Source organism: Bradyrhizobium sp. LVM 105 (assembly GCF_003957705.1).
GTDB classification, from domain to species: Bacteria; Pseudomonadota; Alphaproteobacteria; order Rhizobiales; family Xanthobacteraceae; genus Bradyrhizobium; species Bradyrhizobium frederickii.
In genome coordinates this window covers 1-48,749 of record NZ_QZMV01000025.1, presented here as the reverse complement: position 1 = coordinate 48,749, position 48,749 = coordinate 1, and the positions used below count along the sequence as shown (strand labels likewise).

Sequence of the window (48,749 nt, the reverse complement as noted above, 5' to 3'; positions counted from 1 at the left end):
TGAAGGCGATCGCCCAGGCTCACGTCAAGACCGACAAGATCGATGCCGGCACGCTCGCCAGTCTGCAGGCGGCCGGGTATCTGCCGCAGATCTGGACGCCGGACGCGGAGACCGAACGCAAGCGTCGGCTGGTGGCGCGGCGCTACCAGGTTGTGCGGCATCGCACGCGGCTCAAGTCGGCTGCAGACCACGGCATAGCCCTCGAGGTCATAAAGCCTGTCGGAGGCCAAAGGAGGCTTCGTGCTGCTCCCAATGCGATGGGTCGTCGAACGATCCTTCGTGTGGGCCACACGCTTCCGAAGACTTGTCAAAGACTACGAGCGATGCGCTCAGACTCTCGCCGATCTCCACCTGATCGCTTTCGCATGCATCATGCTCAAAAACGTCGCTAAACTCGCTGCTGGTTCCTAACAGCCCCTAGGCCGCGAACATAACCGAGTCGACTATCGGGCCCTGCCGCGCTTTCCATCAGCCGCGCGCGAAGATCCGTGAGCCGCAGCGCTTCTTCGGCCGTCCAGATCCCAGCGATGCTCCAGGCCGCCATCTCGCCGACGTTGCAGCCGGTGACGGCGGTTTGCTCGATCAGGAGATCGGCGATGCAGGCGTGAATCGCGAGCGTCGATGTAACCGTGAGGATCTGGCTGGAATGATTGGCGGAAAGTTCATCAGCGGTCCGCGTCCTGATGAACTGCCGGGGGTCCGCGCGGAGACAAGCCATCGCTGCGGCAAAACCGGCTCCGCGGCGGGCGGCTCTGCGACAAGATCAAAAATCTTGTCCGAGAGCGTACCTTGACCGCCGCAGAGTAGTGCTAGCATCAGAGTTCTATCCTATCGACGAACAGCGCCATCGCGAGCAGATCGGCCGAGCCGCCGGGGCTGAGATTGCGCGCCACGAACGCCTCATGAATGTCGGCCGCGCGCCGGCGCCATCCAGGCGATCCGAAGTCGCCGGCGGCAGGGAAGCTGGAGGCACTCTCTTGCGCGAAGTGCAGTCCCTCGGGCCCGCCACGATGCAGCAGGTTGGTGTCGGTGACCTTGGCGATCAGTCTCATGCAGGTCTCAACGCGCACTGCTTCCTCGTCGTCGGGCGCAAGCTTGCGCGCCGCATGCAATGCGGACAGGGGCCGAAGATCGACAGATGCGGGCTGCCGCCGCCACAGCAGCCGGCGCGCCCGCCGATCAGGCCGATGACATTGATGTCGCTGCGCCGCGCCTCGATCACCGCGCGCATGATTTCCGCGATCGCGAGCTCGCCGGCATTGGCTTCCTGAAGTCGCCCGCCGCAGGTGTCGAACAGGATCACCACATCCTGCTTGAGCGCGCGCGCCGAACGCAACAGGCCGGTGAGCTTGGCGCCGTGGACTTCGCCGAAGGCGCTGCCCATGAAGTGTCCTTCCTGCGCGGCTACGAGCGCGGATGCGCGTCCATCCTCTACTTCACCGTGCGCGCAATTATGGGAAGCTGAATGGCAGGTCTGTTCAAAGTTGCAGAAGCCGAAGAAGATGGCGGCCTCCTCTCCGATCGCATCCGCAATGCGCTCACAGGCGAGATCGCGTCCGGCGCGCTCGTCGCCGGTTCGGCTCTCGAAGAGCAGTAGCTTGCTGATCGCTTCGGAGCCTCGCGTACCCCGGTGCGGGAGGCGCTGCGACAGCTCGTCGTCAGCGGGCTGGTTGAGGTCCGTTTGACACCCGAACGGATCATGGACATGTTCGAGACCAGAGCAGAGGTGGAAGCCATGTGCGTCCGCCTCGCCACCTATCGCATGACGCCGCTCGAGCGCAGCCGTCTGATCGAGTTGCACGAAGGCTCGCGGGCGATGGTCGAGGCCAACGACGTCGATGCCTATGATGCGTTCAACCGGGTTTTCCACACGAATGCATCTACGGCGCAACGCACAACTCGTTCATGGCCGAACAGGCCCAGGACGTCCGTGCCAGGCTAAGTGCCTTCCGCCGCACGCAGTTGCGGCAGGGCGATCGCATTCGCAAGTCCCGCGACGAGCATGATGCCATCATGCAGGCGATTGCCGAAGGGGACGGCGAGAACGCCTCACGCCGGATGCGTGCGTATATGCTGAACGCCGCGGCAGCGCTGCGGCGTTACATCGAAGATCGCGTCAGGCCCGTCGAGGGGCCTGAGCCCGACAAACTCTGACAAGGCGGTCATCGACCACCCTTGACGTAAACGAAGGCAGGCGCGGCTGAAGGTACCTCCAGCCGCAATCCGGTTGCCCGCGTGCCGGCAGTCACCGGGGCGCCGCGCCAGCGATCAATTTTCGGCCCCTTCGCATGCCCACCGGAGGACGCTCGGATGCGCGAGTAAACTGGCCGAGCTCTCCAAAAAGTGTGAGTTACGGCCTGAGGCCAATCTAAGTTTGAGGCTGGCGAACGCAGGACAACCAAGAATACGGTTAGGGCACTTCGGGGCTGTAATCGCTGCCGACGTTGCGATGAGAGGCGCTCCCGTTATCGAGGCTAAAAGAATGACACGTTTACAGATCTTTTAAGTTGGAAAGATACGTAAACAGAACATAATGGTTGATCCCAGTTTCTGAGCACGATATGTATACGGATCTTGTAAAAAGGTACGAGTAGGGATCATGGAGCGCGGCTCGGAGACCACCTTCCACCTAGGACGGCTCCTCCGGGATGCCAGGAAACAAGCGGGTCTGACTCAAGAGCAGGTGGCTGAACGCGCGGGGATTTCGAGGCCTCGTTACCGTGACATCGAGCAGGGCGCGGCCGCCGCGCGTGCCACGACCCTGATCAACGTCGCGCGCGCGCTGGGTATGGAGTTGATGCTGATCCCACAAGCAATGGTCCCGGGCGTCAATGCTCTGCTTCGCCCTTCCGACGACGAAGACCGACCGGCCTTCACCACCGATAAGGACGGTGATGAATGAGTGTCCAAGTCCGCGCCCCCAACACCATCCGATCGCTCGACGTGTTCCTTCAAAAGCTCAAGGTCGGAACGCTCGTACGCACGCCGGGCGATTTCAACGCTTTCAGCCTGGATCCAGCGTATCGAGCCATGGCAAGGCCTCCAATCTTGAGCCTTTCGTTGCGCTCCGCCGATGGCGGCCTTCGCAAAGATCCGAAACCCCTAGCGCACGTCTTGCCGGCCTTCTTCGCGAACATGTTGCCTGAGGACAGGCTCCGCGAGGCAATGGAGAAACACCACGCAGGAGCGGTGAGGCCGGGCAACGATTTCGACCTCCTGGCGGCGCTTGGCACGGACTTGCCGGGCGCCGTGCGCGTCGTGCCCAGCGACGGCACTACCACAAAAGCTGCTCAAACCGATCCACAAGTGATCAAAGCTCGTTTTTCCCTGGCCGGAGTTCAGATGAAGCTCTCGGTGATGAAAAACACGGGCAGGGCAGGCGGATTGACCTTGTCCATCGGCGACGAGCAGGGTCAGTACATTGCGAAATTCCCCTCAACCAATCTTGTCGGATTGTCGGAAAATGAGTTCGCCATCCTAGCGCTCTCGGAGGCAATCGGTATGGATGTGCCTCAACGAGAGCTTGTTGAAAAATCGGATTTCGAGGAGATACCTGAAGAGTTCAACACCCTCTCGACCGGTAAAGTTTTGTTGGTGAAGCGTTTCGATAGGGGCCCCGACGGCAGGCGGATACATATCGAAGACTTTGCTCAGGTTTTCGGCCGGCAACCATCCAAGAAGTACGATGACGCTTCATACCACGATATCGCCTCCGCACTGAACGTCGCGGTGTCGACAGATGCCGCACTCGAATTTGTCCGCCGCCTGGCTCTTGCTGCGCTCGTCGGGAACGGAGACATGCACTTGAAAAATTGGTCTACGATCTATCCGGGCGACGGTTGCACTCCGGCCATCGCCCCGGTGTACGACGTGCTGTCGACCACGGCCTATTTTCCAAAGGACGACATGGCGCTGTCATTGGGGGGCGAGAAGTCCTTCAAGGCGCTTACTCCGGATCGTTGGCGGAAGTTTGCCAACCGGGCGCGGCTACCGGATCCCGCCGTCATCTCGGCCGTCAAGCAAGTCGTTTCATCGGTGAACGAGCTTTGGTGGAACCTTCCTGAGCGGGATGTTGTTCCGACGGCTGTCCTCGAAAAGATCGATGCAAAAATCCGCGAGATGAGCTTGGTTCTAGATCCAAGCTAAGTCTCATCTCTTTTGCCCTTCAGGCTCGCGAGCATTGCTGCCGTCGGGATACTGCTCGCTCGGGCTCATCAAAGACAGCGAAGGAGCAAGGGATCGTGCTGCGCGAGGCCTGGTCTGGGCGGCAGCCTCGACGGCCAGCTTCGCTACGGCGCGCTGGGGGCGCTGCGGTTCGATCCGCTCGTGGGCTCTCGATCATCGCGGGTGCGACAAGAGATGTGGGTCTTGGCGCGACCAATTGGATCAAGCAGTCGAACTTCTCGATTGCCGAGTCGCTGCCCGGCACGATTCATGGCCGGCTCTACGATCAGGGGATCATACCAAATATCGCCCCAGATCGTGGCGCTTTGCAAGGCTGACTGTGATGAACTTGGTCGGAAGTTTAGGTTTGTCGACTGCTAAGGCGGACGTGTGCACGAGGTGTGACCAGGATGTCAAAAAACCCTCATCAGGATGTGATTAGAATGTAGCTGGTCTAAAGCGCCAAGACATTCAAAGCAGCGATCATAGAGGCATGGACCAAGCGGTCGCATTTCAGAAATGAGACGGCGACAATAAGGTGAACGGCCGCGCGGCTGACACGTAACTACGACTCCAAATTGGTCCGTTGCAAAAGGCAGAAGGCGCGTATCACCATCGAACTCACTTGCCGGCCTCTCGGTGCGGTCGAACTCGCCACATTCTTCTTGACGTCAGTTCTGCAGGCGAGCGCGCCAACCGCCTTTTCGATGGATTGATCACCCGAAGAACGCCTGACGCATCGATCGCAGTGCTCCGTCGATCACCTCCGGCCCGTCGATCACCATCGAGGCCGGTGGGGGCTCGGAAACGCAGATCAAGGAGAACTATTATGGCGAGCATCCGTACCTTCACGAGGACCGGCAACAACGAGATCATCGGTGGAATCGTCACCCTCTCGCTCCAGGCCAGGAACGTGCGGATTGCCCCCGAAACCAACCGCTCCGGCGACAACCGAGCCACTGGGTCTACGTCGGCCGTTGGAGATCAGGGCCGCCCGGGCGAAGGGCTCCAACGAGGGGGTCTGAAGCTCGACGATCCGAGTTTCACCCCACCGATCTTCGCCAACCTGCCGACGAGGAAGGTGAGGGCTTCAGCCTGATCTGGCCCCGTCCCAGCCGCGCAAGGGCGACTGACCCCGACCATGCGAGGATCGCAGGACGGACGCACCGAACCCCTCAAGCAGCTTTAGTCGCAAGTAACGGAGGGCGCGTCGTGGTGCTTGAGGTGTCTCTTTCGGACATTGTAGCTTACCAGCCAGATCACGCCGACCGCGATCGGCACGAAGGCCGCGGTCAGGAACGATGGCTCTACTCGCAGTCCGACGTCATGCGCGCCCTTGGCAAGATAGCTAAACAGGCTGACCACATAATATCCTATCGCCCCGACCGACAATCCTTCGACCGTGCACTGCAGCCGAAGTTGCTGTCTCGCGCGCTCGTTGATAGCCTGCAACAGGTCATGATTCTGCCGTTCGATTTCGACGTCGACCCGGGTTCGCAACAGATCGGCGGCACGCGCTAGCTTGTCCGATAGAGTCGCCTGACGGTCCTCAACGGTCGCGCAGGTTCGCATCGCCGGCGCCATACGGCGCGCTAGAAACGCCGACCAGGTTGGATAGCCCGAGATATTGTTGCCTTCAATGATGGACAGACGCGATTGGACCAGCTCGTTATAGGCCCTGCTCGCGCCAAAGCGAAACAGGCTGCCGGTCGCGCCTCTTTCGAAGGAGGCTGCCAGCGCCGTCAGCTCCGCAAGCAGATGGTTGTTGAACCGCAGCCCCTCACCGCTTTGCATCTTCTCGAGCGCCTCAACAAGCCGGCGGTCGATGCGATCAACAGATGGTGCAAGCTCAAGGGCCGCCGACAGACCAAGCAGCGCCAATGGACGGTAGGTCTCGATTTCCAGGAGCCGCTGCACTAGCGCTCCAAGATCGTGGGATGTCATGCCAAGGTCGCAAACGAGGATTTTCGTGAAGCCTTTTTCGTCCACGCGGAAGTCTGAGGCGGCAATGCCTGTGCCGCTCTTTGTGGCAACCATGGCGAGGCTGTTCTCGTCAAAAATCTGTTCGGCCCGCGTAGTCGGCGAGGCGTCCTGCTCCACTTCTAGCCTGATCGCGACCAGCAACTGTCCGGTCTGACGCAACGCGCGGATCAGCGATCGGACAGTACCATCAACTTTGTCAAATCGGTCTGCGGCAGAACAATTTGAATTAGTCCAGATCCAGGTGAGTGTTGTAAATTCAGAATGCTGCTCCCAGCGTAGCGTAGCGGGCCCGATGACAATCTGATGAAGTTTCGCCGATTGCTCAGGCGGCGTAAGATTGCGCTCGAGGCAAAAATCGATAAAACGGCAGCGTTCGCTTGCGGCCGCCTCGCCCTGTGCAAGAAAAGCGAAGTGGATCACACTGAACGGCGAATCAAGGCGCGTGAAGGGGCGCGCGTGCACTTCGCGGAGCACAGCGTCGCGTTGCGGATGTGGCGTGAAGGTTCGCAGATCCAGTTCGTCATCGATCATGTATTGACGCCTCGCTTCAGGTGAGCAGGCAACCGTCAGCCTAGACGCCGGAGGCAATGGCGGTGCTGGGAAACGGTTGCGCGCGGCTAGGTAGCTGACGAAGCCGTGTCGATGATCACGCCGCTTGAACTCGGGAAAGAGGTCTTGCGGGACGCGCGTCAGACCAGGCAGATTAAGGTGGAGCCGCCCCATCCAGCTTTCGACGCCATCAACGTATGGTCCGTTGTTTATGGCGAAATGCCGGCATTGAGGCTCAACAGGTGTGGCGGTGCGCGCGCGACCTTTGCGGTGGCGCGCGGCACCGTTCGATGGATGCCTAGATCTACGTGGACATTGTTGTCTGGCCGTCCCTCAGGTTCCGCCGCGTGTCCGCCGATAAGCACCTTGGTTTGTGGCTTGAGCATGCCGACGTGCAGGGAGGTGCCGGGCGGAAGCTCCTTCGCGGCCACGACCCAAAGCTCCTGCTCGCCCTGCAAACGATTCGGGCGCGAGTTGGCGAGATTGAATGCGGCGAAGGCCGAAATGAGGCTCGTCCCTGGAGGACGACGCTCGCATTTGGTCGACAGAGCCAGTGTGCGTGGCTTTACAGGAACGGGCATGAAGCCTGCCAAGACGTTTTTCGTCCCCACCAATATCGCTCGAGCGTGACAGACTTTCGGTCGCTCGATGCAAGCGCGTCTTTATGTCCCATACCAAATTTGGTAGGCAGCCGTTTAGCTCCGCGTTGCGTAAACCGTCGTTTCCACGGCAAAGGTTGATATTCGAAGCAGCGGCAATTTGCTCAAGCAGAATCTTCGGTCCCCAAAGCCGCTCCGCCGCAGCTTACCGCGATGCCGCGACTAGCAGTTCGACGGTCGCGAATGAACCTTTGCCGCCATCAGGCGACGTCAGCAACTGCGGGTTCAAGGCTGAAGGGCTGACCGTCAAGCACAAAGGCAACTTCGTCATTCGATTCGCTTTGACGATCTCAGCCTTGGACGTTGATCGCTGTACCAGCTTTTGTGCCGACGAGCTCTGACAAGTTTGAGGCTTGTAGCGTCGCTATTTTAGGTGACTGGGGTGCATCGCGATCAACTTGCCGAATTCGAGAAGTTCATCGCGGCCGTCAGCTTTTGGTCAGGGGACCGGTCTAGTCAGGCGCTGTCCGAAAGGTGCCAGGGCATCCCCACGAAGCTCCTTCTGACCTGCGCTGCATTTTCATCCAGCGGCAGTTAGAATCTCGGAGTGCATGCAGCGAGACCGAACTTTGGATCGAGCTATGCAGAATTCTGGGTGACGAGGTGATCAGGCGGCGTGGGTTGCCGGCATTTGGATGAATGCCGTCGGTGAATCTGACACCTGCGCAGAGCAAGCTGCTTCTCGACGATATGCACGCCTGGCCGCTGCGCGCGCGCGAAACCCTCTCGCGCTCGTCCGAGGTGCTCAAGGCTATCAATTATATGCTCAGGCGCTGGGAAGGGTTCGCTCGCTTCCTCCATGACATCGCCCAGAATAAAGGTTTGCTGACGCATGCTGTCCCTGATGGCGCGTCCATCGTTGGAACGGAGCTTCGCTCAGCTGATCTCAACTTCGGCCGAGTTATGAAGACGCTCCGGCGAGCGCGGCGCCGAACTGCGCGCGCTCGCCGGCTCGCTCTACGTTTCAGAGAATTGTGCTTTTCGTTTATTGTCGGCGTCAGCTTACGGACAGCTAAGCTGCTTATCGGCGGGGTTAGGTCTAATGACCTGAACACAATGCAAAAGCCATAGGAGTGTGGTCGCCATGGGCGGTCGAATTAACAATTGGTCGGATATTCCATCCGCTGATGAGTATCATAACGCGAACTCCCCGGAGCACAGGAATGCTGACTATTTCGCGGACGCGTTCGGTAGAATGGGATTGCAGGATTCGGGTGCCAGCTCATCCTCGCAGCCGAGTTATTACCTCACTTCAAGATCTCCCGTTGTTGAGATCGACCAAGCCGAATTCCGGGAACGGGTGAGGAGTTTTCATGGTGACGAGATCAATCATATCGCCAACAATCCGCAGGAATACTCAGAATTTGTATCCGAAAGAGCTAGGCGCACCGCGGATGTCGCTAGCAATTACGCGATCCGAAGGGATTCTGGTGCCGCCCGATATTACAGCTACCAACTGGGAAACAGGAGCGTCGGCCTCCAAAGAACGGAAGCCGGATTTCCTATGGCGACTGAGTTCACCAGCCAACGGTGGCGAGAACAGTTCCCCGGACGAACTGACGTCACATCAATCGTGGATTTTCAGGTTGCTCATCCGCTCGTCGGCAACGCCGGCGATATTCTGCTTGAGCACCAACTACAGCAAGACGGCGAACGGCCGCTGGTGAATTGGCGTCCTGCTAATGATGAAGCGAGAGCCCGTGCAGAACAAATGGGCTTCGTTGATGTAGATCACAATGATATGGTACTCGATCCCACCCAGTCCCGACAGTGGAGATATAGGGATGGTGAATGGCAACGTGCAACCAATTCTCCGATGTATCTCTCCAAAGTCAAAACGCCGAGTGATGATGAACCTTCACCAGGGTCCGATTCGGATGGAGACTTTATGTGACGTGAGATCTCCACCAATCGATTGAGGTGGAGCAGGAGCGCAGACCAACCGACACCTGCGGCTTACGATCGAGGGTTGGATGGAACGAAGCCGAAGTCAAATTCGGCTCAATGCGTGAGGTGCACTGTACTGACCTCACCGCGGGGGTTTAGTAGAGTTGTTGCCTATAATAGCACAAAAGAAAATCCCGGCTTCCAACCGGGGTTTTCGACTGTGGCCCGGGCGGGAGAAGCGGATTGCCTATGGCATGCGCGAGCTGACAAGTCAGTATTCGACTCGCTGGCGGGCGAATGCGTCGTATCCTCCCAGAAATTGAGCTGCTGCCGGTTTGATGGACACCGCGATTAGGTGTTTCATGAAGTCGGAGGTGGGCGACGAAGAGACTGCCTTGCCAGCCTCACTCCTGCCCACGCTCCGCACCCTCAATGTCATCGGTAACCAGTTGAGCAGGCTGCCGGCCCAGCTTCCGGGCGGACTCCGGGACCTCTACGCCTCTGATAACCGGCTGACTAGTCTGCCCGACCTTCCAGCCAGGCTCCGCCGCCTAGACGTCAGCGAAAATCAGCTGACGAGCCTGCCCGATCTTCCAGCCAGACTGCGCTACCTGGACGCAAGCAACAACCAGCTGACGAGCCTGCCCGACATCCCGGCCAGGATTGGATATCTGGACGTCAGCGAAAATCAGTTGACCGATCTGCCCGGGACACTCCCGGTCGGGCTTGAAATGCTCGGCGCCAGTAACAACCAGCTGACCGGCCTGGCCGCGACCGTGCTGACGCAGCTCGGCAGCGCGTCCAGCATTGACCTGCGGTCTAATCCGATACCGGCCACGGTGCTGGCCGATTTGGCGTCAGCCACACGTGGCGCGGATTATGCCGGTCCGCAGGTCTTGCTATCGATGCCACTACAACCGGTGGAACATCAGCCGCGGCTACTGTTGTCGCGGATTGGCTCGCCGACGAGCCCGGCGCAGTGGACGCGTGGCAGGGCTTCGCCGAAGAGCCCGGTGCGCAGGACTTCGCACTCTTTCTCGAAAGTCTCGCGGGCACCGTGAACTATGGTCATCAGCCGTTCCGCGACCAAGTAGCCGAGAATCTGCTACGAGCCGCGATGAGGCCGGCGCTGCGCGAGCGGCTTTTCGAGCTGGCCAATGGATCGACTGCGTCGTGCGAGGACCGCATCACTTTGACCTGGAACGGCATGCAGACCGCACGCCTGAACGCTGATGTCAATGAAGGGCTCTATGACAATCGGCTCGATCAACTGCTCCAACACGGCCGTGTTATGTTTCGTTTGGAGGCGCTTGACGAGATCGCACGCGAGACGGTCAGCTCCCTCCGTGGTGCCGACCCGCAGGCAAATATCGACGAGATCGAGGTCTATCTTGCCTATCAGACCCAGCTACGGGATCAGCTGGAACTGCGCCACATCGCCCCGGATATGCGCTTCTTGAATCTTGCTGACGTCACGCCTTACGACGTTGCCAGGGCTGAGACGTCGGTGCGGGAACAGGAAGAGACGGGTTTGGCGGATTTTCTGGCAACGCGCTGGGAGCCTTGGGATACGGTGGTGAGGCGGATCGCCCCCGATGATCATGCCGCGATGCGGGACCGGCTTGCCGATGCCCTGGAGGATGAGTTTCCGACGCGCTTGAACGAGCGGCTCGCGGAGCATGGCCTGACGGAGGATGTTGATGCCCGGCGGGTGGTCGGAGCACAGATCCTCAGCGAAATCGCACGTGAGACAAGGGCGAGCTAATGGACAGGGTTCTCCGGGAGCACGGCCTCGAGCTTTGATCGATGCGATAGCCGCCCCGATCACGCGGTCTCGTTTGGAGATTTCGGACGAGCAATTGGTTGTCGTCCGTGAAGAGCGGCTACCCGTGCCGCGGTTGGCAAGAGATCACACGTCCACGCTACAACGGCGCGGACGGGCCCTTCCGCACCTCCAAAAGCGCCGCCGAATTGCGCGACAACGCGCTCAATGTCGGTCATGGTTAGTCTGGACACGAACAGCAAACACGCAACGGCTTTTTGGGCTCGCAAGGTTGAGTGGAATCCATCGGCTACAAATTGGCCCAGGGCGCTGATCAACCAACCCGAGAATCCCTGCTGGTGCAATTCGGCAGGCCAAAGCTGCAGCTCCTTTTGAGTACTCTTATTCATCGGAAACAGCACCTGAGCCGCTTGCTGCAATGGCTCAGATCAGAGCGCTCGTGCGGGAAAAGCATGGCGGAAGAACTCTTCGCCGCTGAAGAACTGGAAACATGGGTCGCGAACCCAGCGCTCGCACACACCTCTCAGACAGCCCGTAAATGTCCTTGAGCCGCAAGACGGATCATGAAGTGGGTCTCGACCCAAGCCGGCCGTCCTCGCTGTAAAGCGGAGCGATCTCGCCGTCGAGCCAGTCCCACTCGATCTTGTTGGCGAGCTGAACCAGCTCGTGCTTCATGTTAATGATCTGATCCAGCCGCGCCCGGAACACATCGTTCGATCCCGTCGTCTTGTGCTTCTTCGGCGCATCGTCCCCTTCGATGCGCTACTGAATCATGTCCGATGAGCTCATCGAGGTTGAGGCGTGCCGCTCCTAGGCACCGCTGGTCGGAAAGAGGAATGCTCGACATCGGGACAGAGCATTATGGAGCGCCGCTTCGCGGAAGATCCTGATCTACATTCAGTGCCGTGCGCGGGCTCTCTTGGTCTTGGTTTCCTTCGGGCTCGATCGTTTGTCGTGCGGCGCTGGGGAGGAGCGGCCTGTCCCAACTACTCGCCCGACGATCGCTCGTGCCAAGCCATCAGCGGTTTCGAAGCGAGGTATCCCACGGCGAATGCGAGCCCTCTCAGAAAACGTCATGGTTCGTTTTGCTTTCCCGTCAGTGAAGAGCAGTACGTAATCGAGCACCGACTTGTTATGCTCAGCCATCCTGGCTGCGGCAATCCAGCCGTGAGGCAGGCGTGTCTCACGCTTTATAGACCAGTACGGTGCGCGGTTTTGCCTTCCGCACCAGAGGGCTACGCGAATTGAGATGTTGATCGACCCGTTCACGCGCAAGTAACCCGTTCCTTCGCGAGAGGCAGTTTGGCCACCTGTCTTTCTAATAGCCATGCCGATTAGCGAGCCGAGCTTTGCCGTTTCCTCAGCCCACTGGGGACGCGAGCCAAGAAACTCATAGCTTCGCTTGGGAGTGTAGCCGATTAGCCGATACACGTTCATCATGCCACCGAAGTGGTTTTGATAGGTCGAGGCGCAAGGGAGGCCTACCGTGCTGGCTATGATGGCAGAGCTCAGGCGTCCCTCCTTGAGCAGCGTCTTGCGTAGACGGGCAAGCATCTCCTCTTCAGTGAGGTCGACACGCCGTTCTTCAATGATCTTGTTTACCTTCAGGAAGGTTTCGCGTTCGACGATCGGCTCGATACATCCCTCGCTGGTGATCCAAAGCTCGGGAGGATTGCAGGTGCAGTTCCGCCGCAGCTTGCGTGATCGGCGGTTGAAGGTCATGTTTCCAATGTAGTTCTCGTTTCTGAGCACCGCGTTAACCGCTGCACGCGTCCACCGAACTCCTGTGCTGGTGAGTATGGCCTTCCGGTTTAGCTCCCGTGCGATAATAGCTTCAGACTTTACCTGCAGAAATCGATCGAAGATCCACTTCACCACGGCTACTTCCTCGGGAGTGCCGGGGCGCACTCGGACATGATCAGTTGAGAGGTACTTCTGATCACCGTTCTTCAGTACGCCTCGCGACCGCTGACTCTGATCGACAAGTTCTCGCAAGAGCGCATAACCGGGGCGACCTCCGACCTTGAAGCCAAGCCGGGCGAACCGGCACTGCGCAGCGTGAACCTTTACCGAAAGCTCGCGACTGTATTCCGCTGCCATTACGCGCTTGATGTTCTTGATGATGCTGGAGAGCACGCTGCCGTCATTGTCAAACTGCTCCGCACAATAGGCGATGTTGATGCCTGCCTGTTTGCAGAGGAATTCGTAATACGCGCTCTCGTCGACATTCTGAAAGCGGCCCCACCGGCTTACGTCATAGACCAGAATATGACCAAAATCGGCTTCTCCTGCTTGGACATCCTTGATGAGCTGTTTAAGGCCGGCCCTGTTCTTGATGATCAGGCCGCTCTCTCCCTCGTCGCGATAGGTTCGTACAATCATCAGGTTATGGGCGTGCGCGTATGCTGCAATCACAGCAGCCTGATTCTCAATCGAGTATTGCTGCCGTTGTGTCGACATGCGTACATACTGTGCGGCTCTCATGCCGAGCTGCGATCGTACCGGGTGAGCCTTATAGATCTCGAGCGCGTTGGCCATCATTCTCGCTCCCGAACGTTACACCGGAGCGAATCAAACATTTATTCGACATTGCAGCAAGAATTACTTCGATTGGAAGAATCCCCTCCATTTCCGCCGTTGTGATGTAGTTGGGGCGAACGCCTCGCTCCGAAGGCCTTAGGGCGTCAGACTCGATCCGGGCTTGGCCACGACGGAAGACATCGATCTGCTGTTCGACGCGCGCGGCGGGCTTACGTTCGTCGCAGACGACGCCGTCTCTGAGTCATCGCTCACGAAGATACTCAAGCGAGTGGGCACTAGCTTCGAACGCGCCAAGCAGACGTTTCGCGCTGTAAACCGAGACGGCTATCTCGCCGATTTGATTAGGCCCATGCAGAGCCCGCCTTGGCGGAAGGCTTTAGATAAGATCGGCTTGGACCCGGAAAAGTTGACCGCTGTGCAAATCGAAGGACTCGATTGGCTGCAGAATGCTCCCGCGTTCGAGGCGGTCGCGATCGACGAAAAGGGCGAACCGGTACGCATCGTAGCTCCGGATCCGGGGGTTTGGACCGTCCATAAGCTATGGCTGTCCCGTCGGGCGGACAGAGAGGCGATCAAACGCCAACGACAGTAGCACAGGCAGAAGCCGTGGCGTTCTGGTGGTGAACTATCTCCCGTTTGACGCGACAATTAGGGATGCTTCCGAAAGAGGTGGTGGACAGCGCGGCGCCTCTTTTCGCCAAGAAGGATGGCGTTGCGCGAGCCTAGCGGGCAGGGTCGGCAAAAACGGGTCCGACATACCCGGCGCCGCCGATCATCGCCGGCACCATGATGATGATCAGCATCCAGCTGCTCATCGACTTGCCCAAGATCATGATGTCGGGCATCAGCACCAGCTTGAGCATTGGTGCCGCTGGCAGCCCAGCGGCTGGAGATCGCTTACGTACGTGGCCTTGATATCCCGTCTACAGGCTTGGTCGCTGATTTCAAAGACGGGATTCGTCCATCATCTCACCGTCCGTAAACGTCAGCAGCCTCAGTACCTCGTTGTTAGAAGCGGAAGCGTGCGCTCCAGCAATTCAGTAACGTCCCGCCTCCCGGCGGTCGAACCACGCGTCTGCGCTTATTGCGGGGGTGGGTTTGCTCGTCCTGGACCGGACCAACCTTTCGAATGCATAGCTATTGCGGTCTCGGTCGGCTTGAGGGAACCAGCAGTCCGGGACGCACGTAAAGCGCAAGAAACCAACGCTTTTCATTAGCCGTGACACACCAACGGAGCGTGGAAACGATTGCTCTGGATCAAGCGGATCGCGATGGCTGGCCATCCCAACTATTTTCCGATGCGGTCGACAAAATCGCCAAGTGCGGCCTGGCCGGTGAACGAAAAGAGCACGTATCTGGTGCGGTGGTTCCGATTCGGCAAAATGGTGCCTGATAAGTTATTATTATTATTATTGAGTTGTCTGGTGGGCCCGGCAGGACTCGAACCTGCAACCAGACCGTTATGAGCGGCCGGCTCTAACCATTGAGCTACAGGCCCAGTCCTGGCGGCCACCGAAAAGCAGCCAGCGAGGTTGAAGGGGATCGTCTATCGGGTGGCTGGCATTCTTGCAATGCCAATTAGAACAAGTGCGAGGCTAAGTCTCACCGCGGACCAGAACAGGCAGATCGGCCAGGCGAGCATCTCGCCTTCCTACAGCAGGAGCGCCGGCACTCTCGCCGAGATACGGTGAGCACGGCCGCTCACCGCGTCCTTTGCTCCCGTCGCAGATGGTGAGGTCGACGTCCGCGGCAATAGCATCCACCGGGGTCCGAGCGACCTCGCCTGGCAAAGCATGAAGCTGCCGAAAAGCCAGTGGTTAGCTGCTGTATTGCCGTGTCGCCCGGATACCTGCGCTCCACGCGTATAGCAGGGCTCGTCATTCAATTCGTATCCGCCGATCGCGCGGAGCTTGAAGTTCACCGGGGTGTGGGAGGCGATGGTGCGCGCGTTCCGCCAATGTCGGTTGATCGCGAGTTCTCGGAGATCAGAGAAGCTCCGCCGACCTCGAAAAGCTCGGTCGTCGCGGCGAGAGATGACAACTGCGTCTGTGCTGCGGCGAGTTCAGACGCATCAAGCTGTTGCGAGTCCTGTTAGCGGCTGTCTAGTGTTCTCGCGAGCTCGTCGACGCCGGCGAGGACTGCTGCACGCGCGCCAAAAGCAGCGCTGAAAAGCTTGCCGATGACCCGTTGCACCAGGGATCGTTCCGCGGCAGGTCGGCAACCGGCGTGCGTGAACGTGCGGGTTCGCGCCTTAATCCACTCCGTCGTGTCGCTAGCGACGCGCCGCACAATTCCAGCGAGGGTCGCAAGCAGGACCAGTTGAACATATGCCGTTCCAAAAAACCGGCTCTCCGTCCTAAATCCGGAACCAAGAATTCGGTCCTCGGGGATCGCCTACATTCTTGAAATCAGTTGTACCGCTCGCGGTGGCAGAAGCCATCCCAATCGTCGTGGATGCTGACGCCGGGCTGATTGGTGTCGACGAGTACGGCGATCCGCTTGCCGCTCTGGTCAGCCGCTACGATCAAGTTATCGGCGTATAGCGTGCCAGTTCGTAATACTTCGTGCCATTGAGCCGCATTCCGCCTCCGTCCGACGTCATCGCCGTCAGGTAGCGATCGGCGGCGCCGACGCCCAACGCGGTCGTGGCGCCCCCGATCAGCGCACTGTTAGCGACGGCTTTGATCTCATTTCTTGGTCAGCTCTCATTCTCGTGGAGGAATGCCGCAATGAATTCGCAACGAATTGCACGAAACGATCGTGAACAGAACGCGTATTAAGAAAGTCAATGATTTAGAAGATGTTCACTGCGTTCGGGACGCAGGGCATCCCTCCGTCAGATCGCGACTTGAACCGAATGTCGGTATCGGTGGTTGCGCCTCCCCGCAACCAACGAACGCTGCGAAAGCAAGCTTCGGTGTTAGCTAGGCGCGGCAATCGCCCGGCGACTCTCGCAATTCCACTGGCGCGGTCGAAGCCTATGGCGAGTTGCTTGTGCCCGGCTATTTTCTTGAGCGGGCTATTTTACTTGCTTGCGCTACTTCAGCGCCCCTTCGCTTCAGACTGAAGCGGCCGGCGACTTCACTCAGAGAAATGGTCCGTGTGTAACTGGGGAGCGGATATGCCGCGTGCGCAGCCCCTTCGGGGAGGTTATGGGACCCAGGAGTGTCGATCCAAGATAGAGCATTTGATCTCAACTGAGAGCGCCGTCGTGAAGGCAACTGACGAAATCGACGAGATCCTCGATCACATCGACGATGATACGTTCTCAGCAAATCACGCTCTCTCTCCTGGCTAGAACTTGTCGGCCTGCTGTCCGATGGGCTGGGATCGTGCGGAAGCTGGATCAGCCCATCGATATCACTCCAATTCGATGAGCAGATCCTTAGTCTCGACCTGGCTGCCCGGACCGACATGGATGGCCTTCACTCTTGACGCCCTGTCCGCGTGCAACCCAGTCTCCATCTTCATCGCCTCGATGCTCAGCAGGAGATCTCCGGCCTCGACGGCTTGGCCCACGGAGACTGCGATGGAGGAGATGGCGCCCGGCATTGGGGCGCCGACCTGGCTCGGATCTCTGTCCGTGGCCTTCGCGCGGACCGCTATCTTGCTCTTGAGTTCACGATTTGGAACGCGGACTATGCGAGGTTGACCGTTCAGCTCGAAAAAGACTTTGACCTCGCCTTCCTCGGAATTTTCGCCGATGGCCTGAAGACGAATTTCGAGCGTCTTGCCAGGATCGATCCCAACCGAGATCTCTTCTCCGAGCTGCATCCCGTAGAAGAACGTACGAGTCGGAAGCGTGCGCACCGGGCCGTAGATCTGATGGCGTTCGATATAGTCGATGAACACTTTCGGATACATGAGGTATCCGTGTAGATCCTCGTCATCCGGAGCGAAGCCGTCCAGCGTCGCTGCTAGTGTCTTGCGGGCTGCTTCCAAATCGACGGGCGCCAAGCCAAGGCCGGGCCGTGTCGTCAACAAGGGGCCGCCTTTCAGCACCTTTCGTTGCATTCCCTCGGGCCAGCCCCCATGCGGTTGGCCGATATTTCCCTTCATCATATCCACCACCGAATCGGGGAAGGCGACCTCGACGGAGGGGTCCTCGACTTGCCCGCGGCTCAGGCCCTGGGCGACCATGACCAGGGCCATGTCGCCGACGACCTTTGAGGACGGCGTGACCTTCACGATATCGCCGAAGATCAAGTTGGCGTCCGCGTAGGCTTTCGCGATGTCGGGCCAGCGCTCGGCCAGGCCGAGCGAGCGAGCCTGGGCCTGCAGGTTGCTGAACTGCCCACCGGGCATTTCGTGAAGGAAGACCTCCGAAGCAGGTGCGGTTAGACCAGATTCGAAGGCGGCATACTGAGCCCTGACCTGTTCCCAATAGTTTGAGATTTCGCGGATGGCCTCACTGTCTAGTTCCGCGTCACGGTCGGTGTGTCGAAGCGCTTGGACGATTGATCCAAGGCAAGGCTGCGAGGTGCCGCCCGAAAAGGCATCCATGGCGGCATCGACCGCGTCGACACCGGCTTCGCAAGCGGCGAGGACGGTCGCCGCCGACATTCCCGAGGTGTCGTGCGTGTGGAAGTGAATCGGAAGTCCCACGTCCTCCTTCAGCGCCTTGATGAGGATTCGAGCCTGTTGAGGTTTCAGCAGGCCCGCCATATCCTTCAAACCGAGGATGTGGGCACCTGCCACCTTTAGCTCTTTTGCCCGATCGACATAGTATTTAAGGTCGTATTTTGGGCGCTTGGGATCCAACAAATCCCCCGTATAGCAAATGGTGCCTTCGCATACCTTGTTTGCCTCGATGACGGCATCCATGGCGACACGCATGTTCTCAACCCAGTTGAGCGAGTCAAACACGCGAAAGACGTCGACTCCGGACTTTGCGGCCCGCAAGACAAAGCTGCGAACCACATTGTCGGGATAGTTGGTGTACCCGACCCCGTTGGCGGAACGCAGGAGCATTTGGGTGAGGATATTCGGGATCGCGGCCCGAAGGTCGCGCAACCGTTGCCATGGACATTCCTGAAGGAAGCGATAGGCCACATCGAAGGTCGCGCCGCCCCAGCATTCGATGCTGAAGAGTTGAGGGAGGTTTGCGGCATAGGCGGGCGCGATCCGGAGCATGTCGATCGAACGCATTCGCGTGGCAAGCAGCGATTGATGCCCGTCGCGCATCGTCGTGTCGGTGATCAGCACCCGCTCCTGAGCGGATAGCCAGTCCGCCAGGGCCTGCGGTCCGTCCTTTTCGAGAATGTCGCGGGTGCCGGGAGCGATAACGCCTCGTGGCGGGGGCAGCCTGGGCTCGGATATCCCGGTCGTCGGCTTTGGGCGCGTCTTGGTCTCGGGATGTCCGTTGACCGTGACGTCCGCGATATAAGTCAGGAGCTTGGTCGCTCTGTCGCGCCGTTTTGTGAACCTCAGCAACCCCGGCGTGGTGTCAATGAACTGAGTCGTATACCCGTTGCTCCGGAATTGCGCGTCGTTGAGAAGGTTCACGAGAAATTCGATGTTGGTGCTGACACCCCTGATACGAAACTCGCGGAGCGCGCGAACCATCCGGTTGGTCGCAAGGTCTTCTGTCGGAGCCCAGGCTATCACCTTGACCAGCAACGAGTCGAAATGTCGTGTGATGACGGCGCCGGAATAGGCGGTGCCGCTGTCCAAGCGGATGCCCATTCCCGTAGCCGAGCGGTAGGCCGCGATACGACCGTAATCGGGGATAAAGTTGTTCTGTGGATCCTCCGTGGTTACACGGCACTGCAAGGCATGCCCAGTGAGCCGAATGTCCTCCTGTCTGGCGACACCTGTTGCTTCGGCAAGCGTAGCGCCTTCCGTCAGCAACATCTGCGCCTGCACGATGTCGATACCGGTGACTTGCTCCGTTATCGTGTGTTCGACTTGGATGCGCGGATTGACTTCGATGAAATAAAATCTCCCGGAGTCCACGTCCATCAAAAATTCGACCGTTCCGGCACATCGATAACCGACGTGCAGGCATATGCGCCTCGCAAGCTCGCATACTTCGGAACGTTGTTCCGCCGAGAGATAAGGTGCAGGGGCGCGCTCGACCACTTTTTGGTTCCGGCGCTGAACGCTGCAGTCGCGCTCGAAGAGATGAAAGATGTTGCCGTAGCTGTCGCCGAGGATCTGGACCTCGACATGGCGCGCCCGCTCGATCAGCTTTTCCAGATATCCTTCGCCGTTTCCGAAGGCGGCTTCGGCTTCGCGGCGGCCTTCGAGAACTTTGGACTGAAGTTCTTCCGGGCTATAGACTGTACGCATTCCCCGACCACCGCCGCCCCAGGACGCCTTCAGCATCAGCGGATATCCGATGTCGGATGCCTCCTTGCGGATAGCGTCGAAATCGTCGCCTAAGACACCAGTTGCTGGCACGACGGGTACGCCGGCTTCGATCGCAACGCGACGAGCGGAGGCCTTGTCGCCGAGAAGACGCATCGTTGCGGCCGTTGGCCCGATGAAGGCGATGCCGGCAGCCTCGCACGCTTCCACAAGTTCGGGACTCTCAGAGAGAAGTCCATAGCCGGGGTGGATTGCGTCCGCACCCGACGATCGCGCAACGCGGATGATCTCGGGGATCGAGAGATAGGCGCCCACGGGCGACATCCCCCGACCGATCAGATAAGCCTCGTCGGCCTTGAACCGATGCAATGAAAGCTTGTCTTCTTCGGCATAAATCGCAACCGTCGTCTTGCTCAACTCGGTCGCTGCGCGCATGACGCGAATTGCGATTTCGCTTCGGTTTGCGACCAGGATCTTGTTGAACTTGCGCACGTTCAAGTATCCTCTTGCTCAAGGTGTTGGACGGGAAAGGAAGACGGGCACGACAACTGACGCCGTCGTGCCCGTCACTATGTTTCCGTACTAGACAGATGGCGTCGCGAAAGTTCGTAACGTCCGATGCTATGGCAAATTACATCGTAATGGCGATCTTTCCGAAGTGTGCGCCACTTTTCATGTAGTTGAAGGCGTCTGCAGCCTCGGACAGATCGAAAGTCTTGTCGACGACCGGCTTGATTCCAGCCACCTCGATCGCGCGATTCATGTCAACGAAACCACGCCTCGAACCAACGGCGATCCCTTTGACGTTCACCATTGGGCCGATCAACTGTCGGATGTTCAATTCCGTCGAATAGCCGGCGACAAACCCGACGACACTGATCGTTCCCCCAAAAGCAACCGCGCTCAACGACCTGCCCAACGATGATCCAATGGTCTCGACCACGATATCCGCGCCACGGCCGTCGGTGAGCCGCTTTACTTCGACATCCCATTCCGGAGTGGTGCGATAGTTGACGCCAAAGTCGGCCCCAAGCGCTTTCGCCCGCGCCAGCTTTTCGTCGGATGACGACAGAATGGTAACTCGGGCCCCCGACAGCTTGGCGAACTGAAGTGCGAAGAGCGAAACACCGCCGGTTCCCTGGAGCAGAACGTCGTCTCCGGATTTGACGTTTGCTTCGTTCAAAGCCGACCACGCTGTAAGACCAGCGATGGGCAGCGTGGCGGCTTCCACGTCGGTCAGGTGCGACGGAGGCGTGACCGCGTCCTCTTCCGGGATGAGGATGTAATCCTGAAGAACGCCGGCCAGCGGCGCACCGAGGGTGCGCTTCGCGCGTTGCTCCGGAGTAGGTTTGCCGTCGTGCCAGCCCTGGGTGTAGATGGGGACGATTCGATCTCCCTTCTTGAACCGGGTGACGCCCGGTCCGATCTCCGCCACAGTGCCGCACGCGTCGGAGGCGGGCACATAGGGCAAAGGAAGACCCTTGATATAGTCACCGCCCAGTACGGCCAGGTCGCGATAGTTCAGCGTCGCCGCCTCCACCCTGAGCAACACCTCTCCCTTTCCTGGCGTTGGTATAGGGACCTCGGTCAACTTGAGGCCCGAGATCGCGAACTGGTGCGCTTGCATAGCCCGCATTGTCGCCGACATGATTGCTCCTCGTTTTTTTTGTGGCGGTTCCGCGCTATCGGATATCAGCGCCGCCTGGTTAGTGATCAAGCGTGCTTGATCACGACTGTCTTCAGGTTCGAATAGTCGTCCATCGCCACAAGACCCTTTTCCCGTCCATGGCCGCTTTTGCCGGTGCCTCCGAAGGGCAACTCGATGCCCGCGCCGGCTCCGTAACAGTTTACGAACACTTGGCCGGAGCGCAGCCGCTTCGCAAGATGCATTTGTCGGCCGCCATCCCTGGTCCAGACTGCTGCCACAAGGCCGAATTCAGTTCCGTTGGCGATGCGTACCGCGTCATCCTCATCGTCGAACGGAATGGCGGCCAGCACGGGGCCGAACACCTCCTGTTGCGCGAGCTCGTGGTCCGTCGGCACCGGCCCGAACAGCGCGGGCCGGACGAAGAACCCACCCGGGTCGACGCCCTCCGCAATCTGGCCTTCGGCGAGGAGGGGGAGGCCGCTGGTGGTGGCGCGATCGACGAAGCCCAGGACGGTCTTCTTTTGTCCGGCGGTGATGATCGGACCGCAGTCGAGATCCATCTCCGGGCTGCCGACCCGCACGGCCTTGAATCGCTCGCTAAGTGTCGCGATGAAGTCGTCGAAGATGCGCCTTTGAACAAGGACGCGGCTTCCGGCCGAGCAGGTTTGGCCACTATTCTGGATGATGGCGGCGCAGATCGTCCTGGTGGCCGCTTCGAAATCGGCATCTTCGAACACAAGCTGGGGCGACTTGCCGCCGAGCTCGAGAGTACAATTGATGTAGTTGTCCGCGGCCAACTTCTGGATCTGCTGGCCGACCTCGGGTGAGCCGGTGAACGAGACAAAGTTCACGCCGGGATGCGTCGTAAGCGCTACGCCCACTTTGCTTCCAAATCCTGTCACGATGTTGATCGCGCCGTCGGGAAGGCCGGCTTCCGTCGCGAGCTCGGCGAGCCGTAGAATGGAGGCGGATGCGGCCTCGGCCGGCTTGAGAACAGTTGCGTTGCCGACCGCTAGCGAAGGAGCAAGTGTCCGGCCGAACATCTGGGCGGGATAGTTCCAGGGAAGGATATGCCCCGTCACACCCTTTGGCTCACGCACGACGGCGACGAAATGATCATTGAGGTACGGAATCGTGTGTCCATAGACCTTGTCCGTTGCGCCACCATAGTACTCGAAATATCGAGCGACCGCGTTGATATCGTTTCGCGCCACCGTCATGGGCTTTCCGGTGTCCCGCGCTTCGATGGCGGCAAGCTCCTCCTTCTTCTCGAGGATGCGCTGCGAAATGGCGATCAGAATGCGTCCCCGTTCCGCGGCGGTCAACTTGCCCCATGCGCCGGTTTCGAAGGCGCTGCGGGCCGCCTTGACGGCCAGATCGACGTCCTCACGGGTGCCGGCGGCGATTTTGCCGTAGGCCTTCCCCGTGCTGGGATCGATCATATCGGTCGTCTCGCCATTGGATGCGCCGACCCATTTGCCACCAATGAAGTGCTTCGACATGATGTCAACTCCTGTCTGTTGCCGCCGCGATCTAGAAGCACGGGCAGGAGGGTGGTCTCAATGGCGTCTACGATCTACCTGCTATTATGTTGCCCTATGGGTGCGATCGCATGGCGCGTCCCATTTGATTGCGTCGGACGGTAATCGATCCGAAATCGTCAGTTATCGGCCCGAGACAAGATGGCTCGCGCGATACACTCGCCCGAGCCATCGAGGGAAAGCGAGAGCCTATCGGCCCGTCGGCGAAGGCCCCACCTACGTCACGCGTGCGAAAAGCAACGCCGCGTATGGACTGGGCGATGAGGTCGCCGTTAGTTTCCGACTTGCGGATCGGATGCGAATTCTCGGGCGTTCCCCCTGGTAAGCACTCTTGTCTCGAGGTCGATCCGGGCTTTGGGCGTCCCGCCCTTCAGCGTGGTAACCATGGCATTCATGCCCTCGTAACCCATTCTGAAGGGATCCTGCACAATGACGCCCAGAAGCTTTCCTTCCTTGATCAGTTCGTAGGCGCGTGCACTCAAGTCGAATGTCACCAGCTTCACGTCCTGTCGCTTCGCGGCCTCCAGGGTCGCGGCGGCACCTTGAGCCACGATTTCGTTTTCGAAGAAAATCCCGGCGATGTCCGGCGTCAAGGAGGCTACCGTGTTCTACTTCTGGTTGTGATTAGCCTTCGCACTGGCTCGCGTTTCGAATCCGTACGTCGGCGCGGATCCGAGACGTCGCGTTCACGACTACTTCGCGGTTTGCGCTAGCGAGAATTCTCTATTCACCTGAACGAAACTCGGAGACGATCTCATGAAGTTGTCATCCGGACCGCTCATCCTGGAACGCTTGACACGCGTAGCAAGCCAATCCCCCCGGCCGATGAGATCCCATGCGATGTTTGTCAGGGTTTCGGCAGCCTTGACGGACGCGCGCGTCACGAATTGGGATGGATTGCGCGCCAGGAATATCCCGCGCCGGAAGACGGGCTTCACGATCCGGGCTGCGGACAACTCGCCTCGTTTCAGTTCTTCGGAGATGGCCGCGTGCGCGAGCAAGGTATGGCCATGGCCGCTCTGAACCAGGTGCTTGATGACGGTGAGGGAGTTGATCTCGTGTTGGATGTTGAGCTTCAGCTGGGACGAGCGTGCGCGCTCGTCGACGAAGCGCCGAAGGCCGTGTTGCCCCGTCGGCACAATGAGGGGGAAGCTGTCGACTGCACTGAGATCGACGGCGTCATCAGCAAAACCGTGCCGGTCGCAGTGCTTAAAGGCGTTCGGAGGACCGACCAGAAAAAGTTCTTCGACGGCGATTTGTTCCAGCAACAGATGCCGGCTGTCCTGAATCCCGTAGAGAATGCCGACGTCAAGGTCGCCCTTGGTCAGCCACTCGCGGATATGTCCTGACATCGCCTCGATTAGTCTCAGCTGCACGCGAGGTGTCTCCTGTGCAGCTGCAGCAATAAGGGGAGCGCCGATCAATGTGGCAAAAGAGCTCGGCAAGCCAATCGTGACCTCCGATCGGACATAGCTATCCTCCGCCTTGATCTCATCCCGAGCGCGCTCGATGTCCGAAATGATGTTGCGCGCGTGCTCGCGGAAAACCTGTCCGGCCTCGGTGAGCACGACCCCGCGTGACGTTCGTTGAAAGAGCTTCGAGCCCAATTCCTCCTCGAGCCGGAGAAGCATCTGGCTCAACGAGGGTTGGGCAATATCCAGGCGCTCGGCGGCTCCGGTCACCGAGCCCGTCTCTGAGATAACCAGGAAGCATTTAAGTTGGCGCTCGTCCATTGCGCCGCCCTCTGAATCCGAGTCTAACGCGCCTTGCCGCCTAGCCCATCGTCGGCCGGCCAAATGAATCGCTCCTCATAGGCGATGACTCCGCATATCGTAGAGGTGAAGTTGGGGAGATCGGCCAACAATGTCTTCCCTTCGGGGCTCGAAAGAGACGCGTCATGGGCCTCCTTGCTTTCGAACCAGAGCTCCGAAAAGCCGTCGTAGGCCGCATTGGGATAGGCATCGCGATCAATAAAGTTGATCGCGTAGCGCTTGAGCCCCGGGATTTTCTTGCACAGCTCCGCATGAACGGTTCGCCAATGCTGGACGAACTGCTCTTTCGTCATGTCTTCGCGCTTTGTGAGAAAACCGATACGTTTCGCGTATTTCGCGTTCACGTCGTTAACCTCCCGATGCTGCTTATTGCGCCAACTAAAGGCGCCTTGTCCGAAGCCGGTACCGTAGCTGGCAACTGACTGTTATTGGAATTTCTTCTAGGTTGGAATTGAAGCTAGGCCATTTTCCAAACGAACCAGAAGCGGTATGTTCCGAATGAAGCGTTCGTCAGAGCCGAACGCGGGCACAAACTTACGGCGGAAGATGCGTTACGATCTGGTCGATTTGAGAGTGTTTCTCGCGGTTCTAGACGAAGGAAACCTATCGCGCGGTGCCCAGCGGTGTAACCTGGCGCCATCCTCCGTCAGCCAACGTATCAGGCAGCTCGAAGACGCTCTCGGTACCCCCCTTCTTGAACGAAATCGCGAGGGTGTCAGCCCCACGCCTGCCGGTACAGTTCTGGCTAACTATGCTCGCAAGTCGTTTGAGCTGCTTGAGCAGATGCACGCCGATATGCTGCCATTCTCGGCGGGTATGCCCGGGAGGATCACACTGTTTGCGAATACCAACGCAGTTAATTCGTTTCTCCCCGATGATCTTGCAATCTTCTTCAAGCATCATCCATCTGTCCGTATCGCACTCGAAGAGAAGAACAGCCACGACATACTGGCCGCGGTCGCAGACCGGCGCGCCGATGTCGGGATCGTTGCGCTTCAGGCCAACCATAAAGAACTAGCCTTCTTTCCGTATCGTGATGACGAGCTGGTTGTCCTCGTGCCGCTGAGCAGCCCGATCAATAAAGACAGGCCGGTTCGTTTCGAGGAATGTCTTCGCGAGCCATTCGTTAACCTGCAACGAGGCGCAGCGATCAACGCCTTCTTACTGAGCCATGCCGCAGCTCTTGGCGCGACGCTCGATATTCGCGTGCATGTTCCCGGCTACCGGGCCATTGCTCATCTTGTCGCGTCAGGGGCGGGCGTTAGCATTGTGCCCCGCTCGGTTGTTGAGAAGGAAGACGAGAAGCGACTGGCGATGTTGCCTCTGGCTGAGCCATGGGCAGAGCGAAATTTGCGAATTTGTGTCCGGCAGGACGCCCCGGCCAACCATCACCGCGACGAGCTCGTGAGGATCCTTGTCGAGTGCGCTGCCGCAGCGACGACTGCGGCCTAGTCGGAATGCGCTCGTCCTGTTCGTTGGCCAGGTCATGGGAGCCGCGGTCGTAACGGTCTCTGTTCAGCGCATCGAGTCCCTTCACGAGCTTCGCGCGAGGGGATACGGTCGGCGCCGATCGGCTGAGCGATCGGTGAGGGTGGGCTCGGGAGATTCCTGAGGCTCCCCACCCCCCGCAAAAGGGGGTGGGGTTGGCTCCTGTCGTGGTCCGTCCCACGGACTACTGCAACAATGTAGATACTTATTGTCGCGGCAGTGCGCCGATGCTCGCGGACCCGATGTCAAAGCCGATAGACGCGTAGAGCGTTATCGTGAAAGAGCTTCTTCTTGTCGGTATCGGACAAGTCCTTCACGATCTCGAAGAAAGCCTCGTAGATCCGGTCGAAGCTGGCGTAGATCTTGTCGACTGGGAAGTTGCTTGCGAACATGCACCGATCGACCCCAAAGTAGTCGATCGTCTTGAGGACGAACGGCCGGATGCTTGCGACCGTCCACTCAGGGTCGACCATTCCGAGGCCTGAGATCTTGGCATGGACGCTTGGAACGGACGCCAGAGCCCGCATGCCGTCTTGCCAGGTCTGAACGCCCGCCGCATCCCGCTGAAGAGGCATTCCGGTATGGTTCAGGATGATGGTCGTGTCCTCGTGGTCACGGGCAACGCGGGCTGCGTCCATCATCTGGTGGGGATAGAGCTGAAGGTCGAAAGAGAAGTCGTACTTCTTCAGCAGGCCAAAACCCTTCAGCCACTTCGGGTCTCGCAGCAGGTCCGAACGTTCGATGAAAGTGTAGCGAGGATCCTGATGCCAGTTGAGGATCTGGCGAATGCCGCGGACCGCCTTGCTTTCCGCGTGGCTTGCAAGAACGCTGTCGGCATTGTCGGCCTCCAGATCCGCGTGCGCGACGATGGCCGTCGGGAAACCTGTCTTGTTTTTCATGTCCTGAAGCCAACGTGTCTCGGCGAGAATGTCGGCCGAGAGCGCGTCGAGATGGACGTCCTTCACGACATTCCATCGTTTGGAATCCTCGCGGTAGTCCGCGAGTGAGTAGGATTTCATGATGGACCGGAGGCTACCTGCGATCGGAGCCACCGGTTCGCCGTTTTGGCAAAGCCAGGGATAGGAATAGTTTTCGAGATCCCAGAGGTGATGATGGGGGTCGATTATGGCGCTGACGGACATGACGTCTCTCCAATGGCTCTATCTATGGGTCAGCCCGCGACGTACCCGCCATCGACCATCAAGATATGGCCGGTAATGAAGGCGGCATCGTCGCTTGCGAGGAAAACCAGGGCTTTTGCGACTTCGTCGGGTTCGGCCCAACGCTTCATCGGATGCGCGGCCTTCACGGCATCCGCGCCTGCCTTCGGGTCGGGAAGGCCATTCAGATAGCGCGTGAGGAACGGCGTATTGATAGCACCCGGACCGACGGCGTTCACGCGGACGCCCGAGCCGGCATACTCAACGGCCAGTTGCCGGACGAGCTGCAGAACGGCGCCTTTCGAAGCGCAGTAAGCGGCCTGGGAAGGCAGTCCGACGACGCTGGAGATGGAGCCGGTCGCCGTAATCGATCCCTTCTTGGCGGCGAGCATGTTTGGAAGAGCTCGCTTCGCGGTCAGGAAGAAGGATTTTGCGTTCCCCGCGAGGACTGCATCCCAGTCTTGCTCGCTGGTTTCGTGCAGCGCCTTGGCAATCATGTAGCCGGCGTTGCTGATAAGGGCTTGAACGGCGCCGAACTTGTCCTCGCCAGCACCGAAGATCTTATCGACATCGACGCTCTTCGAGACGTCGCCAGTGATCGTCGTGATCCGGGCGCCGGAGAATTCCCTATTCAGGTCATGAACCTGATCGGCAATGTCCGTCGCGATGATCTTGGCGTCGTTCTCGGCGAGTTGACGGATGACTTCCTTGCCGACTCCCCCCGCAGCTCCCGTCACGAGCACGACGCAATCTTTCATACCATTCCCTTTTGCCTGCATGAGCTAGTCCTCCCAAAGGTTAGTGTGAGGATGCGACGTAATCCCAGGTGGCGCGCAGGCAGCTAGGCCGCATTCATTCTGATGGCAATTGGTACTGGCTATGGCCGCCTGCCAGCGGTCGGTGCCAGCGATATCAAATTCTAATCGGTGCCAGAGCGTAGGGATAATTGCCGATCGGGGGATCCAATCGCCATGCTCGGACCGTGCCGGCTTTGAGACAGGAAGCTGGCGTCATTGCCGTGAGGTATGGCGCCGCCGCTTCCAGAACAGAACGATCGGACGAGCCGACGGTGGCTCGGAGAAGAATATTCCTTTGCATAGGGAGGTGGGAATGACTGTTAGCAAGCGCGACGTATTGAAGTTTTCGACGCTACTCGGAGCGTCCGTTCTGGCATCGCCGTTCATCGGCAGGGCGATGGCCGCGGACAAGAAGTTCAAGCTCGGATATTCCCAGTTCTGGGGCACGAATACCTTCCTTCGCACACAGATCGCCGGCGCCCGGAAGGCGATGGGCGAATGGGAAAAGAAGGGCGTGTCGGTCGAGCTCTTGGTGACCAACGGCGGCGACACCGATACCACCAAGCAGGTCGGAGATCTCGAAGACCTTTATACGCAGAAGATCGATGGTCTGCTGATCTTCCCTGGTGACTCAGTCGTTCTCGCAGATCCCGTCAAGAATATCTACAACAAGAACAAGATTCCGGTTGTTGTCACCGATATCGGCCTAAACTCGGGCGACTGGGTGACCTACGTCGTGACGGCGAACGAATTGGGCGGTCGCATGGCCGCCGATCATATGGCCACTCTGGTGCCTAAGGGGGCCAAGGTTATCGTCTTCGACCATGGTCCGGCCGTGCAGTGCATCATCGACCGCAATCGCGGCTTCGAGCAGCGCTCCAAGGAGCTCGGCTTGACCGTCCTTCCGCGCAAGGTGATGAAGCTCTCCCTCGAGGACGGCCGACGCACGATGGAAGATACGCTGACCGAGATCCCGGACATCGCCGGTGTCTTCTTCCAGAACCACGCGCCGACGATCGGTGCTGAGGCGACGCTCGAGGCGGCGAAGCGCTTGGACGTGAAGCTCGTCAACTTCGATACCGATCCCACGGCCTACCGCCTCGTCAAGGAAGGCAAGATCGCGGGCACGATCGTCCAGAACCCCTTCGAGATGGGCTATGTCGGCATGAACTCGATGCTGTCGTTCCTGACGGGCGGAAAAACGGATAAGCTGGTCGAGTTGCCGCCGAAACTCATGACCAAGGCCAACGCTGCCGAGTTCGTCAATGAACCGCAGGTCCTCGACGCCAAGGTCAATTGAAGCGCGAACAAATCGTGGAGTGTCCGGCGAATGCCGGACACTCCGGACGGGGGAAACAATGAGTGAGTTGGCACTCGTCTGCAAGGACGTCAAGAAAACCTTCGGCAGCATCAAGGCTCTTCGAAGCGCAAGCTTCACGCTGGAAAAGGGACAGGTGGTTGGGCTCGTCGGAGAGAACGGAGCGGGCAAGAGCACCCTTCTCAAGATTCTAGCCGGCGTCTACCAGGCCGATTCTGCCGAGAGCATCAAGTTGCTCGGGAAAGATTACAGCCCACACAACGCGATCGACGCCCTCAAGCGCGGCATCGTGACCATCCATCAGGACATAAATCTTGTGGAAGGAATGACCGTCGCGGAGAACATTTTCCTGAACAATGAGCCGACGAGTCGTCTCGGCATTCTTACGGCTGGCAGCCTCAACGCGAAAGCGCAAGAGCTTCTCGACCACTACGGAATCGAGGTCGACGCAAGTCAGCAAGTCAGCCGGCTGCCGAATGACCTGAAGAAGATGGTGCAGATCATCAAGGCGATGACTTGGAAGCCAACCATCTTGCTGATGGATGAGCCCACGTCCTCGCTGACCGCAACCGAGGTCGACGTCGTTCTCAAGCTCATTACCGAGTTGTCTCGCAGAGGCGTCGCGATCGTCTTCGTTTCCCATTATCTGTCCGAAGTATTTCGGATCTGCGACACGATTACGATATTGCGCGACGGCCAGACCATCGCCAATCTGCAGAAGGAGTCGACCTCGATTTCGGAGGTTGTGCAGCATATGCTCGGACGTAAGCTGGTCGAAGTCGACGCCAGGAGCAAGCGAGGTGCGGTCGCGAGCACTGAGGTGCTTCTGTCGGTGCGGGGTCTGAGTGTGCCAGGGATGCTTCACGACGTTTCGTTCGATCTTCATCGTGGCGAAATCCTGGGCTTCACCGGTTTAACGGGCTCCGGTCTCACGGAGCTCGCAAAGACCTTGTTCGGCGTCGAGGGATATCAGCCGTCCAAGGGAACGATCGCGATCCGCGGTAACGTAAAGAGCCATTGGAATCCCGGCAAGGCCATCAAGGAAGGGGTGGCCCTGTTGACCGGTGACCGGCTGCGCGAGGGGATTCTGCCCGATTTCACCATCGCGGAGAATGTTGGGCTTCCCATCATCGGCAAGTTGCGCAATGCACTGGGGTTGCTGTCGAGGAGCAAGATCGACGCCATGGGAACGCGGTGCGTCCGTGAGCTCAACGTCAAGGCGCCGAGCGCGCATGTTCCGATCAGAACGCTAAGTGGCGGAAACCAGCAGAAGGTGCTGATTGCGAAGTGGCTGGAAACGCGCCCAAAAATTTTCATTCTGGATGATCCGACCGTCGGTATAGACGTCGGCTCCAAGGACGAGATCAGAAAGATCATCGAACGCATTGCCTCCGAAGGTGTCGGAGTCATCATAATCAGCACCGAGATGCCGGACATCGAGAAGCTCTGTGACCGGGCTATCGTGATGTTCCGCGGCTCCATCGTTGGAGAGTTTGCCGGCGCGCAGCTGGAGCACAATCGAATTCTCGAAACTTCGGTCAGTGGGAGGAAAGCGGCATGAGCACATACACGCTAGAGGCTGGGCGCTCGAATTTGCAGGAGAGTATTCGACGCTCGTACGGTCTCATCCAGTCCGTGGCTGTCCTGCTCGTTCTGGTCGTGGTGATGTCGATCGTCTCACCGCGGTTTGCGTCCGTGATAAACATTCAGAACCTGATGGCTCAGATGTCGGCAGCGCTAATCGTGGCTGCAGGCATGACCATCGTGATGATAAACGGCGAGTTCGATATCAGCGTGGGTGCCGTCCTGGCCCTGACGGCATCCATTGCCGGCAAGCTGATGCCCGAGATCGGAATCACGGCAACGTTTGCGCTTGCGCTGGTGGTGGGGCCCCTATTCGGCCTTTTCGCCGGCGTTGTCGTGACAAAGTTCGGCATCCCGTCGTTCATAACCACGCTCGGAACGATGATGATCGCCCGAAGCCTAGCGTTCGTGACAACTCAAGGACAGGTGGTGTCCAACGTCCCGGAGTCATTCAGGATTATCGGCCTTGGGCGACCCCTTGGCATTCCGATGCCCTTCATCATCGCAATCCTGACGATTCTGGCGGGTTACGTCCTCCTCAACCACACGGCTTTCGGAAAGAAGGTGTATGCCATTGGTGCGAATCGAAATGTGGCTGCGCTGTCCGGAATCAACGTGGATCGCATCAAAATCGTTTGTCTGATGATTTGTGGTCTTTGCGCGTCCTTCGCCGGGATGGTCCTGCTGGCGCGTATCGGATCGATCCAGGCCGACACGGCCCGCGGATTGGAATTCGAAGTGATTGCCGGCGTTGTTATCGGAGGTGTCAGCCTCAGCGGCGGGCAGGGCAATATCCTGCGAGTGATCATCGGTGTCGTGGTCATCGCGCTGATCAGGAACTTCCTCAATCTCGCTCGCATCGACATCTTCTGGCAGGACTTCGCGACCGGCTCGATCATTCTTGCCGCGGTCCTGTTGGACGCCCTCCAAAAGCGTATTGCGGGATCGCGTTGAGTCACCCATGGGGAGGGCCCTGCGCGGAAATCGGGGCGAGTACGCGCAGGGCCCGATGAAAAGAACTTGCGGGCGACACACCGCTATCAGGACAGCCGTTTGAAAAAGCCATCGACGCGTAAGCGTTGATTTGGAACGAGGAGGATGCCGTGAATACAGGCACGAAGGACATTGTGGACGCCGTTATCGTGGGCTCCGGACCGAGTGGAGCGATCGCGGCTCGTCGGCTGGCGGAGGCTGGATTATCCGTCGTTTGCCTCGAGCAGGGCGAGTACCCGAACTACACTTCGATCAATTTCGATGAGCCGACATTCGAGCTCAAAAGAGACCAGGTGTTCAGTTGGTACCCGAACAGGCGCATGAATGCAGCCGACTATCCGATCAACGACGAGGAATCAGACGTTGCGCCGTTCATGTGGAATGGCGTTGGAGGAAGTTCAGTGATCTACGCCGCGGCGTGGCATCGCTTTCAGCCGAGCAATTTCCGCGTCAAGACTTTGGACGGCGTCGGTGCGGACTGGCCGCTGACCTATGATGACCTGGCTCCGTACTACGCGCGGGCAGAGGAGCAGATGTCCGTGTCGGGAGTGGGTGGTGATCCATCCTATCCGCCGTTCGATCCACCGCTCCCGCCCATGCCGATGGGCGTGATCGACAAGAAACTATTCGCTGCTCACAAGCGTCTGGGGTGGCACATTTGGCCTGGTACCAACGCCATTGCCACGGTGAAGCATAACGGCATGAACCCGTGCGTGCGGCGCGGTGCATGCATGGCTCCGGCCTGTTTCGACGGAGCGAAGGGGTCCGTCGACCGGACGCATTGGCCCACCAACATCAAGCTAGGTGTGAAGCTCGTGCAGCGGGCGCGCGTGTCACGGGTCGAAACCGACCCATCGGGTCTCGCGACCGGCGTCACCTATATTGATCGTGAGTCGGGCAAGACGCATTTCCAGGCGGGGCGAATCGTCATCGTCAGTGCCAACGGCATCGGCAGCCCGCGGATCCTGTTGAACTCGCATAGTGCGAAGTTCCCCAAGGGGCTCGCCAATAGCTCCGATATGGTCGGACGCCACTTGATGATGCACCCCCACGGCATGGTGATGGGCCTGTTTGATGATCACTTCGACAGTTGGCAGGGTCCGACCGGACAGAGAGCCTATTCGCAGCAATTCACGGAGACGCAGCCCGGTGTCGGGTTCGTACGCGGCGCAAAGTGGCAGCTCATGGGCACGGGCGGACCGCTCGGGACAATTGGCGTCTGGCCGTGGGGTAAGCGCGCGGGCTGGGGAGCGGAATTCCACAAGACCGTTCACAAGCGGTTCGGTCGCTCCGCGATGTGGTCGATTATTGGCGAAGATCTGCCGAATCCCGAAAATAGGGTCGTGATCGATCCGGTCTTGAAGGATGCGGACGGAATTCCAGCGCCGAAAGTCATCTACCGGTGTGACGACAATTCCCGAAAGTTGGTCAAATGGCACGAGGAGCACGCCGCGATCTCGATGCGCGAGGCGGGGGCGTACGAGACCGTTATCGCGCCGGACTCGCGTGAAACAGGCTGGCACATTCTCGGGTCGGTTCGCATGGGGGCGGACCCCGCGACATCGGTGGTCGATGGATTCGGACGCGCCCACGATGTCCCGAATTTGTTCGTGATGGACGGCAGCGTGATGCCGACATCGGGGCCGGTGAACCCAACCGGAACCGTGGCCGCACTCGCTCTGCGCAATGCCGAAGCGATCGTGAACAGTCGTCGCGATCAGAAAGTCTCATCGAAAGTCGCCTGAGGAGCACCTTTTATGTCCACTACATACGAAGACATTCGCGCTCAGCTGGGGTGGCTGTGCGATGCCATGATCCCGGGGGACAATGAGCTGGGTATGCCCTCCGCGAGGGCCGCCGGCGTTCTGGAGACGCTGCTCCCGCGCGCACTCAAAGCGCGCCCGGATCTCGCGCCACGGTTCTACGAGATCGTCTCCAAGCTGCCTGCGGAGAATCCTCACGATCCGCTCGCGTTTGTCAATGCGATCCCGGTCGAGGAAATGGATGTCGTCGGTCGGTTCGTCGCGGGCGCGTATTTTTCGGGGGAAGAGGTATCCAAGAATCTCGGATTCACCGGCTTCCAGGCGCTTCCCATGAATCCCGACTACGACGAGATCATGGAGACGATCGAGCCCATTATTGCCCGCGGACCTTGCTACGTTAAGGTCTAGGTCAAGTCGCTCCGGACTTTGAAGGGGGTAGGCCGTCGTCCACGTGCGGCTGGCCTGCCCGTTGCTCCAATCCGGGCCCGTCGCCGAAGCCAAGTCCTGTCGCCAAGTGCATCGAGCGCAGGCGATCGAAAAGTCGTTCCGGCACACATCTCAGTCCAAACTGTCAAAAAAGATCGGGAGAATTCGATCGATGAAGATTCTCGTCGCGGTGAAGCGCGTCGTCGATTTCAATGTCGCAATCCGTGTTAAGGCCGACGGCTCGGGCGTGGACATCGGCAACGCGAAGATGTCGATGAACCCCTTCGATGAGATCGGCGTGGAGGAGGCGGTGCGCCTCAAGGAAGCCGGAAAGGCCACCGAAGTGGTAGTTGTTTCGATCGGCCCTGCCCAGGTCCAGGAGACGCTACGCACGGCGCTGGCTATGGGGGCCGACCGGGCCATTCTGGTCAAGCACGAGGACTATGTGGAGCCGCTCGGCGTGGCCAAGGTGCTCAAGGAAGTCGTTACAGCCGAAAAACCCGACATCGTGATTCTGGGCAAGCAAGCCATTGACGATGACTGCAATCAAACGGGACAAATGCTCGCCGCGTTGCTGGGCTGGCCACAAGGTACGTTCGCCTCGAAGATCGACATAGAGGAGTCGACTTTGACCGTCGTGCGCGAGGCGGATGGCGGCCTGCAGACCGTCAGGCTCAGGATGCCAACTATAGTTACGACGGATCTCCGGCTGAACGAGCCGCGCTATGCATCGTTGCCCAACATCATGAAGGCAAAGAAGAAGCCTTGCGACGAAATGACTCCAGCAGACTACGGCGTAGATGTTAAACCGCGCCTCAAACTGATCAAGACGGAGGAGCCGTCAAAACGGCAGGCAGGCGTGAAGGTGTGTTCGGCGAGCGAGCTCGCAGCAAAGCTCAAGGAAACGGGTGCGATCCGATGACCGTTCTACTCATCGCGGAACATGACAACGCGTCGCTGAAAGAAGCTACTCACAAGGCACTGTCCGCGGCCGCCAAGGTGGGTGGCGATATTCACGTACTCGTGGCGGGCTACCAGGCCGCGGCAGCGGCTGAGCATGCGGCAAAATTGACCGGCGTGACGAGGGTTCTGCATATCGACGCTGCGGAGCTCGAGCGTCCGCTGGCTGAGCCCATGGCGGCGAATATTGTCGCGCTTGCGGCCGATTACGATCACATCGTCGCGCCGGCCACCAATAACGGCAAGAACTACATGCCGCGCGTGGCCGCGATGCTTGATGTGATGCAGGTGTCTGAAGTGTCGGACGTGAAGGCAGCCGACATATTTGTCCGACTGATTTACGCGGGCAACGCCGTCCAGACGGTCCAAGCGACCGACGCGAAGAAGGTGATCACGGTGCGTATCGCCTCGTTTCCGCCGGCAAGCGAGACCGGGAACGCCGTCGTCGGGCGTAAAGAGGCCGTTGCTGACCCGGGCCTGTCCTCCTACGTGGGCGAAACCATCTCTCGATCGGATCTACCTGAACTCACTTCAGCCAAGGTTGTCATCTCGGGGGGACGGGGTATGCAGTCCGGCGAAAATTTCAAGCTGCTCGAAGCCGTGGCGCGGAAGTTGAACGCCGCGGTGGGCGCGTCTCGTGCGGCCGTCGATGCGGGTTTCGTGTCGAATGATTATCAGGTGGGTCAAACCGGCAAAGTGGTGGCACCCGAACTCTACATTGCGGTCGGCATTTCCGGCGCCATACAGCACCTCGCTGGTATGAAGGACTCTAAGATTATCGCGGCGATCAACAATGATCAGGATGCACCCATTTTTCAGGTGGCGGACTTCGGCCTGGTTGCCGATCTATTCGAGGCCTTGCCCCAACTGGAAAAGGCGCTGTGAGGATGCTGGAGTGTTGCGGTGAAGAAGGGACCGACAAGTCCCTTCTTTCAGGCGAGGCGCTGAAAGCCTCGGCATCGATCACGTTATGACATGCTTCTGAAGCAATGTGGCTTGCTGGGGCATGTATGCGTTTCCTTCGCCGCAGCGAACCAAACCATCTAGGGTGTGATAGATGCCAGCGGCGATTAAATGCGAAGCGCCGAGTTCATCAGCCATCTGATTGTAGTAGGAAAAATCCTTGCAAGCATTTGCCACGGTGAAGCGAAGTTGTTCCGTTTGTTCTTTTTGAATGTAAGGAATGAGCCGATCGAGCGCAACGCCGGCGCCGCCACCGCGGCTCAAGCAGTCCACAAGTGCGCCCATTGAGACGCCTCCTTTAGCGGCGCAGGCCACGGCTTCCGTGATCAATGTGACGGTGCCGAGTGACACAAAATTGTGGAGCAGCTTGAGCTGGTGCCCTGACCCGACGCCGCCGGCGTAAAAGATGTTTTCCGCGAACGAAGAAAGTAGAGGGTGCAAGGACTCGACCACAGCGGCGTCCCCACCAACCAGGAGGTTGAGCCGGCCCTCTTCGGCCTCCTTCGGAGTGCGCGTCATTGGAGCGTCGACAAAGTGGCAGCCTTTTGCGGAGACCAACTCCGCCAACCTGATCGTCGAGCTCGGAATTGCTGTCGAGCAGTCGATAACAATTGTACCGGGGCGGAGCGCATCAAGTACGTCGCCGCTCCCGGTCAGGACATCCTCAACTTGAGGAGTGCCCGTAACGCATAGGATGAGAACGTCGGATGTTCTCGTGAGCTCTGACGCTGAAGGCCACCCCACCGCGCCCTTCGCATCGAGATCGTCCGTCGGTTGGTTGCCCGCGTGTCTTAGATAACGGGTCTTCCACCCTCGGAGGATAAGATTTTTGGCAATGCCGTGCCCCATCAGGCCGATCCCGATAATACCTATCTGTTTCTCCATATCTGCTCCTCTCTGGCGGCAACCTCGCCGCAACCTTTCCTCGCGTTCTTTAATTCGCCGGTCGGTCCTGAATGGGCGGGCTCGCGGATGAACTACGATGCCAAGGGGGATCTGCGCACAATGGCGTCGATCCGGCGATGTATTCGGTCGTAGTCCTCAGCAATGCGTCTTGCGGTCTCGACAACCGGTGCATCCACCATCTTCCCGTCGACCCCGTGGGCGCCACGGTTGCCTGCCGCGAGAACCGCGCGGGCATGCTCGAGATCCGCTGCCGGAGGGGCCATGCCGCGCAGCGCCGGCACGACCTGCGCAGGGTGGATCAGCAATTTGCCCCGAAAGCCGAGCTCTCGGGCCAGGGAGGCATCGGACTCAATTCCTGCCTCGTCTCCTATCGAAATTGTCACGCCGTCGAGCGGCGCGGCCGCACGCGAGAGGGCCGAGGCGAACACGAGTTCCGACCGGGCCGCCAGCAGTGCGCGCGCCGAATGAGCGGCTCCGATCGAATTCGCATAGTCGATCGATCCGAACGCCACTCGGGTGCATAGAGGTGCGAGATGGCGGGCGTTGGCGATGCCTGTAGCCGTCTCAACCAGACCTATTGTCAAGCGACCCGGAAGCAAGTCGGCGAGGCGTGAGAGGTCCTCGCATTGCTCCGTTTTGGCGAGCATGACGCCGATCGAGCTCGGCAAATCCTCGAGGAGACGAACATCTTCATCGTGATCCGCCGTTCGAGGTCCGTTCATGCGGATGATGACCTGGCCGGGAAATTCCTGCGTTGGAAGAACGGCGCGCAACGTTCTCCGGGCAGCGGCGCGATCATGTGCCGCAACTGCATCTTCGAGATCAATGACGATCGCGTCGGCGCCGGAAGAAGCCGCCTTGTAGAAGCGTTCAGGCCTCGTGGCGGGAATGAACAAGGCAAGAAATGGATCGCTCATCGTCATGACCACCCAAAGGCGTCGTCGCGGAGGTTCGGGCAGCGTTAAGCATCCGCTTCTGCGACCGCAACACCGAATCGTTGACCTCTGATATTGCGAAAACCAATGACTGAAAGCCGCGGGACTCTCGATAGGGTAAGTCAATAGCACCCATCGGCACAATGCAGTTGCGGAGAAGGCAATTGGGCCACAGTCTTCAGGTACAGGAATGGAGGCAACGCACAATGACGGATCTCTCTAACATCATTGTTGTTGCCGTCGAGCACGCCGTCGCCGCGCCCTATGCATCGGGCAAGCTCGCTGACGCCGGCGCGAGAGTGATCAAGGTCGAGCGGCCGGAGGGAGACTTTGCCCGGGCGTACGATGCACTCGTGAACGGCCAGAGCGCTTATTTCGTCTGGCTCAATCGGGGAAAGGAATCAATCGCTCTGGACCTGAAAGCGACGGAGGATAAGGCGCTGCTCAAGAACATGCTGAGGCGGGCCGATGTCTTCATTCAAAACCTCGGTCCCGGTGTGATCGAATCGCTCGGTTTCAGCTCCGATGAACTCCTGGTGCTCAATCCGCGGCTGATCGTGTGCAATATCAGCGGCTATGGCCGCGAGGGACCAAGAAGCGAGCAGAAGGCCTATGACCTCCTGATTCAGGCAGAAACAGGCCTTTGTGCGGTCAATGGGATCGGCGATGAACCCGCGCGTGTTGGCGTTTCCGTCTGCGACATCGCGGCCGGCATGACCGCCTACCAGGCAATCCTTGAAGGCTTGCTGGGGCGCTCGAGGTCCGGCAAGGGCCGTGTGATCGACGTCTCTCTCTATCACGCGATGGCTGATTGGATGAACGTCCCCTTTCTGCAGCACAAGTACGGGCAGTTTACGCCAATGCGACTTGGGCTAAGGCATCCGTCCATTGTTCCGTACGGGAAGTTTGCGTGCCGCGATGGCAAGGACGTCCTGATATCGGTGCAAAATGAGCGTGAGTGGAAGTCCTTGTGTGCCGATGTCTTCGGAGCGCCGACGCAGGTGCTCGCTCCGGGGTTCGAGAGCAATAAGGTTCGCATCGAGAACCGAGCCCAGGTCGAGGCGTGGTGTGCCGACCAAATCGTAAAGCTTGATTCTGATGAGTGTGTCGCGCGCCTGTCACGCGCGCGCATCGCGTTCGGACATTTTTCCGAACTCAAGGATCTGATCGACCACCCGCAAAACAAGTACGTTACCGTGGCGACCGATGGTGGCGACATCGAACTCCTGGCGCCTGGTAGTTCGGTGCGCGGCGAGTCGAAGTGCTATGGCGGGGTCCCCAGCCTCGATCGCGATGGAAACAGGATAAGAGCCGAGTTTTCGCCGGAGCGCGTCCGGGTCGCAAGCAATGCGTGATGCCAGCAATTCGGGCCACGAGCTCTTTGGACAGTGGGCTCCAGGGACACTCCAAGGTTCCAGTGATACCAGACGGTTGGATAAGCGGATCGTCCTCTTGCCGTCGACGGCATCATTGCTTTCGGCTGGTCCCAGCGTTGCAGGTGGTACAAGGTCTAGGCAGACAAGCTTAGAAGACGCGTTTGTCGAAAGCGGCCTGATTGCGGCGCTAGCCTGCTTATCGTGCTAAGAGCGATTACCGCGCGCCCGTCAACGTGACGTCGACGTGTTTGAAGTGGCCGCGCGCAAATGCAATAAAAAAGCCCGGCGTAGATGTGCCGGGCTCAAGTCAGTGGCACCCAGGAGGATGCACGGGAGAAACGGCGAGAAGATGCCAGCCAAACGGCTCCCGACCAATTATTAAATCGTTCTCGTTGCCATAGTGGTTTGCAATACGTCCTCGCATGAGGTGTGCGTTCGCGTTGATCAACATGATGTCGGGCTATCTCGGAGAATCGAGCCGATGGATGACGATTTTCTCGTCGAGCGCGTGCGTCAGCTTAGGGAGATTGCGGGACGCCGATCCCTTCATTTAAGCGACGACTCCTGCATCTCGCGGGCAACTACGAGCGCAGAATTCTCCGACGCTCCAGCGTCACTGTCCCTCCAAACACGTCAGGAGAACCAAACGCGCGATCGAGAGGCTGACGACCGAATGATCAGGTGCTCCCGTCGGTCGGTGAGTGGCAGCATCGGATGACAGATCCTGGCGTCGTACATCGTCGCAGCACGGGTATGAGGACCGCAGGGCCTTCGGTTTCTGTGTCGGTGATGCCTGCTACCGTGGCTGTCGCGTGAAGACGGCCAAAACTCCGGCCGTTCTCGCAAGCTCGGCCGCTTGATCGGTAAATCTGCATAATTGGCAAGATAAGTCTGATTGTTGCGGTCATGAGCGAGACTAGATTGCGTCACTCCCAGGCCGAGCAGATTTGGGTGGCCGGTTTTGACGAGCCTTGAGGACGGTGATGAACTATCAACTTTTGCAGGGACTTCGCGTCGTGGAGAACTCGGCGTTTATCGCCGCACCTCTCGCCGGTATGACCCTATCGCAGTTCGGCGCAGATGTGATCCGGGTCGATATGCCGGGCGGAGGTATCGATTACGTGCGTCAACCGATGATGCCGCGAGGTCGGAGCCTGTACTGGACCGGCCTCAACAAGGGAAAACGCTCGTTCGTTGTCGACTTTCGCCGTCCAGAGGGACGAGAACTTGTCCAATCACTTGTGGTCGCCACGGGGGGTGGTGGCGGTGTGCTACTGACGAATATGCGACGCCGTGGTTGTCACACGATGTTCTCACACAGCGGAGACCGGATGTCATCACATGTTCGATCGAGGGCAATCCAGACGGATCGACGGCTGTCGACTAGCAAGAGTGACTTCTCGCAGCTTCCTCCGATTCCAACTCCGATGATCCCGGGCGGACACCAGCCGGCTCCCAGCGTCGGTATAGTGTCCAATATCCAGTCAACGACGGAATCGCTTGGATTGAGCGTGACGAACCGCGCCTTGTTCTCCGATCCGCCGCCCTTGGCGCAAAGCGTGATGTCGAGGTGTTCGCCGGGCACAAGTTCGGCATGAACCACCGCCGGCGAATTATCGCGCGTGTCCTACGAGCGAACAGCGGATCGAACACGATCGATGCTCGTAGCGGATTGTTTTGGTCCGTGTAGGCAAGCCTCACGCCCTCGTTGATCAGGTCGGAAAGGCTTCGTGTCGCCGCGAAGCGCGCGTTTATGCCCACTTTCACAAATGCACTTACCAAGCCCGTATCTTGGCACAGGGGCCGCTTTCCGAGAGCGGACATTCGCGAATTTACAAGAATTTGGGCGATCGCATCCTTCGCCGCGGGGCTCTTCTCGGTTTCATAGGCATAGTTCAGGTGACGAATGTAGTCTGGTGGATGGTAGTAGGAAATGTATTGGAGAGCGTCCGCGACGCTACGAATGACATCATCCTCGCTAATGAGCGCGGTCATAATAGATCTTCTCCTCCGGGAGGCCCAAATGCACAGTCGACGAAAATAGCTCGATCAAGGATGTGACCTAACCGCGGTCGGGGCTTTCACCGGAGCTCCAGGTCCTCGTCGTCGAGATCGTCGGCACCGCTCTCACGACGTCGATGACGGTGCCATCCCTGTATTCGACCACTGCGACGATCTTGTCGTTCTCGATGGCGCGCGCCGTCACTGGGCCTGCCTTGCGTATCGCTTCTTCCTTCAATCGTTCGATCGAGACCACAGGTATATTCGCGAACTTTAGGCGATCCAGCAGGTCGGTGCGTTGAGGATTGACCGCGACGCCGGATTCGGTGACGACGACATCGATGGTCTCCCCTGGCGTGGTCAACGTTTTGACGCGATCGACTATCTTCGGCACGTTACCGGCGGTCAGTTGCGTGGTTATCAATGTGAGCTTGGCTCCGGCAGCGGTGTCCGCATGTCCTCCCGATCCTCCGAGGATCAGGCCTTGATTTCCCGTTGTTACGTTGACATTGAAGGCGAGATCGACTTCGGCGGCGCCGAGGATGACTGCATCCAGCTGGTTCACCACACATCCGCGATTGTGCGGATTGGCGTACATTGAAGCCGACATGCCTTGATGAGCCGGGCTCCGCCGAAAGGATGCGACGGCTTCGAGGTCGAAGGCCTGTACATCGAGCAATGCACGAAACAGGCCCGCGTCGAACATTTGGACGATCCCACCGGTGATGCCTCCGGAAGCGAAGCTGCCTTGCACCTTGCGGTGAATCATGATGTCTCGGAGAAAGGCCGCCGCGGCAAGCGATACGCCGCCGGCACCCGTCTGAAACGAGAAGCCTTCGTTAAGCAATCCGGATGCCTGGATTATTTTGGCTGCCGTTTCGGCAATCTGCAAACCGGTGGGATTTGTCGTCAGACGCGTGGTCCCCGAGACGATCTGCTCCGGATCGCCGACGGAATCGATGGCGACGACGAAGTCGACGCAGTCTTGTGAAATCTCTATCGGTGTAGCCGGATATGGAACCAGATTGTCCGTAATGGCGACGACGCGATCGGCGTACTGAACGTCGGAAACTGCATAGCCAAGCGGACCGCAGGCGGCCCGGCCGTTGACGCCGTTGAGATTACCGTACGCATCGGCGGTCGGCGCAGCAACGAAGGCTACGTCGATGTGAAGTTCGCCGGATTCGATGCAGCGCGCACGGCCCCCGTGCGTAAACATCAGTACGGGTTTAGCCAGTTCCCCCCTTGAAACCGCATCGGCAAGCGGTCCATAGATGGTACTCGCCGCCAGTCCACTGACAACCCCACGATGGATGTGCTGGACCAGTGGAGCATGGACGGGAAACAGCGCGCTTGCCGCCACCGTAATGTCTCTCAACCCCTTCGCCGCAATTTCGGAAAGTACCAGATTCAGGACGCGATCACCGTTGCGGAGATGGTGGTGGAATGAGATGGTCGCACCATTCCGAAGCTCGCATGCGTCGAGCGCTGCCCTGACGCTTGGCAGTGTTTTTGGAACCCCACGCGTGGCGCTGCGGAGGACGGTCGCGGCGCGCGATATGGGACCGGGCACCCGCAATGCCCCAGCGAAGGGGTTCACGTTGCCGTAGCCTTCTATGGAGCTGGGTAACCCTCGTCCTAGGATGTCCGGCATCTGCGACTTTCCTTCGAGCAGTGCGGAGGTCTGCCATACAGCGTCGTTTGGCTTGAGAACGAGGACTAATAGCCCTGTGCCAAAATCCAGGTGTCATTTGCCATATGTGGTGGGGCGGAGAAATAGCGAATTCGCTTGAAGAGCTAGAGCAAATTCCAATGGCAGCTAGCTCACACTTAGAGGCGGACCGGAGCGGTCAGTGACCGCGCGCTGAAGGCGATCCGGAGGCGATCGTCGTGTATTGCTCAAATGCAAGGGGCGTTCGTGGGAGCCGGACATTTGAGCTCGCATTAAGCGACAGAGCCGCACAATCGATCAAATAAATGCGATTGTATCAAGGTGGAGTTGCCCCCGTCAGACCGGACACTCGGCTGGTTTGAGTGATGCAATGTACTCCCGCGGTGAGCGGTAGCCCAGCCGGGAGTGCGGGTGTTCTGAGTTGTAATCCTCCATCCATTGGTCGATCCGCTGTAGGGCGGTGCTCGCGTCAGGGATCGGGTTCACACGAACATACTCACGCTTGAAGGTCTTGACGAACGCCTCGGCCATGCCGTTGCTCTCGGGGCTTTCGACCGGCGTGAAGCAGGGCTCGAGGTTCAGGGCGGCGGCAATCTCAAGGTTGCGATAGGCGGCGAAGATGGATCCATTGTCGGTCAGCCATTGCACCTTGCGCGGAGCCCGGATGTCGGCGAACCGCTGTTCGACACAGTGGACCATCATGTCCCGGATCATCTCACCGGAGATCCCAGCTGTTGTGGCCACCCAGCTAATGACCTCGCGGTCGTGGCTGTCCAGGGCAAAGGCAACCGCACGATCTCGCCATTTCCAGCAGGTGAATTCCAGCGCGTCCGAACACCAACGCTCGTTGGAGCGGCTTGTCATGATCGTTCCGTCATGGGCCCGCGGGGTGCGGCGCCCTGTATGCCGGGCCAGCAACAAGCCGCTCTTCTTCATCAGTCGGTAGACGCGCTTGGCGTTGACAGGGTCGTGGCCGGCGGATCGCCGCTCGCGCTTGAGGAGCGCGGCGATCCGCCGGTATCCATAGCTTGGGCGGCTATCCACCAGGCGACGGATATCAGACGTGAGCTCCGCATCCCCGGCGCGGGTCTGGGGACCGCGCTTCGGACGCTTGCCACCCGCTCGCTCAATTAGGTTGGAGCGGGCCACCCCGAGGGTCTCTGCGATCCGTTTCACGGGGCATCCTCCGGTGCCTGCGATCGCGACAGCAAGGTCGGTTTTTTTACGCGTGCAAGATCAAGAGCCTCCTTGAGGATCTCGATCTCCATGGTCTTGCGGCCCAGCAGGCGTTCGAGGTCTCGAACCCGTTCCTCCAGCCGCCGGACCTCGGACGCGGCGACCACATTCTCGTCGGCCCGCACCGCTTCCTCAGCCGTCTCCATCGGAAGACCAGGCTCGGGGAGAGCCCATGGCGACGAGCAACATAGCTGATCGACATGCTCGGTTGCAGCGTCTCGTTGACGACCAAGAGCTTCTGCTCCGTCGTAAACCGCCGCCGCCGGGCAACGCCGGTGATGACTTCCACCTTCGAAAACGTGTCGGACATAGGCGTATGCCTAGGACTAGGCCTAGCTCCTCCGGCTAACGCCGGTGTCCGGTCGAAACGGGGGGCAGTTCACCAGGCGAGCTGGCCAGAGGCCGGTAGGTCAGCGACACTTATATCTGAACGAGGCGAAGTTTCGGCGCGCCAATCAAGGGAGCGAGCCGTTGCTGGATCGCGACGAACTTTTCAAGAGGGCGCCACTGGATCGACATCCTTGCGATCCGGCCATCAGTGTCGACGCTCAGATCATCAACGCCAGTGACCTCGGCGTCTCCCGCGCGGATTCGCAACATGATGGCAGCGCGGTTCTCACCCGCGATGATGTCGGTCGCCTCGAACTAGTCGATGCCCGAAAGAAGGACCCTAAGCACGCCCAGAGCCGCCTCCTTACCAACAAAGGGCTCCGTAAAAAATTGGACTCTCCAGCACCACGTGATCGGCGAGATGCTCGCCAAGAGAATCAGGGTTGCGAGCGCGCATTCCTTCGAGAAAAGGAGAAACATGGTCCATCATCATCACAGCAGCTCCATGTTGGGGAATTTCGGTATCATGAAGAAATAGGATCTCGGCTCCCGCCTTGCTTTTGGCGTTAGGATGTTCAGGTCTGCTATTTCGAGAGATGGCCGTCAAAGAATGACGCAATCTCCTCGAACACCTCGCGCGTCTCTGGCATGGTGTCATCGCGAAGATATTGCGCGTGAGACATGGCCTCGAAGATCTGGAGCTGTGCGTCCACACCGGACTGGCGAAGCTTGCGGTGTAGGCGTACCGTGCTGCTCAGCAGTAAATCTCGCGTGCCGCTCGTCAGGATCGCTGGCGGAAGCTCCGCAAGCTTCCCGTAGATAGGTGATAAGAGGGGATCAGCGACATCGTGCCCGTTTGCGTAGAGGCGAGCTGCCGGCTCGCAGAAGCCCTCGCGTGACACCAGAACGTTGTCAATCATCGAGTTGGTGGCGAAGCTGTCGCCGACACCGGTCAGGTCCGCCATCGGAGCGCCAAGCCCGATGGCGCCAGGAAGCGGGATGCCTTGATCTCTAACGCGCAACATTGTTGCAAGTGTGAGTGCAGCTCCGGCTGAGGTGCCGAAAATGGCCATTTGTGAGGAATTGCGAGTCTTGAGCGCCTCTTTCCAGACGGCAACCACATCATCAAGCGCAGCCGGGAAATAAGCGGTCGGTGGCATGCGATAATCGATAGCGATGACGTGATAGTTACCGAAGCCTGCCATCAAAATCGTCTCGACAGCCGCCGCCTCTCCGCCACCAAGAACGTAGCATCCCGCATGAACTTGAAGCAGCAGCCGATTGCGATTTTTCGGCGCTAGGCTGGAAGGCATGACATCGAACACGCGCACGCCGCCCATCACCATCGGTGTCACGGTCACATGCAGGCGCTCCGCCAAGGCCAGCGCCGTCTTGGTGCCGTTCGCCTCACTCGATCGCTGCCGTTCAGCCCAACCCTGTGGAGTGTTGGGCCACTGATTGAAGTCGGCCGGTGGTGGCTTTGCGACCAGCGTTTGAAGCGCGCTGCTGATGTCGGAAGGCGCAGGCAGGGGGCGGGCGGGCGCGACGCGGTCCTGCGCGTTCGCAGTGCCAAAGCAGACAGACAATGCGACCAAACCAGCAGTCCGCACGAATGAGGGCAGCGTCTTCACGAGGGTGCTCCTATCAGCCCTTCACGAGGCCGGCAATTTTTGCGAGTGCCGCATACTGAGTCTTGAAAGCCTCTAGAACCTCAGGCGGTGCGCTCTCGGGGCGGCCTGAGTGGAAGGGCGGGTCAGGCTCGTACTCCATCAGCAACTGGACGACTTGAGCTTGGACGGGGCCGCGCAGCATGGCAGCTACGGTTAAGGCGAAGTCGATGCCGGCCGTTACTCCTCCGCCGCTCATGTAGCGGCCGTCAATGACGACGCGAGCGGGGTCTGGGATGGCCCCATACTGCGGAAGTAAATTGCGCTGCGCCCAGTGACAGGCACTTCGTCGCCCCTTCAGAAGGCCGGCTGCTCCAAGGATGAGCGAACCGTTGCAGATCGAGGTGACGTATTTTGCCCCGTCAGAGAGGCGTCGCAAATCCTGCTGCACATCAGGCGTCATCATCGTCGAGCGATCCGTGCCGCCGGGGACACAGATCAAATCGCAGCCCTGCACGTCTGCGAGCTTCTGGCTTCCGCCGATCGAGACGTGCGTATCCGAGATGATCGTGCCACCCTGCGGACTTGCGATACTAACCCTCACATGTGGAAGGCGGGCAAGTACCTCATTTGCGCCAGCAAAGTCCTGGAGCGTGAATTTCTCGTACAGGACAAACAGGATGTGGAATGGGCTGCCGGCATCGATGGCTTCGGCGGCGATGGCTGCAGGCAGCGGTAAACCGCCGAGGACCGCGGCAGCCCCGGCGAGACCGCCGAGCATGAGCGCGCGGCGCGAAAGATCGGCCGACGCCGAGACGTTTAGCTTTGACTCGATGTCTTCGGCCATGTGCAATGCTCCAGTTGTCACGTCAGCAGCGCCGAATTGCGCTCAAGCATTTTTATCGTGATCAACGCCGGGCCCAAACGACATCGTTCCCTCAATTCACGCCATGGCTCAGGGCCAATTGTGCGGGTACCGCAGCGTGTCCGGAAGTCTTTCGTTCAATTTGGGCGATGTTTTCAGGAGCTGAACTGGTGCTGCATTCGGCTACTCGAGGAGGTCGTCAGTTCTCCAAAGAGCCTCGCAGCGCAGATCCCTCAACAAATTTGCTTATCCATGCTCGTCCATGTGGCAACCAGGACAACCTCTCACATCGGGTGGAAGCCGCTCTAGCGGCCAGGAATGAGGGATCTACGTCGTTTTTCGGCGGTAGCGACCTTGATAGGTTGGCTGCAAGTACTAGCGCTTTCGGTGACTATTAAGGCAAATCATGACCGGAGAAACGCCGGGAGACTTGGCGCACATTGAGGATATCAAGCGCCTCAAGTCTCGCTACTGCCGCTTCATAGACGGCAAGCAGTGGGGCCGCTTGAAAGAGCTGTTCACCCCCGAACTGCAACTTGAAGGCTTCACGATTGTTGGCGGTAACGGTGCAACTTTTGTCGATGATCTGGCTCGGCGACTCGAAGCCTCAATGACCGCCCACCATTGCCACACCCCTGAGATCAGATTGACCGGACCCCACACTGCCGAAGGCGTGTGGGCGATGATGGATTTGGTTGAGTGGCCCCATCCAGTGGACCTCAAGAACTTCTCCGGTGCGACGGGATTTTACGGGACCGGGTTCTATGAAGAGCGCTATCGCTGGGACAACGGCCAGTGGCGGATCGCATTCATGCGCCTGACGCGAACCCGATTCGAACCTCTGATCCATGGCGCGCGGCCACCGGGCTTCGACGTATTTGCCGGTCTTCGCGGCTTCACGCCACCTTCGTCCGATTGGATGCGCTGATGCGCGATGCTTGATACTCACGATATAGAGAGGACCGATGATCGAACCGCTTAACAGACGCTCCGTGATGACGCTCACCGGTGCTGCCGCCGGCATCGTCGCAATCGCTCCGCCACGCGCAAAGGCGCAGGATACCAAGAAGATTGCCGCAATGAGAAAAACAGTTCTTGAGATTCCAGTAGACAACCCAACCTTCGCAGCCAGTATCGGATCATACGACAAATTTGGCTACTCGCCCGCCGTTCGGGCCGGCGGGCTGCTCTTTATCGCCGGTCAAATCGGGCGCAGGCCCGATGGAAAGATCGGTGACACCGTCGCTGAGCAAACGGAACTGGCGTTGCAACGAACAGCCGAGATTTTGCGCCTTGAGGGTCTGGATATGACCGACTTGGTCGAGGTCGTTAGCTACCATGTCGATATCCAGCATAATCTCGAAGCCTTCATGGCGGCGAAAGAACGCTATGCCGTAAAGCCGTACCCCGCGTGGTCGATCATTGGCATTGATGCGCTAACCTCGCCCGATTTCAAGATTGAGCTGGTCCCGCAAATCTGAACAGCGCGATAAGTGGAGTTTCTGCCTGACGGCGGGCAAGATTGACCCGCGA

36 protein-coding genes, 1 tRNA gene and 10 pseudogenes are annotated in these 48,749 nt (G+C 59.1%); 24 read left to right on the top strand and 23 right to left on the bottom strand.

Annotation, left to right across the window (positions count from 1 at the left end):
- Positions 1-179: pseudogene (locus tag D6B98_RS41745) on the top strand (IS110 family RNA-guided transposase); the annotation flags it as partial.
- A gap of 55 nt (positions 180-234) precedes the next feature.
- A pseudogene (locus tag D6B98_RS36200) lies at positions 235-411 on the top strand (transposase); the annotation flags it as partial.
- A 404-nt stretch (positions 412-815) separates the two neighbouring features.
- Here D6B98_RS36200 and D6B98_RS36190 read toward each other — a convergent pair.
- Positions 816-1,070 (bottom strand): triphosphoribosyl-dephospho-CoA synthase, encoded by a 255-nt coding sequence (locus D6B98_RS36190; protein WP_430642555.1) that lies wholly within the window; start codon positions 1,068-1,070, stop codon positions 816-818.
- Between the two features lie 77 nt (positions 1,071-1,147).
- Positions 1,148-1,429: pseudogene (locus tag D6B98_RS36185) on the bottom strand (biotin-independent malonate decarboxylase subunit beta); the annotation flags it as partial.
- A gap of 36 nt (positions 1,430-1,465) precedes the next feature.
- Here D6B98_RS36185 and D6B98_RS36180 point away from each other — a divergent pair.
- The 4 genes and pseudogenes from D6B98_RS36180 to D6B98_RS36165 form a co-directional block, all read left to right on the top strand.
- Positions 1,466-2,154, top strand: a pseudogene (locus tag D6B98_RS36180) (GntR family transcriptional regulator).
- A 445-nt stretch (positions 2,155-2,599) separates the two neighbouring features.
- Positions 2,600-2,902 (top strand): helix-turn-helix domain-containing protein, encoded by a 303-nt coding sequence (locus D6B98_RS36175; protein ID WP_126261749.1) that lies wholly within the window; start codon positions 2,600-2,602, stop codon positions 2,900-2,902.
- Positions 2,899-4,146 carry a type II toxin-antitoxin system HipA family toxin gene (locus tag D6B98_RS36170; RefSeq protein WP_126261748.1) on the top strand — a complete coding sequence of 416 codons (1,248 nt, stop codon included), beginning with the start codon at positions 2,899-2,901 and terminating at the stop codon, positions 4,144-4,146. The genes D6B98_RS36175 and D6B98_RS36170 overlap by 4 nt, the downstream gene beginning before the upstream one ends.
- Before the next feature lie 847 nt (positions 4,147-4,993).
- Positions 4,994-5,283: pseudogene (locus D6B98_RS36165) on the top strand (DUF736 family protein); the annotation flags it as partial.
- Between the two features lie 66 nt (positions 5,284-5,349).
- Here the strand turns inward: D6B98_RS36165 and D6B98_RS36160 are convergent.
- Together D6B98_RS36160 and D6B98_RS36155 are read right to left on the bottom strand one after the other, a co-directional pair.
- On the bottom strand, positions 5,350-6,678 hold the full coding sequence (locus D6B98_RS36160; RefSeq protein WP_164719091.1) for a DUF3422 family protein: 1,329 nt from the start codon (positions 6,676-6,678) through the stop codon (positions 5,350-5,352).
- A 227-nt stretch (positions 6,679-6,905) separates the two neighbouring features.
- Positions 6,906-7,289 (bottom strand): DUF2169 domain-containing protein, encoded by a 384-nt coding sequence (locus D6B98_RS36155; protein ID WP_126261747.1) that lies wholly within the window; start codon positions 7,287-7,289, stop codon positions 6,906-6,908.
- Positions 7,290-8,021: 732 nt separating this feature from the next.
- Here D6B98_RS36155 and D6B98_RS36150 point away from each other — a divergent pair.
- The 4 genes and pseudogenes from D6B98_RS36150 to D6B98_RS41100 form a co-directional block, all read left to right on the top strand.
- A pseudogene (locus tag D6B98_RS36150) lies at positions 8,022-8,159 on the top strand (IS66 family transposase); the annotation flags it as partial.
- A gap of 280 nt (positions 8,160-8,439) precedes the next feature.
- Positions 8,440-9,249 (top strand): effector protein NopP, encoded by an 810-nt coding sequence (locus D6B98_RS41110; protein WP_283810187.1) that lies wholly within the window; start codon positions 8,440-8,442, stop codon positions 9,247-9,249.
- 355 nt (positions 9,250-9,604) lie between these two features.
- On the top strand, positions 9,605-10,303 hold the full coding sequence (locus D6B98_RS41105; protein ID WP_235885247.1) for a leucine-rich repeat domain-containing protein: 699 nt from the start codon (positions 9,605-9,607) through the stop codon (positions 10,301-10,303).
- Complete coding sequence (locus D6B98_RS41100) at positions 10,222-11,007, top strand: NEL-type E3 ubiquitin ligase domain-containing protein (RefSeq protein ID WP_235884887.1); 786 nt, start codon at positions 10,222-10,224, stop codon at positions 11,005-11,007. Before D6B98_RS41105 ends, D6B98_RS41100 begins: the two co-directional genes overlap by 82 nt.
- A gap of 421 nt (positions 11,008-11,428) precedes the next feature.
- Here D6B98_RS41100 and D6B98_RS36135 read toward each other — a convergent pair.
- Together D6B98_RS36135 and D6B98_RS36130 are read right to left on the bottom strand one after the other, a co-directional pair.
- Positions 11,429-11,784: pseudogene (locus tag D6B98_RS36135) on the bottom strand (transposase); the annotation flags it as partial.
- Positions 11,785-11,922: 138 nt separating this feature from the next.
- The gene (locus tag D6B98_RS36130) at positions 11,923-13,566 is read right to left on the bottom strand and encodes a recombinase family protein (RefSeq protein WP_235885246.1); all 1,644 of its coding nucleotides are present in this window, start codon (positions 13,564-13,566) and stop codon (positions 11,923-11,925) included.
- A gap of 160 nt (positions 13,567-13,726) precedes the next feature.
- On the opposite strand from D6B98_RS36130, the gene D6B98_RS36125 reads away from it, so the two are divergent.
- Complete coding sequence (locus D6B98_RS36125) at positions 13,727-14,158, top strand: GSU2403 family nucleotidyltransferase fold protein (protein WP_126261745.1); 432 nt, start codon at positions 13,727-13,729, stop codon at positions 14,156-14,158.
- A gap of 130 nt (positions 14,159-14,288) precedes the next feature.
- Here D6B98_RS36125 and D6B98_RS40295 read toward each other — a convergent pair whose 3' ends face one another.
- Positions 14,289-14,429 carry a hypothetical protein gene (locus D6B98_RS40295; RefSeq protein WP_164719090.1) on the bottom strand — a complete coding sequence of 47 codons (141 nt, stop codon included), beginning with the start codon at positions 14,427-14,429 and terminating at the stop codon, positions 14,289-14,291.
- A 559-nt stretch (positions 14,430-14,988) separates the two neighbouring features.
- A tRNA-Ile gene (locus D6B98_RS36120) sits at positions 14,989-15,064 on the bottom strand.
- Positions 15,065-15,968: 904 nt separating this feature from the next.
- Between D6B98_RS36120 and D6B98_RS40290 the strand changes: the two genes are divergently transcribed.
- Positions 15,969-16,109 carry a hypothetical protein gene (locus D6B98_RS40290; protein ID WP_157336773.1) on the top strand — a complete coding sequence of 47 codons (141 nt, stop codon included), beginning with the start codon at positions 15,969-15,971 and terminating at the stop codon, positions 16,107-16,109.
- Positions 16,110-16,926: 817 nt separating this feature from the next.
- On the opposite strand, the gene pyc is transcribed toward D6B98_RS40290, so the two are convergent.
- The 6 genes from pyc to D6B98_RS36090 all read right to left on the bottom strand — a co-directional run bounded on the left by pyc (position 16,927) and on the right by D6B98_RS36090 (position 25,180).
- Complete coding sequence (pyc, locus tag D6B98_RS36115; RefSeq protein WP_126261744.1) at positions 16,927-20,367, bottom strand: pyruvate carboxylase; 3,441 nt, start codon at positions 20,365-20,367, stop codon at positions 16,927-16,929.
- Positions 20,368-20,506: 139 nt separating this feature from the next.
- Positions 20,507-21,523 carry a zinc-dependent alcohol dehydrogenase family protein gene (locus tag D6B98_RS36110; protein ID WP_205680556.1) on the bottom strand — a complete coding sequence of 339 codons (1,017 nt, stop codon included), beginning with the start codon at positions 21,521-21,523 and terminating at the stop codon, positions 20,507-20,509.
- Between the two features lie 65 nt (positions 21,524-21,588).
- Positions 21,589-23,025 carry an aldehyde dehydrogenase family protein gene (locus D6B98_RS36105; protein ID WP_126261743.1) on the bottom strand — a complete coding sequence of 479 codons (1,437 nt, stop codon included), beginning with the start codon at positions 23,023-23,025 and terminating at the stop codon, positions 21,589-21,591.
- 311 nt (positions 23,026-23,336) lie between these two features.
- Positions 23,337-23,657 carry a substrate-binding domain-containing protein gene (locus D6B98_RS36100; RefSeq protein ID WP_126261742.1) on the bottom strand — a complete coding sequence of 107 codons (321 nt, stop codon included), beginning with the start codon at positions 23,655-23,657 and terminating at the stop codon, positions 23,337-23,339.
- Between the two features lie 99 nt (positions 23,658-23,756).
- Entirely contained in the window at positions 23,757-24,797 is a 1,041-nt protein-coding gene (locus D6B98_RS36095) for a LysR family transcriptional regulator (RefSeq protein ID WP_126261741.1), read from the bottom strand.
- A gap of 23 nt (positions 24,798-24,820) precedes the next feature.
- On the bottom strand, positions 24,821-25,180 hold the full coding sequence (locus tag D6B98_RS36090) for an EthD family reductase (protein WP_235884886.1): 360 nt from the start codon (positions 25,178-25,180) through the stop codon (positions 24,821-24,823).
- Between the two features lie 202 nt (positions 25,181-25,382).
- Between D6B98_RS36090 and D6B98_RS36085 the strand changes: the two genes are divergently transcribed.
- The gene (locus D6B98_RS36085; RefSeq protein WP_126261740.1) at positions 25,383-26,288 is read left to right on the top strand and encodes a LysR family transcriptional regulator; all 906 of its coding nucleotides are present in this window, start codon (positions 25,383-25,385) and stop codon (positions 26,286-26,288) included.
- Between the two features lie 281 nt (positions 26,289-26,569).
- Here the strand turns inward: D6B98_RS36085 and D6B98_RS36080 are convergent, their stop codons facing one another.
- Positions 26,570-27,466 (bottom strand): amidohydrolase family protein, encoded by an 897-nt coding sequence (locus tag D6B98_RS36080; RefSeq protein WP_126261739.1) that lies wholly within the window; start codon positions 27,464-27,466, stop codon positions 26,570-26,572.
- A 29-nt stretch (positions 27,467-27,495) separates the two neighbouring features.
- Positions 27,496-28,263 (bottom strand): SDR family NAD(P)-dependent oxidoreductase, encoded by a 768-nt coding sequence (locus tag D6B98_RS36075; protein ID WP_235884885.1) that lies wholly within the window; start codon positions 28,261-28,263, stop codon positions 27,496-27,498.
- Between the two features lie 415 nt (positions 28,264-28,678).
- Here D6B98_RS36075 and D6B98_RS36070 point away from each other — a divergent pair, with 415 nt between their 5' ends.
- The 7 genes from D6B98_RS36070 to D6B98_RS36040 all read left to right on the top strand — a co-directional run bounded on the left by D6B98_RS36070 (position 28,679) and on the right by D6B98_RS36040 (position 36,210).
- Positions 28,679-29,581: a substrate-binding domain-containing protein gene (locus tag D6B98_RS36070; RefSeq protein WP_235885245.1), complete on the top strand. Its 903-nt coding sequence runs from the start codon at positions 28,679-28,681 to the stop codon at positions 29,579-29,581.
- 58 nt (positions 29,582-29,639) lie between these two features.
- Positions 29,640-31,160 (top strand): sugar ABC transporter ATP-binding protein, encoded by a 1,521-nt coding sequence (locus D6B98_RS36065; RefSeq protein WP_126261738.1) that lies wholly within the window; start codon positions 29,640-29,642, stop codon positions 31,158-31,160.
- Positions 31,157-32,137, top strand: coding sequence for an ABC transporter permease (locus D6B98_RS36060; protein WP_126261737.1), 981 nt, complete (start codon positions 31,157-31,159; stop codon positions 32,135-32,137). Before D6B98_RS36065 ends, D6B98_RS36060 begins: the two co-directional genes overlap by 4 nt.
- Positions 32,138-32,286: 149 nt before the next feature.
- On the top strand, positions 32,287-33,921 hold the full coding sequence (locus D6B98_RS36055; protein ID WP_126261736.1) for a GMC family oxidoreductase: 1,635 nt from the start codon (positions 32,287-32,289) through the stop codon (positions 33,919-33,921).
- Between the two features lie 12 nt (positions 33,922-33,933).
- On the top strand, positions 33,934-34,347 hold the full coding sequence (locus D6B98_RS36050) for a hypothetical protein (protein WP_164719089.1): 414 nt from the start codon (positions 33,934-33,936) through the stop codon (positions 34,345-34,347).
- A gap of 190 nt (positions 34,348-34,537) precedes the next feature.
- Positions 34,538-35,287 carry an electron transfer flavoprotein subunit beta/FixA family protein gene (locus D6B98_RS36045; protein ID WP_126261735.1) on the top strand — a complete coding sequence of 250 codons (750 nt, stop codon included), beginning with the start codon at positions 34,538-34,540 and terminating at the stop codon, positions 35,285-35,287.
- Positions 35,284-36,210 (top strand): electron transfer flavoprotein subunit alpha/FixB family protein, encoded by a 927-nt coding sequence (locus D6B98_RS36040; RefSeq protein WP_126261734.1) that lies wholly within the window; start codon positions 35,284-35,286, stop codon positions 36,208-36,210. The genes D6B98_RS36045 and D6B98_RS36040 overlap by 4 nt, the downstream gene beginning before the upstream one ends.
- 78 nt (positions 36,211-36,288) lie before the next feature.
- Here the strand turns inward: D6B98_RS36040 and D6B98_RS36035 are convergent, their stop codons facing one another.
- Together D6B98_RS36035 and D6B98_RS36030 are read right to left on the bottom strand one after the other, a co-directional pair.
- A complete protein-coding gene (locus tag D6B98_RS36035; protein ID WP_283810188.1) occupies positions 36,289-37,227 on the bottom strand; it encodes an NAD(P)-dependent oxidoreductase in 939 nt (312 codons plus the stop codon).
- Positions 37,228-37,265: 38 nt separating this feature from the next.
- Positions 37,266-38,111 carry an HpcH/HpaI aldolase/citrate lyase family protein gene (locus D6B98_RS36030; protein WP_126261732.1) on the bottom strand — a complete coding sequence of 282 codons (846 nt, stop codon included), beginning with the start codon at positions 38,109-38,111 and terminating at the stop codon, positions 37,266-37,268.
- A 224-nt stretch (positions 38,112-38,335) separates the two neighbouring features.
- Here D6B98_RS36030 and D6B98_RS36025 point away from each other — a divergent pair, with 224 nt between their 5' ends.
- Positions 38,336-39,484 (top strand): CaiB/BaiF CoA transferase family protein, encoded by a 1,149-nt coding sequence (locus D6B98_RS36025; RefSeq protein ID WP_126261731.1) that lies wholly within the window; start codon positions 38,336-38,338, stop codon positions 39,482-39,484.
- Between the two features lie 1,004 nt (positions 39,485-40,488).
- A pseudogene (locus tag D6B98_RS41555) lies at positions 40,489-40,740 on the top strand (CoA transferase); the annotation flags it as partial.
- Positions 40,741-40,889: 149 nt separating this feature from the next.
- On the opposite strand, the pseudogene D6B98_RS36015 reads toward D6B98_RS41555, so the two are convergent.
- From D6B98_RS36015 to D6B98_RS35995, 5 genes and pseudogenes are all read right to left on the bottom strand, one after another.
- Positions 40,890-41,500, bottom strand: a pseudogene (locus D6B98_RS36015) (fumarate hydratase); the annotation flags it as partial.
- A gap of 67 nt (positions 41,501-41,567) precedes the next feature.
- Entirely contained in the window at positions 41,568-43,160 is a 1,593-nt protein-coding gene (citF, locus tag D6B98_RS36010) for a citrate lyase subunit alpha (protein ID WP_126261730.1), read from the bottom strand.
- A gap of 354 nt (positions 43,161-43,514) precedes the next feature.
- Positions 43,515-44,724 (bottom strand): annotated as a pseudogene (locus D6B98_RS36005) (IS3 family transposase).
- A 604-nt stretch (positions 44,725-45,328) separates the two neighbouring features.
- Entirely contained in the window at positions 45,329-46,375 is a 1,047-nt protein-coding gene (locus D6B98_RS36000) for an alpha/beta hydrolase fold domain-containing protein (RefSeq protein WP_235884883.1), read from the bottom strand.
- Between the two features lie 13 nt (positions 46,376-46,388).
- Entirely contained in the window at positions 46,389-47,198 is an 810-nt protein-coding gene (locus D6B98_RS35995; protein ID WP_126261729.1) for a DJ-1/PfpI family protein, read from the bottom strand.
- A gap of 424 nt (positions 47,199-47,622) precedes the next feature.
- On the opposite strand from D6B98_RS35995, the gene D6B98_RS35990 reads away from it, so the two are divergent.
- Complete coding sequence (locus tag D6B98_RS35990) at positions 47,623-48,144, top strand: nuclear transport factor 2 family protein (protein WP_126261728.1); 522 nt, start codon at positions 47,623-47,625, stop codon at positions 48,142-48,144.
- Positions 48,145-48,181: 37 nt separating this feature from the next.
- On the top strand, positions 48,182-48,697 hold the full coding sequence (locus tag D6B98_RS35985; protein WP_205680554.1) for a Rid family hydrolase: 516 nt from the start codon (positions 48,182-48,184) through the stop codon (positions 48,695-48,697).
- The last annotated feature ends 52 nt before the right edge of the window (positions 48,698-48,749 follow it).

Coding starts and splice junctions, on each gene's coding strand:
- D6B98_RS36175 (WP_126261749.1), top strand. CDS start 2,600: ATGGAGCGCGGCTCGGAGACCACCTTCCACCTAGGACGGCTCCTCCGG.
- D6B98_RS36170 (WP_126261748.1), top strand. CDS start 2,899: ATGAGTGTCCAAGTCCGCGCCCCCAACACCATCCGATCGCTCGACGTG.
- D6B98_RS36160 (WP_164719091.1), bottom strand. CDS start 6,678: ATGATCGATGACGAACTGGATCTGCGAACCTTCACGCCACATCCGCAA.
- D6B98_RS41110 (WP_283810187.1), top strand. CDS start 8,440: ATGGGCGGTCGAATTAACAATTGGTCGGATATTCCATCCGCTGATGAG.
- D6B98_RS41105 (WP_235885247.1), top strand. CDS start 9,605: ATGAAGTCGGAGGTGGGCGACGAAGAGACTGCCTTGCCAGCCTCACTC.
- D6B98_RS36130 (WP_235885246.1), bottom strand. CDS start 13,566: ATGATGGCCAACGCGCTCGAGATCTATAAGGCTCACCCGGTACGATCG.
- D6B98_RS40295 (WP_164719090.1), bottom strand. CDS start 14,429: ATGCTCAAGCTGGTGCTGATGCCCGACATCATGATCTTGGGCAAGTCG.
- D6B98_RS36110 (WP_205680556.1), bottom strand. CDS start 21,523: ATGTCGGCGACAATGCGGGCTATGCAAGCGCACCAGTTCGCGATCTCG.
- D6B98_RS36105 (WP_126261743.1), bottom strand. CDS start 23,025: ATGTCGAAGCACTTCATTGGTGGCAAATGGGTCGGCGCATCCAATGGC.
- D6B98_RS36095 (WP_126261741.1), bottom strand. CDS start 24,797: ATGGACGAGCGCCAACTTAAATGCTTCCTGGTTATCTCAGAGACGGGC.
- D6B98_RS36085 (WP_126261740.1), top strand. CDS start 25,383: ATGCGTTACGATCTGGTCGATTTGAGAGTGTTTCTCGCGGTTCTAGAC.
- D6B98_RS36080 (WP_126261739.1), bottom strand. CDS start 27,466: ATGTCCGTCAGCGCCATAATCGACCCCCATCATCACCTCTGGGATCTC.
- D6B98_RS36075 (WP_235884885.1), bottom strand. CDS start 28,263: ATGCAGGCAAAAGGGAATGGTATGAAAGATTGCGTCGTGCTCGTGACG.
- D6B98_RS36070 (WP_235885245.1), top strand. CDS start 28,679: ATGGCCGCGGACAAGAAGTTCAAGCTCGGATATTCCCAGTTCTGGGGC.
- D6B98_RS36065 (WP_126261738.1), top strand. CDS start 29,640: ATGAGTGAGTTGGCACTCGTCTGCAAGGACGTCAAGAAAACCTTCGGC.
- D6B98_RS36060 (WP_126261737.1), top strand. CDS start 31,157: ATGAGCACATACACGCTAGAGGCTGGGCGCTCGAATTTGCAGGAGAGT.
- D6B98_RS36050 (WP_164719089.1), top strand. CDS start 33,934: ATGTCCACTACATACGAAGACATTCGCGCTCAGCTGGGGTGGCTGTGC.
- D6B98_RS36045 (WP_126261735.1), top strand. CDS start 34,538: ATGAAGATTCTCGTCGCGGTGAAGCGCGTCGTCGATTTCAATGTCGCA.
- D6B98_RS36040 (WP_126261734.1), top strand. CDS start 35,284: ATGACCGTTCTACTCATCGCGGAACATGACAACGCGTCGCTGAAAGAA.
- D6B98_RS36030 (WP_126261732.1), bottom strand. CDS start 38,111: ATGAGCGATCCATTTCTTGCCTTGTTCATTCCCGCCACGAGGCCTGAA.
- D6B98_RS36025 (WP_126261731.1), top strand. CDS start 38,336: ATGACGGATCTCTCTAACATCATTGTTGTTGCCGTCGAGCACGCCGTC.
- citF (WP_126261730.1), bottom strand. CDS start 43,160: ATGCCGGACATCCTAGGACGAGGGTTACCCAGCTCCATAGAAGGCTAC.
- D6B98_RS35995 (WP_126261729.1), bottom strand. CDS start 47,198: ATGGCCGAAGACATCGAGTCAAAGCTAAACGTCTCGGCGTCGGCCGAT.
- D6B98_RS35990 (WP_126261728.1), top strand. CDS start 47,623: ATGACCGGAGAAACGCCGGGAGACTTGGCGCACATTGAGGATATCAAG.
- D6B98_RS35985 (WP_205680554.1), top strand. CDS start 48,182: ATGATCGAACCGCTTAACAGACGCTCCGTGATGACGCTCACCGGTGCT.